The 56,101-nt window shown below is 61.8% G+C and carries 54 protein-coding genes, 1 tRNA gene and 8 pseudogenes (2 of these 63 only partly in view); 28 read left to right on the top strand and 35 right to left on the bottom strand.

Annotated features, from left to right (window positions below; genetic code table 11):
* The 5 genes from N7E02_RS12825 to N7E02_RS12805 form a co-directional block, all read right to left on the bottom strand.
* On the bottom strand, positions 1–924 hold the start of the coding sequence (locus tag N7E02_RS12825; RefSeq protein ID WP_286582329.1) for a translocation/assembly module TamB domain-containing protein. Its footprint begins 1,683 nt before the window's first position; only the first 924 of its 2,607 coding nucleotides appear in the window; the start codon lies at positions 922–924; its stop codon lies beyond the left edge, outside the window.
* Entirely contained in the window at positions 848–1,636 is a 789-nt protein-coding gene (locus N7E02_RS12820) for a hypothetical protein (RefSeq protein WP_286582328.1), read from the bottom strand. The genes N7E02_RS12825 and N7E02_RS12820 overlap by 77 nt, the downstream gene beginning before the upstream one ends.
* Positions 1,534–2,817, bottom strand: coding sequence for an AsmA family protein (locus tag N7E02_RS12815; protein WP_286582327.1), 1,284 nt, complete (start codon positions 2,815–2,817; stop codon positions 1,534–1,536). Before N7E02_RS12815 ends, N7E02_RS12820 begins: the two co-directional genes overlap by 103 nt.
* A gap of 16 nt (positions 2,818–2,833) precedes the next feature.
* Positions 2,834–4,759: an autotransporter assembly complex protein TamA gene (locus tag N7E02_RS12810; protein ID WP_286582325.1), complete on the bottom strand. Its 1,926-nt coding sequence runs from the start codon at positions 4,757–4,759 to the stop codon at positions 2,834–2,836.
* A gap of 174 nt (positions 4,760–4,933) precedes the next feature.
* Positions 4,934–5,197 (bottom strand): YMGG-like glycine zipper-containing protein, encoded by a 264-nt coding sequence (locus N7E02_RS12805; RefSeq protein WP_286582323.1) that lies wholly within the window; start codon positions 5,195–5,197, stop codon positions 4,934–4,936.
* 374 nt (positions 5,198–5,571) lie between these two features.
* Here N7E02_RS12805 and hemA point away from each other — a divergent pair, with 374 nt between their 5' ends.
* Positions 5,572–6,786, top strand: a complete 1,215-nt coding sequence (gene hemA, locus N7E02_RS12800) for a 5-aminolevulinate synthase (RefSeq protein WP_286582321.1) — start codon at positions 5,572–5,574, stop codon at positions 6,784–6,786.
* A gap of 198 nt (positions 6,787–6,984) precedes the next feature.
* Here hemA and dxr read toward each other — a convergent pair whose 3' ends face one another.
* The gene (gene dxr, locus N7E02_RS12795; RefSeq protein WP_286582320.1) at positions 6,985–8,172 is read right to left on the bottom strand and encodes a 1-deoxy-D-xylulose-5-phosphate reductoisomerase; all 1,188 of its coding nucleotides are present in this window, start codon (positions 8,170–8,172) and stop codon (positions 6,985–6,987) included.
* A 129-nt stretch (positions 8,173–8,301) separates the two neighbouring features.
* Here dxr and N7E02_RS12790 point away from each other — a divergent pair.
* The 4 genes and pseudogenes from N7E02_RS12790 (at position 8,302) to N7E02_RS12775 (ending at position 10,762) form a co-directional block, all read left to right on the top strand.
* Positions 8,302–9,529 (top strand): annotated as a pseudogene (locus tag N7E02_RS12790) (FAD-dependent oxidoreductase).
* Positions 9,530–9,653: 124 nt separating this feature from the next.
* A complete protein-coding gene (locus N7E02_RS12785) occupies positions 9,654–10,211 on the top strand; it encodes a DUF2937 family protein (protein ID WP_353622911.1) in 558 nt (185 codons plus the stop codon).
* A gap of 88 nt (positions 10,212–10,299) precedes the next feature.
* On the top strand, positions 10,300–10,488 hold the full coding sequence (locus tag N7E02_RS12780; RefSeq protein WP_286582318.1) for a hypothetical protein: 189 nt from the start codon (positions 10,300–10,302) through the stop codon (positions 10,486–10,488).
* 94 nt (positions 10,489–10,582) lie between these two features.
* Positions 10,583–10,762: a hypothetical protein gene (locus N7E02_RS12775; protein ID WP_286582317.1), complete on the top strand. Its 180-nt coding sequence runs from the start codon at positions 10,583–10,585 to the stop codon at positions 10,760–10,762.
* Here N7E02_RS12775 and N7E02_RS12770 read toward each other — a convergent pair.
* Positions 10,735–11,466 carry a response regulator gene (locus tag N7E02_RS12770; protein ID WP_286582316.1) on the bottom strand — a complete coding sequence of 244 codons (732 nt, stop codon included), beginning with the start codon at positions 11,464–11,466 and terminating at the stop codon, positions 10,735–10,737. The two genes, N7E02_RS12775 and N7E02_RS12770, sit on opposite strands and share 28 nt — an antisense overlap.
* A gap of 116 nt (positions 11,467–11,582) precedes the next feature.
* Between N7E02_RS12770 and N7E02_RS12765 the strand changes: the two genes are divergently transcribed.
* Positions 11,583–12,317, top strand: a complete 735-nt coding sequence (locus N7E02_RS12765; protein WP_286582314.1) for a helix-turn-helix domain-containing protein — start codon at positions 11,583–11,585, stop codon at positions 12,315–12,317.
* Between the two features lie 115 nt (positions 12,318–12,432).
* The gene (locus N7E02_RS12760; RefSeq protein WP_286583800.1) at positions 12,433–14,361 is read left to right on the top strand and encodes a hybrid sensor histidine kinase/response regulator; all 1,929 of its coding nucleotides are present in this window, start codon (positions 12,433–12,435) and stop codon (positions 14,359–14,361) included.
* Between the two features lie 19 nt (positions 14,362–14,380).
* Here N7E02_RS12760 and N7E02_RS12755 read toward each other — a convergent pair.
* A tRNA-Arg gene (locus N7E02_RS12755) sits at positions 14,381–14,457 on the bottom strand.
* A 69-nt stretch (positions 14,458–14,526) separates the two neighbouring features.
* Positions 14,527–15,690 (bottom strand): M20 aminoacylase family protein, encoded by a 1,164-nt coding sequence (locus N7E02_RS12750; protein ID WP_286582313.1) that lies wholly within the window; start codon positions 15,688–15,690, stop codon positions 14,527–14,529.
* Between the two features lie 152 nt (positions 15,691–15,842).
* Here N7E02_RS12750 and N7E02_RS12745 point away from each other — a divergent pair, with 152 nt between their 5' ends.
* Both N7E02_RS12745 and N7E02_RS12740 read left to right on the top strand, forming a co-directional pair.
* The gene (locus N7E02_RS12745) at positions 15,843–16,940 is read left to right on the top strand and encodes a D-alanyl-D-alanine carboxypeptidase family protein (protein WP_374730689.1); all 1,098 of its coding nucleotides are present in this window, start codon (positions 15,843–15,845) and stop codon (positions 16,938–16,940) included.
* 12 nt (positions 16,941–16,952) lie between these two features.
* Positions 16,953–18,132: pseudogene (locus N7E02_RS12740) on the top strand (CobW family GTP-binding protein).
* 3 nt (positions 18,133–18,135) lie between these two features.
* On the opposite strand, the gene N7E02_RS12735 reads toward N7E02_RS12740, so the two are convergent.
* From N7E02_RS12735 to N7E02_RS12715, 5 genes are all read right to left on the bottom strand, one after another.
* Positions 18,136–18,384 carry a sulfurtransferase TusA family protein gene (locus tag N7E02_RS12735; RefSeq protein WP_286582312.1) on the bottom strand — a complete coding sequence of 83 codons (249 nt, stop codon included), beginning with the start codon at positions 18,382–18,384 and terminating at the stop codon, positions 18,136–18,138.
* Positions 18,381–19,664 carry a L,D-transpeptidase family protein gene (locus tag N7E02_RS12730; protein WP_286582310.1) on the bottom strand — a complete coding sequence of 428 codons (1,284 nt, stop codon included), beginning with the start codon at positions 19,662–19,664 and terminating at the stop codon, positions 18,381–18,383. Before N7E02_RS12730 ends, N7E02_RS12735 begins: the two co-directional genes overlap by 4 nt.
* 178 nt (positions 19,665–19,842) lie before the next feature.
* Complete coding sequence (locus N7E02_RS12725) at positions 19,843–20,796, bottom strand: acetyl-CoA carboxylase carboxyltransferase subunit alpha (protein ID WP_092999490.1); 954 nt, start codon at positions 20,794–20,796, stop codon at positions 19,843–19,845.
* Positions 20,797–20,859: 63 nt separating this feature from the next.
* The gene (locus N7E02_RS12720) at positions 20,860–21,801 is read right to left on the bottom strand and encodes a tyrosine recombinase (RefSeq protein ID WP_445344465.1); all 942 of its coding nucleotides are present in this window, start codon (positions 21,799–21,801) and stop codon (positions 20,860–20,862) included.
* Between the two features lie 16 nt (positions 21,802–21,817).
* On the bottom strand, positions 21,818–21,982 hold the full coding sequence (locus N7E02_RS12715; protein ID WP_092999488.1) for a hypothetical protein: 165 nt from the start codon (positions 21,980–21,982) through the stop codon (positions 21,818–21,820).
* Between the two features lie 144 nt (positions 21,983–22,126).
* Between N7E02_RS12715 and N7E02_RS12710 the strand changes: the two genes are divergently transcribed.
* The 3 genes and pseudogenes from N7E02_RS12710 to N7E02_RS12700 all read left to right on the top strand — a co-directional run.
* Positions 22,127–22,732, top strand: coding sequence for a shikimate kinase (locus N7E02_RS12710; protein WP_286582309.1), 606 nt, complete (start codon positions 22,127–22,129; stop codon positions 22,730–22,732).
* Positions 22,719–23,858 carry a 3-dehydroquinate synthase gene (aroB, locus tag N7E02_RS12705; RefSeq protein ID WP_286582308.1) on the top strand — a complete coding sequence of 380 codons (1,140 nt, stop codon included), beginning with the start codon at positions 22,719–22,721 and terminating at the stop codon, positions 23,856–23,858. The genes N7E02_RS12710 and aroB overlap by 14 nt, the downstream gene beginning before the upstream one ends.
* An 11-nt stretch (positions 23,859–23,869) precedes the next feature.
* Positions 23,870–24,739: pseudogene (locus tag N7E02_RS12700) on the top strand (transporter associated domain-containing protein); the annotation flags it as partial.
* Here N7E02_RS12700 and N7E02_RS12695 read toward each other — a convergent pair.
* Positions 24,736–25,071: an antibiotic biosynthesis monooxygenase family protein gene (locus tag N7E02_RS12695; protein WP_286582307.1), complete on the bottom strand. Its 336-nt coding sequence runs from the start codon at positions 25,069–25,071 to the stop codon at positions 24,736–24,738. The pseudogene N7E02_RS12700 and the gene N7E02_RS12695 overlap by 4 nt on opposite strands.
* Positions 25,072–25,125: 54 nt before the next feature.
* Complete coding sequence (locus N7E02_RS12690) at positions 25,126–25,407, bottom strand: BolA family protein (RefSeq protein WP_286582306.1); 282 nt, start codon at positions 25,405–25,407, stop codon at positions 25,126–25,128.
* Positions 25,408–25,511: 104 nt separating this feature from the next.
* Between N7E02_RS12690 and N7E02_RS12685 the strand changes: the two genes are divergently transcribed.
* From N7E02_RS12685 to N7E02_RS12670, 4 genes are all read left to right on the top strand, one after another.
* Positions 25,512–26,150, top strand: coding sequence for a J domain-containing protein (locus N7E02_RS12685; RefSeq protein WP_286582304.1), 639 nt, complete (start codon positions 25,512–25,514; stop codon positions 26,148–26,150).
* A gap of 62 nt (positions 26,151–26,212) precedes the next feature.
* A complete protein-coding gene (cobS, locus tag N7E02_RS12680) occupies positions 26,213–27,205 on the top strand; it encodes a cobaltochelatase subunit CobS (protein WP_286582302.1) in 993 nt (330 codons plus the stop codon).
* 19 nt (positions 27,206–27,224) lie between these two features.
* Entirely contained in the window at positions 27,225–29,132 is a 1,908-nt protein-coding gene (gene cobT, locus N7E02_RS12675) for a cobaltochelatase subunit CobT (protein ID WP_286582301.1), read from the top strand.
* A 66-nt stretch (positions 29,133–29,198) separates the two neighbouring features.
* A complete protein-coding gene (locus tag N7E02_RS12670) occupies positions 29,199–30,128 on the top strand; it encodes an esterase-like activity of phytase family protein (protein ID WP_286583798.1) in 930 nt (309 codons plus the stop codon).
* Positions 30,129–30,161: 33 nt separating this feature from the next.
* Here N7E02_RS12670 and N7E02_RS12665 read toward each other — a convergent pair whose 3' ends face one another.
* Both N7E02_RS12665 and rpmB read right to left on the bottom strand, forming a co-directional pair.
* Positions 30,162–30,803 (bottom strand): queuosine precursor transporter, encoded by a 642-nt coding sequence (locus N7E02_RS12665; RefSeq protein WP_286582299.1) that lies wholly within the window; start codon positions 30,801–30,803, stop codon positions 30,162–30,164.
* 111 nt (positions 30,804–30,914) lie between these two features.
* On the bottom strand, positions 30,915–31,211 hold the full coding sequence (rpmB, locus tag N7E02_RS12660) for a 50S ribosomal protein L28 (protein ID WP_286582298.1): 297 nt from the start codon (positions 31,209–31,211) through the stop codon (positions 30,915–30,917).
* Positions 31,212–31,450: 239 nt separating this feature from the next.
* Between rpmB and N7E02_RS12655 the strand changes: the two genes are divergently transcribed.
* Together N7E02_RS12655 and yddG are read left to right on the top strand one after the other, a co-directional pair.
* On the top strand, positions 31,451–32,227 hold the full coding sequence (locus N7E02_RS12655) for a DUF3108 domain-containing protein (protein WP_374730720.1): 777 nt from the start codon (positions 31,451–31,453) through the stop codon (positions 32,225–32,227).
* Between the two features lie 35 nt (positions 32,228–32,262).
* Positions 32,263–33,150, top strand: a complete 888-nt coding sequence (gene yddG / locus N7E02_RS12650; RefSeq protein WP_286582296.1) for an aromatic amino acid exporter YddG — start codon at positions 32,263–32,265, stop codon at positions 33,148–33,150.
* 449 nt (positions 33,151–33,599) lie between these two features.
* Here yddG and N7E02_RS12645 read toward each other — a convergent pair whose 3' ends face one another.
* Both N7E02_RS12645 and gloB read right to left on the bottom strand, forming a co-directional pair.
* Positions 33,600–34,025 (bottom strand): cupin domain-containing protein, encoded by a 426-nt coding sequence (locus N7E02_RS12645; protein ID WP_286582295.1) that lies wholly within the window; start codon positions 34,023–34,025, stop codon positions 33,600–33,602.
* 15 nt (positions 34,026–34,040) lie between these two features.
* Positions 34,041–34,810 (bottom strand): annotated as a pseudogene (gene gloB, locus N7E02_RS12640) (hydroxyacylglutathione hydrolase).
* 89 nt (positions 34,811–34,899) lie between these two features.
* Here gloB and N7E02_RS12635 point away from each other — a divergent pair.
* On the top strand, positions 34,900–35,643 hold the full coding sequence (locus N7E02_RS12635) for a class I SAM-dependent methyltransferase (RefSeq protein WP_286582294.1): 744 nt from the start codon (positions 34,900–34,902) through the stop codon (positions 35,641–35,643).
* Here N7E02_RS12635 and N7E02_RS12630 read toward each other — a convergent pair.
* A complete protein-coding gene (locus N7E02_RS12630; RefSeq protein ID WP_286582293.1) occupies positions 35,640–35,999 on the bottom strand; it encodes a nuclear transport factor 2 family protein in 360 nt (119 codons plus the stop codon). The two genes, N7E02_RS12635 and N7E02_RS12630, sit on opposite strands and share 4 nt — an antisense overlap.
* Positions 36,000–36,233: 234 nt before the next feature.
* Between N7E02_RS12630 and hisC the strand changes: the two genes are divergently transcribed.
* Together hisC and N7E02_RS12620 are read left to right on the top strand one after the other, a co-directional pair.
* The gene (gene hisC, locus N7E02_RS12625) at positions 36,234–37,343 is read left to right on the top strand and encodes a histidinol-phosphate transaminase (RefSeq protein WP_286582292.1); all 1,110 of its coding nucleotides are present in this window, start codon (positions 36,234–36,236) and stop codon (positions 37,341–37,343) included.
* A complete protein-coding gene (locus N7E02_RS12620) occupies positions 37,340–38,269 on the top strand; it encodes a prephenate/arogenate dehydrogenase family protein (RefSeq protein ID WP_286582290.1) in 930 nt (309 codons plus the stop codon). The genes hisC and N7E02_RS12620 overlap by 4 nt, the downstream gene beginning before the upstream one ends.
* 12 nt (positions 38,270–38,281) lie before the next feature.
* Here N7E02_RS12620 and N7E02_RS12615 read toward each other — a convergent pair whose 3' ends face one another.
* On the bottom strand, positions 38,282–39,286 hold the full coding sequence (locus N7E02_RS12615) for a DUF2125 domain-containing protein (protein ID WP_286582289.1): 1,005 nt from the start codon (positions 39,284–39,286) through the stop codon (positions 38,282–38,284).
* Between the two features lie 52 nt (positions 39,287–39,338).
* On the opposite strand from N7E02_RS12615, the pseudogene N7E02_RS12610 reads away from it, so the two are divergent.
* Positions 39,339–39,836, top strand: a pseudogene (locus N7E02_RS12610) (gamma-glutamylcyclotransferase); the annotation flags it as partial.
* A gap of 37 nt (positions 39,837–39,873) precedes the next feature.
* On the opposite strand, the pseudogene N7E02_RS12605 reads toward N7E02_RS12610, so the two are convergent.
* From N7E02_RS12605 to N7E02_RS12585, 5 genes and pseudogenes are all read right to left on the bottom strand, one after another.
* Positions 39,874–40,664: pseudogene (locus N7E02_RS12605) on the bottom strand (lysophospholipid acyltransferase family protein).
* Positions 40,665–40,840: 176 nt separating this feature from the next.
* A complete protein-coding gene (locus tag N7E02_RS12600; RefSeq protein WP_286582288.1) occupies positions 40,841–41,557 on the bottom strand; it encodes a YdcF family protein in 717 nt (238 codons plus the stop codon).
* Positions 41,558–41,625: 68 nt separating this feature from the next.
* A complete protein-coding gene (locus N7E02_RS12595) occupies positions 41,626–42,576 on the bottom strand; it encodes a cell division protein FtsX (protein WP_286582287.1) in 951 nt (316 codons plus the stop codon).
* 88 nt (positions 42,577–42,664) lie between these two features.
* Entirely contained in the window at positions 42,665–43,324 is a 660-nt protein-coding gene (gene ftsE / locus N7E02_RS12590; protein WP_286582286.1) for a cell division ATP-binding protein FtsE, read from the bottom strand.
* A 72-nt stretch (positions 43,325–43,396) separates the two neighbouring features.
* Entirely contained in the window at positions 43,397–43,759 is a 363-nt protein-coding gene (locus N7E02_RS12585; protein WP_286582284.1) for a hypothetical protein, read from the bottom strand.
* Positions 43,760–43,833: 74 nt separating this feature from the next.
* On the opposite strand from N7E02_RS12585, the gene N7E02_RS12580 reads away from it, so the two are divergent.
* The 3 genes from N7E02_RS12580 to N7E02_RS12570 all read left to right on the top strand — a co-directional run bounded on the left by N7E02_RS12580 (position 43,834) and on the right by N7E02_RS12570 (position 45,332).
* Positions 43,834–44,202 (top strand): hypothetical protein, encoded by a 369-nt coding sequence (locus N7E02_RS12580; RefSeq protein WP_286582283.1) that lies wholly within the window; start codon positions 43,834–43,836, stop codon positions 44,200–44,202.
* Positions 44,203–44,266: 64 nt separating this feature from the next.
* Positions 44,267–44,809, top strand: a complete 543-nt coding sequence (gene hpt, locus N7E02_RS12575) for a hypoxanthine phosphoribosyltransferase (protein WP_286582282.1) — start codon at positions 44,267–44,269, stop codon at positions 44,807–44,809.
* Between the two features lie 145 nt (positions 44,810–44,954).
* Positions 44,955–45,332: a response regulator gene (locus N7E02_RS12570; protein ID WP_092999464.1), complete on the top strand. Its 378-nt coding sequence runs from the start codon at positions 44,955–44,957 to the stop codon at positions 45,330–45,332.
* Between the two features lie 213 nt (positions 45,333–45,545).
* Here N7E02_RS12570 and N7E02_RS12565 read toward each other — a convergent pair whose 3' ends face one another.
* The 4 genes from N7E02_RS12565 to argH form a co-directional block, all read right to left on the bottom strand.
* On the bottom strand, positions 45,546–48,290 hold the full coding sequence (locus N7E02_RS12565) for a TIGR02302 family protein (RefSeq protein ID WP_286582279.1): 2,745 nt from the start codon (positions 48,288–48,290) through the stop codon (positions 45,546–45,548).
* A gap of 145 nt (positions 48,291–48,435) precedes the next feature.
* Positions 48,436–49,704: a diaminopimelate decarboxylase gene (lysA, locus tag N7E02_RS12560; RefSeq protein WP_286582278.1), complete on the bottom strand. Its 1,269-nt coding sequence runs from the start codon at positions 49,702–49,704 to the stop codon at positions 48,436–48,438.
* A 30-nt stretch (positions 49,705–49,734) separates the two neighbouring features.
* Entirely contained in the window at positions 49,735–49,932 is a 198-nt protein-coding gene (gene lptM / locus N7E02_RS12555) for an LPS translocon maturation chaperone LptM (protein ID WP_286582277.1), read from the bottom strand.
* A 102-nt stretch (positions 49,933–50,034) separates the two neighbouring features.
* Complete coding sequence (gene argH / locus N7E02_RS12550; protein ID WP_286582276.1) at positions 50,035–51,435, bottom strand: argininosuccinate lyase; 1,401 nt, start codon at positions 51,433–51,435, stop codon at positions 50,035–50,037.
* 25 nt (positions 51,436–51,460) lie between these two features.
* Between argH and tlpA the strand changes: the two are divergent.
* From tlpA to N7E02_RS12535, 3 genes and pseudogenes are all read left to right on the top strand, one after another.
* Positions 51,461–52,140: pseudogene (gene tlpA / locus N7E02_RS12545) on the top strand (thiol:disulfide interchange protein TlpA).
* A gap of 70 nt (positions 52,141–52,210) precedes the next feature.
* Complete coding sequence (locus N7E02_RS12540) at positions 52,211–52,453, top strand: type II toxin-antitoxin system VapB family antitoxin (protein ID WP_286582275.1); 243 nt, start codon at positions 52,211–52,213, stop codon at positions 52,451–52,453.
* Entirely contained in the window at positions 52,453–52,851 is a 399-nt protein-coding gene (locus N7E02_RS12535) for a type II toxin-antitoxin system VapC family toxin (protein WP_286582273.1), read from the top strand. Before N7E02_RS12540 ends, N7E02_RS12535 begins: the two co-directional genes overlap by 1 nt.
* A gap of 5 nt (positions 52,852–52,856) precedes the next feature.
* Here N7E02_RS12535 and N7E02_RS12530 read toward each other — a convergent pair whose 3' ends face one another.
* From N7E02_RS12530 to N7E02_RS12515, 4 genes and pseudogenes are all read right to left on the bottom strand, one after another.
* Positions 52,857–53,726: a 3-hydroxybutyryl-CoA dehydrogenase gene (locus N7E02_RS12530; protein WP_286582271.1), complete on the bottom strand. Its 870-nt coding sequence runs from the start codon at positions 53,724–53,726 to the stop codon at positions 52,857–52,859.
* 154 nt (positions 53,727–53,880) lie between these two features.
* Positions 53,881–54,810 carry an electron transfer flavoprotein subunit alpha/FixB family protein gene (locus tag N7E02_RS12525; RefSeq protein WP_286582270.1) on the bottom strand — a complete coding sequence of 310 codons (930 nt, stop codon included), beginning with the start codon at positions 54,808–54,810 and terminating at the stop codon, positions 53,881–53,883.
* 18 nt (positions 54,811–54,828) lie between these two features.
* Positions 54,829–55,576: pseudogene (locus tag N7E02_RS12520) on the bottom strand (electron transfer flavoprotein subunit beta/FixA family protein).
* 150 nt (positions 55,577–55,726) lie between these two features.
* Positions 55,727–56,101 carry the 3' portion of a rhomboid family intramembrane serine protease gene (locus N7E02_RS12515; protein ID WP_286582269.1) on the bottom strand. 372 nt of this gene lie beyond the right edge of the window, so only the last 375 of its 747 coding nucleotides appear in the window; its start codon lies beyond the right edge, outside the window — the gene reads right to left on this strand; the stop codon is at positions 55,727–55,729.

Here is a 56,101-nt window from a genome sequence, read left to right as displayed (position 1 = left end):
TTCTAATGCGACTGCGCCATTTGCAAAGGTGCCTGCCGCATTGATGCGAAACGGACTGATGCCAGCATCGCGCGTCTGGCGAAGCTGGGCATCACTCCATTCCAAATCATAGCGTATGGCCGGGGCAGCACTCGTGCCCGTGGCGTTGATCGTGCCCGAAATACTGCCTGCGGCATTGATCGCAGGCAGGAAGGTATTGAGCAGGCTTGCCGGCAGAGCCTTGATGGTTGCCGTCAGGTCGAGGCTGGAGCCGGCGGTGCCGTCGACCGCGAGGCTGCCGGAGCCGGTGGCGATCGTGAGGCCGGACAGTCTCGCGCTGCCGTTTTCCATGACGATCCGGGTCGGGTTTGCCAGCCGCACAGGAATGTTGCGCGGCGTCGCCTCGAAACTGTCGAGACCGATCGCAAGGCCATTGGCGGTGTCGATAGTCGCGACCGTCGTCAGCGGTGCATTGTCGTAGCGGGCCGCCAGATTGACCGCGGTCGTCGTACCGCTATGGCGCAGGCCGACGTCGAGGTTTTCGAGGAAGACTGAGTCCGTACCGAGCCGGGTTGCGCGGATGGAGCCCTGGGCTGCGATCGTGCGGATGTCGGGGATGGTCAGGTCGATGTTCGGCGCGATCAATGCCGCACCGCCCTGACGGAGCGCGGAGCCAGTCGCCTTGATCACCGCACCGGTCGTCTCCCCGGTCTTGTTGAAGACCACGGATCCCTTGAGATCGCCCTGGGCCTGTTGGGCTGCGAGTGCGGCGAGCAGCGAAACATCGGGGAAATCGAATTGCAAATCACCGGACGGCGTGAAGTCCGGCGAAAATGCAAGGGCGCCGGTCAGCTTGTTCGGGCCGATCTCAGCGTTTATCGCAGGAGCGCGGGTTTCGCCGTTTGAAGATGCCACGTCTGCATTGATGCGAGATCGGCTTGCCATCAATGGCGCCGTTTACGGCCACACGGCCCTGCGGGGCTGCCGGATCGGCGGTGCCTTCGACGACGAAGCTCAAGTCTTCCAGCTTGCGGCCGACGAGGCGTGCATCGGCGGAGTTGATGACAGCTTTGACGGCCGCGCCGGTCAACGGACCCTTGGCGGTGATGTCGAAGCCGGCGGCGCCTTCGGCATCGCCAAGCCAGCGCTTGATGTCGGGCAGTCGTCCGGCAAGGTGGCCGGCGACGTTGCCGTTTTCCATCAGTACATTGCCATGGGCCTCGACTGCATTCGACTTGACGACGAGGTTCTCGAGGCTCATCCGCCCGCCCTGGACGACGTCGACATAGCCTTCGGTCGCAATCATGCCCTCGAAGCGGGAGGCAAGTGCCGGCGGCAGGACGGAAGGATTGGCCGAAAGGCGGAAATTGCCGGTGACGGTCTGTTTCGACGTATCATAGGCGCCGCTGACCGTGCCGTTCAGGCCGGCGCTTTCAAGCGTCGCTGCATCGAGGCCGATCGCCGGTGGAGAGAGGCGCAGCGGCGCATCGAGCGTGACCGGTCCGCGGATGACGCGGGCGATGTCAGGATTAGTGAAGTTGAGGTCCGCGACGGTCAGGCGGCTGCGGATGCTGCCGGCCCTGGTGACGAGGTCGAGATCCTCGCTCTCCGCCTGCAGCCTGATCTGGCGGAAGCGACCTTGCGGAAGCTCCACCAAGGGAGGGCAGCCGTCGCATTAAGACGCGCCGCGGTTGCTGCACCCGTCAGCGTGGCATTCAGCGTCTCGACCGAGAAATGACTCATCTGGCCGTTGATCGGCCAAGCCACGTCGACGGGACCGTTGGTCCCGGCAAGGCTTGCCGTCAGGCTGTTGTCGCCGGCCGGGTCCCAGGCGCCCTTGGCCGAGATGCGGACGGCGCCGGAGGTCAACTGGCCGCGCTCGAAATCCACCCGGCCCGAGGGCGAATAGGTTGTGGCGATATCGATATCGGTCGTACCGTCGAACAGTTCGCGGAAGGCCGGCGGCATCAGCGTGGCGAGCTGGCCGCCGCCCTTCACTTCGACGCGATGGGCGCCGTTGTTGACGAGCAGGTGGCGGCCATTGACGGAAATGACCGGCTGGTTGTCGACTTCACCGTTCAGCCGCCCCGCCCAATTGGAGAGAGGACCTTCGCCATCCAGCGCAAGCTCCACTGAGGGTGCGCTGGGAAGCCGCAGCAGGCGAGCAAGCAGGCCGCCCTGGGGCTCGGAGATGGATGCCTTCAAGGTCAGGCGGTTTTCGGAGGGGGCATAGACGATATCAGCGAGCGCTTTGGCATCCGGCTCGTCCTTGCGGGTGGCCTGAAGGTCGAGTGCGATATTGGGACCGGTCGCGTCGATCGAGCCCTTGAGCGACAGCGCGAAATTGCGGCCGGACAGCGCCTGCGAGAGATTGATGTCAGGCAGGTCTATCTGGGCGACGCGCACGCCAACGGGCAGCGGCGAGCCGGAGGAAGAGGTGGATGAAGACGAGGTCGTCGTCGCAGCCGCTGGCTCAGGCGGGCGGATGAAGTTAACCGAGGTCGCGGCAATGCGATCAGCACGGAATTCGCCGGTGATCAGCGCCGTCGGCGACCAGTCGATCTCGATGCCGTTGATCGTGGCATAGGGACCCTTGCTGTCGGACAGGGTCAGGTCGTCGACGCGCAGGTCTCCCGTCAGCAGGCCCTCAGGGCGTGAAAACGAAATCGCGCGGTCGGGCGTGGAGATCAGCGAGGAAATGCGGGTTGCGGCAATCTGTCCGCCGACGGGCGTCAGGGCGACGAAGAGAACAACGCCGAGCGCCATGACGAAAAGGACGCCGACCGCGGCAATCGCGGCCTTCAGTGTCCATTTCAGGAGGCGGGCGATGAATGTCATAGTAAAATAGTGCCTCTTAGAACGCCTGGCCGATGCCAGCATAGATACCGAACGATTCGCCACCGTCATACTTGTTCAGCGGGACGGCGACATCCAGGCGGATGGGGCCGAAGGGTGTCGCATACCGAAGTCCTATGCCCGCGCCTGCGCGAATATCATTGAAATCAGGCACGAATTCGGTTGCAACGGTTCCAACGTCCACAAACGGGACTATACCGATGCTCTCTGTCACTTTTACGCGCGTCTCGAAAGAGGCCAATACGTAGGATCGGCCGCCAAGCGCGTCGTCATTACTATTATAGGGCGATATTTCCCGATAGGCATACCCACGTACCGATCCGCCGCCGCCCTGGTAGAAACGCCGCGTCGCCGGAATGTCCTGAAGGTCGCCGGTGCCTATCAACGTGCCGGCCGCTAGTTTGCCGGCCAGCACGACCTTGTCCTCGGCGCCGAGGCCGTAATAGCCGGCGATAGATCCTTCGAAGGACGAGAAGACATTGCCCTTCAATGCTTCATAGCTCGGCTTGGCAGAAAGCGTGCCGTAATAGCCTTCCGTCGGATCCAGCTTGTTGTCGCGCATGTCGCGCTCGTAGGAGACTGGCAGGCTGAAGGTCAGGTATTCGTTCTTGCCGAATGCGTCCTCATCGGTCCAGAAATAGGCGATCTCGCCGCCGCCGGTGAGTTTGTCATGCTCGCTGAGTTCATAGCTCAGGCCGGCGGAATAGATGACCGACTGTGCCTGATAGGCGTCCGGGTTTTCGCTTTTCGCCTCAAGGCGGGATTCAAAGGTGGCTTCCGGCACGAAGGCGCCCGGCTTGGTGAAGATAATGCCGGCCGAATAGTCGAAGGTTGTGATGTCGCTCGCGCCAATGCCGGAGACCTTGCCCTCGACCCTCAGCGATTCCGCCTCGCCGAACAGGTTACGGTGGCCCCAGTAACCCTGGACGCCGGCGCCATCCAGCGACGAATATTCCAGGCCGAAGCCGAAATATCTATGCTTGCCCTCGGAGACTTCGATCATCAGCGGCAGAGAGCCGTCGGCGGCAAGGCTATCCGGCTCGTTGATCGTGATGCTCGAAAAGACGCCAAGTTCGCGCAGGCGCTCAGAAGCCTTCTTCAACTGTTCAGGAGAATAGCGTTCGCCCCTGTCGAGGCGTGAATAGCGGCGGACAAAATCCGATTTGACGGTCTTCGTGCCCTGGACGCTTACGGTTCCAAATGGCGCAACAGGGCCGCCGCTCGCGCCAAGCACCACATCTACGGTATTTCTGGCATGGTCGGCGGTGACTTGACGCTCCATCGGCTTGGCCAGAGGCCTGCCTTCTTCCTTGATGTCCTGAACCAGTTTTTCGCCGGCCTTGAGAATCACCAGTGAGCCCGCCTCGCCACCCGGGACGAGATCATAGTCGGCCGGGTTTCTGCCTGCCGCATCGCCTTCAAAGCGCACCGCGCCGATTGTGAATTCCGGGCCCGGCTTGACATCGATCGTCACAGGAACGGGTTTCGAGTGGTCGAATGTCGGGTTGGGCGGAAGATCGTCGATATCGGTGCCGGCGACCTGGATGCGGACGACACCGCCATAGCGGGCGCGCTCATAAAGGGCTGCGATAAGGCGGTCGCGGTCTTCACGAGCCTTGATTACGACACCGAGATCACCGGAAACCGGTTCGTCCTCGTCGCTGACCAGGGCCGATGCATTTTCCAGGCGTTCGGTGAGATCAGCGTCGGCGTCACCCGTCTCAAGCGTCGCTTCATAGCGGACGGGGTCGATCACATCGACGGTCTCTTCATCGCCTCCGAAAAGAGTGATGCCGAAAATCTTGAAGGCATAGGCCTGACTGGAGAGGGCTGGAGAAATGGCTATGGTCGTCGCCAGCAGGCAGGCCGCGCCGACACGCCGGCCGCTCCAGTCGCTCGTCCTCCCCGCTTTTTTCTTTTCCATACGCAGACTTAAATATTGCAACTGATCGGTCAGACCCTCATGGCCGTCGAGAACTTCTGTACCCGCAAAATACCACAAGGGGTACCCTTGATCTTAGGTGCATGATCATTTGGTGAAATAAAAAGCCCCGAAGCGTGCTTCGGGGCCACAATGGACGATGGAACTGATTGGGTATCAGTAGCGGCGCGGGCAATCGTCGATATAGCGACGGCCATAGCGGTCACGGTAGTAGCACTGGCCCGGCTGTTCCGAGACATTGCCAATCACGGCACCCGAAACGCCGCCGATGGCTGCACCCACGGCCGCGCCGCGAACATTGCCGGTGACTGCGCCGCCAATGATGGCGCCCGACGCGGCGCCGATGCCGGCACCTTTCTCCGTGGCGGTGCAGCTTGCGAGCGATGCGCCAAAGAGCACTAACATTATGACTTTCTTCATGGCTTCCTCCAGCCTTCACACTGCCGCACCTCGGATCATTGCCGGTGGCAAGGGAGGGCGAGTGGTCGGAACAATAGTTCTCGACCATTAAGAGTCCATATCAGGCTATCTGATTTTATTCCGATACCTTGTCGCTATTTAAGGCGTAGGATTGTAAAAGCTGCGTGTATCCTATGCGTTACAATCACCATTTATGCGGGTTTTTGGCTCGAACTTGACATGAGTCAATCTTCACATTTTGGGTAGCGCTAAGATTTGGATTGGAATAATTCAAAAAAATGGGCCATTTGCCGCAGGCAGGTTTAAATCATCTCTTTCCGGTTGACTAAGAGAGCGGCAAAGAGCCAAAAACTGCGCAGGTTCTGGAGTGTGGCATGGATTTCGAGGCATTTTTCAAGAGCGAGCTGGACGGACTTCATCAGGAGGGCCGATACCGCGTTTTCGCCGACCTCGAACGCAACCGTGGCCAGTTTCCCCGTGCGACCCATCACACGCCTGACGGCACCAAGGAAGTAACCGTCTGGTGTTCCAACGATTATCTCGGCATGGGCCAGCACCCGGCCGTGCTGCAGGCGATGCACGAAGCCATCGATCACTGTGGCGCGGGTGCGGGAGGCACCCGGAATATTTCTGGTACCACGCACTACCACGTTCTTCTCGAGCGCGAACTCGCCGATCTGCACGGCAAGGAATCGGCGCTGGTCTTCACCTCCGGTTATATCTCCAACTGGGCGACGCTCGGTACGCTCGGCCAGAAGATCCCCGGCCTCATCATTTTCTCCGACGCATTGAACCACGCGTCGATGATCGAAGGCATCCGTTATGCGAAATGCGACCGGGTGATCTGGAAGCATAATGACCTCGAAGATCTCGAGGCGAAGCTTGCTGCCGCCGATCCGAAGGCGCCGAAGATGATCGCGTTCGAGAGCGTCTATTCGATGGATGGCGATATCGCGCCGATCAAGGAAATCTGCGATCTCGCCGACAAGTACGGCGCGATGACCTATCTCGACGAAGTCCATGCTGTCGGCATGTACGGCCCGCGCGGCGGCGGCATTGCCGAGCGCGAAAGTCTGATGGATCGCCTGACGATCATCGAAGGCACTCTCGGCAAGGCATTCGGCGTCATGGGCGGCTATATCGCGGCATCGGCTGCACTCTGTGATTTCATCCGGTCCTTCGCGTCCGGCTTCATCTTCACGACGGCGATCCCGCCGACGATCGCGGCCGGGGCCGTCGCCTCGATCCGGCACCTGAAGGTCAGCCAGTTCGAGCGTGCGCGCCACCAGGAACGCGTCCGCAAGCTTCGCGGCCTTCTCGATCGCCAAGGCATTCCGCATATGCCGAACCCGAGCCATATCGTGCCGGTCATGGTCGGCGATGCGGCCAAGTGCAAATGGATCTCGGATATCCTGCTCGATACCTGCAATGTCTATGTGCAGCCGATCAACTATCCGACCGTGCCGCGCAAGACCGAGCGCCTGCGCATCACCCCGACGCCGCTGCACACCGATGCCGATATCGAGCATCTGGTCAGCTCGCTGCACCAGCTGTGGTCGCGCTGTGCGCTCGCCCGGCACGTGGCGTGATCAGGCGGCCTCATACCCCTCACCAACAAAATCTAGCACTTAGCCTTTGGCTAAGATGCTGATTTTGTAACCCCTCCCACCAAGGGAGAGGTAGACTCGCGGCTGACGCGGCGCCTTTATCTCTCCCCTTCGTGGAGAGAAAGCGATTTCAAGATCTTAGCTTTAGCTAAGTCTTAGAAATCGCAAGTGAGGATTTTCCTAAGCCGCCATTTCCTTGACGACAATCGCATCGGCCGCACGGCGGCGGGCCTCGGCATCCGCTGCAAAGACGTCGTCCATCGTCATGGCGGCGCTATAGCCCACCATTTCCTCCATCACCTGTTCGGCGATGTCGGCCATCTGCAGGAAGCCGATGCGGCCGTCGCAGAAGGCGTGGAAGGAAATCTCTTCGGCCGCGTTCATGACGGCGCCCTGGACGCCGCCACGCTCCATGGCGGTACGGGCAAGACGCAGCGCCGGGAACCGCACTTCATCCGGTGCCTCGAAATCGAGCCTTGCGAGCTTGGCGAAATCCAGCCGCTCGACATCGAGCTTCGGCCGGTCGGGATAGGTCAGCGCATAGCCGATCGCGGTGCGCATGTCCGGGCAGCCGAGCTGTGCCAGCACCGAGCCGTCGGTATAGCCGACCATCGAATGTATGATCGACTGCGGATGGACGATGACCTCGATCTGGTCCGGCCGCACGTTGAACAGGTGCTTCGCCTCGATCATCTCCAGCGCCTTGTTGAACATCGAGGCGCTGCCGATCGAGATCTTCAGGCCCATCGACCAGTTCGGATGGGCGCGGGCAATCTCCGCCGTCACGCCGGCCATCTGCTCCCGGCTCCAGGTGCGGAACGGGCCGCCGGATGCGGTGAGCACGATACGCTCGACGGCATGGTGCTGGTCGTCCTCCAGGGACTGGAAGATGGCGCTGTGCTCGCTGTCGACCGGAATGAGCCGCCCACCACCTTCTGCGACTGCCTTGACGAAAAGATCGCCGGCCGAGACCAGGCATTCCTTGTTGGCGAGCGCGATATCGGCGCCGCGCTCGGCGGCTGCCAGCGTCGGCGCAAGGCCGGCCGTGCCGACGATTGCGGCCATGACCCAATCGGCGTCGCGCTGACCCGCCTCGACAAGTGCCTCCCGACCGGCGGCGACTTCGATGCCCGTGCCGGCAAGTGCGTCCTTGAGGGCTGCGTACTGGTGTTCATCGGCTGTCACCGCAAAAGCGGCGCCTGAAGTCTTCGCCTGTTCCGCGAGAAGCGCCACATTGCTGTGACCGGTCACGGCGACCACGTCGAAGGTGTCACGTCCGCCAAGCTGCTGCAGGACGTCGAGAGTGTTGACGCCGATCGATCCGGTCGAGCCGAGAACACTGATGCGACGCCGTTCGATTTCTGCCATGCGATGATCCATTCAACCAATTGCCGCTGGTCTACAAGTGAATGCCGCCCGCCACAAGTCCAGCTTTTAGGCTGCCGAATGCGACCATCTGCGGCTTGATCTCGGCCAAAATGGGAGCGAAATGGAGCGATGAGTGAAAACGAGACGATCAGGACGACATGCGTCGTCGCCGGTGCGGGCCCTGCCGGGCTCATGCTGGGCTTCCTCCTTGCACGCGCCGGCGTCGACGTGACTGTGGTCGAGAAACATGCGGATTTCCTGCGCGACTTTCGCGGCGACACGATCCATCCGTCGACCCTTCAGGTCATCGAGGAACTTGGGCTGATCGACGATTTCCTGGCACTGCCGCACACGCGTGCGGAAAAGCTGTCGGCCGAGATGGGCGGGCGGACGATCACAATCGCGGACTTTTCCAAACTGCCGCTGAAGAACCGTTTCATCGCCTTCATGCCGCAATGGGATTTTCTCAATTTCCTGGCCGCACAGGCGAGCGGCTATCCCAATTTCAGGCTGATCATGCAGGCCGAGGTGACGGAGGTCAGGAAGCGCGACGGGAAGGTCGAGGGTCTCATCATCCGTACGCCCGAGCGCAATATCGAGATCGAGGCCGATCTCGTCGTCGGGGCCGACGGGCGCAATTCGATCGTGCGCCAGAAGGCGGGTCTCGTCGTCGAAAGTTTTGGTGTGCCGAGCGAAGTCATCTGGATGAAGCTCTCCAAGCAGGCGGGCGATCCGAACGAGGTGATGGGCCATGCCGGCCCGCGCCAGGGTTTCGTGTTGATCGATCGCGGCGACTACTGGCAATGCGGCTTCGTGGTTCGCAAGACCACGTTTGCCGAGATCCAGAGCCAGGGCATCGGAGCGTTTCGCAGGATGGTGGCCGACGTCTCGCCGCTTCCCACGGATCGTGTCGAGGAACTGCGCTCCTTTGACGATACAAGCCTGCTCACCGTTCGCATCGATCGGCTGGCGCAATGGTGGCGACCGGGGCTGATCTGCATCGGCGATGCGGCGCATGCGATGTCGCCGATCGGCGGGGTGGGCGTCAACCTCGCCATCCAAGATGCCGTGGCCGCGGCCAACATTCTGGCGGCCCCGCTTCGGGAAGGTCGGCTGACGGATGCCGATCTGGCCGCCGTCGAAAAGCGCCGCAGGTTCCCGACGAAGGCGACGCAGAAGATGCAGCTGATGATGCGCAGCAGCCGTCGCAAGGATGAGGGAGGAAGCCAAGCGCAAGGGGCCGCCGGCCTTCATCCGCGGCATTGCCCGGTGGCCGGTGCTTGCGCATCTGGCCGGACGGCTGATGGGCATGGGCTTCCGCATGGAGCATGTAAAGGCGCCCAAGTCCCGCGCCTGATCAGCTTTCGCCGGCGCTCTAATTGCCCTTTGCGGGCTTTTGTTTGCAACCTTTGCTATTCTTCGCCGTTGATCCCCGGTATCAACCGGGGTCCGGCATGCGTCTTTTTCGTCGAGTTCTGATTTTGCTGGTCGCCATAGCCGGTGCGGTGGTGTTTTCGCAGGCCCCGGAACTGACGCAGCAATATCGCCAGCGCCTCGGCGGCGCGATCGATGAACTGACGACGATCATCCAGAATTTCGACGAGCAGGCAAACCACGCCGGGCTGGAGCGGCAGGCGGCACTCAACATCTATGCCGTTTCGCCCGAGCAGTTCCTGCGCAGCCAGGGCGATTCCATGCGCCATACATTCGATCGCTATGAGAGCCTATCAGATCAGATGCTGCACCTAGCCTCGACATCGCCGATCCTACGGCCGCTGGTCGTCGCCCGGAACCCGGATCCCGCTACACTTGCCAATGCATGGCGCGATTTCGTGCCTGGCGTGCCGGTGAGCATTGCCGGCCTTGTCTGGGCTGTGCTCGGTGCCGTCGTCGGCTTGATGGTCGCGGTCATCCTTCTCGTCGTTTTCCGTGCGACCGCGATGATCGGTGGCCGATCCCGTGGCCGGGCCGCGCCAATGACGACGTCGCGTGCCGAGCGCCAGGTATTTTCCGAGCCATACCCAAAAGCCCGTCATTGACCGGCGTCAAAGCCTGCCCGTCTGCAACGTGCAACATCGCCGGATCGAGTGTCGGCCATGGCGACCGCACAACGACGCGGATCGGTGCATGGCGTTCAAGATCTCCAGGATGAATTCCCGTGATACGTCCCGCGCCTATGCGCTGATCGAACGCGCCATGTCGGGGCTGGAGCCTAGTCACTGGGCAGCGCTGACGGCTTCGAAAGATCTGCGCAAGGCCTGGTTCGTGGCGAAGGATGGGGAGGGTATGTTCGCGGCATATGCCATGTCGCGGTAAGGGGCGAGGAGATCGCCGTCGTCAACTGGAGGTTCCACTGCTCCTGGCGGCTGGCCTTCTAGACAGTCGGGAGATTGAGCGCGATCTACTTGACGTGGCGAAGAGTTATGCAGTCGCGGAGGGATGCGGCCTTGTCCATGTCTGGACCGCCATTCCATCCAGTTGGTCGACCCTGACCGACTATCTGGAGCATGGCCCTTGGGACCACGGCATCATCTTGACGATAGACGGTAACGACGAACCGGATCAGCCTATCCGGCCGGTGAAGATGTAGCCGACGCCGCGCACCGCCTTGATGAGCTGCGGATGTTGAGGATCCGCCTCGATCTTGCGTCTGAGCCTGACGATCTGCGCATCGATCGTCCGGTCGAAGGCTTCCAGCTGGCGACCGCGCGTCAGGTCCATGAGAAAATCGCGGGTGAGCACGCGCCCGGCATGGCCGAGGAAGGCTGCCAGCATGTCGAACTCGCCGGTCGTCAGCTCGACCTCGCGTCCATCCGGATCGAGAAGCTGGCGACGTGATGTGTTGAGCGACCAGCCCTCGAAGCTGATGATTGCGTCTTCCTGCTGTTGCGCCGGTTTCGCGTTTGCCGGCTGCCGGCGACGAAGAATGGATTTCAGCCGGGCATGGACTTCGCGCAGGTGAAAGGGCTTGGCGATATAGTCGTCCGCGCCGATCTCGATGCCGATGATGCGGTCAACCACATCGTCGCGGCCGGTCAGCATCATGATCGGGATGTCGGAACTGGCGCGGATATCGCGCGCAAGGTCCAGCCCGTCGCGCCCTCCGGGCAAGGAGAGATCGAGCAGCACGGCATCAAAACCGTCCTGTTGCATGGCGACGTCCATTTCGACGCCATCACCGGCAGTGGTGACCCGATATCCTTCTCCCTCGAAATAACGAGTGAGCATCTGGCGGATACGGGGATCGTCGTCGACGACAAGAAGGTGCGTCGCGTGGATTTGATCAAAAGACATTCAGCAGGCCAGGCCGTTACAAACTGTTACCAATTCGAACCGTCTATTACCCCCGTAGCATTCGCGCGTTACGCGCAGCGGGTCAACTGCCCCCATCGAATGACGGGGCCCAAAGCATGTTTCTCACCAGCTATAATCGCGAACTCAACACTGCAAACCTTCTGCGTGAGGAAGAACCGGAAACGCTGGGCGCTCTGTTTGCGCGCCAGCCGGCCGAGCAGCTGCAGCCCGGCCAGTCGCTGTTCTTCGAGGGTGACGATGCCAAGCATGTGTTCGAACTGGCCGAAGGTGCGCTGCGCATATTCCGGATCATCGCCGATGGCCGCCGCGTCATCACCGGCTTCGTCTACGAGGGCGACCTCATCGGCGTGTCGCTGAAGGGCAAGTATCTCTATGGTGCCGAAGCGATCGTGCCGACGAAGGTCCGCCGCCTGACGCGCCGCGCCTTCGAGGCGGCGGTCAGCGAATCGGACGAGCTGCGCAGCCAAGTCTTCGAACGCGTCTGCGACGAGATGGCAGCGGCGCAGGACCAGATGGTGCTGCTGTCGTGCAAGAATGCCGAGGAGCGTCTCTGCACCTTCCTGGTCAAGCATGCCCGCCGGGCCTCTTTCGCCGGGGTGGCGCAGGCTCTCGTCCAGCTGCCGATGACCCGCCAGGACATGGCGGATTATTTAGGCCTGACGATCGAGACCGTGTCGCGTACGATCACCAAGCTTGCGGCCAAGGGCGTGCTCGGCTGCGTCGGACGTCATTCCATCAAGATCATCAAGCCGATGGTGCTTGCACAATTGGCAGGAGACGACGATGAATACGGCCACGCGATGGGGCTTCAGGAGAAGCGTCATCACTGAAGCATGTCGCGCAAAAGTGTACCGCGGTTTTGCGGCATCGACATGCGATGGAACAAAGATCTGAAGCGTGACGAGCGAATTCGCAGAATCGCCGCGCGCTTCAGAAGCAGCCAGGATGCCGATGCAGGACAATAGCGCCACCGATCTAACCACTCAGGCTCAGCTCGATGCCGTGATCAGACTGCTCGACGATGCCAATATCATCGTCCATGGGGCCGATGGCGTCATCATCCGCTGGAGCGCCGGTTGCGAAGCGCTCTATGGCTGGTCGAGCGAGGAGGCCGTCGGGCAGACGGTCCATCAGCTGCTGCAGACGCGCTTTCCGGTGCCGCTGGAGGAAATCCGCGGGCATGTCGCGCTCCACAAGACCTGGCAAGGCGAGGTCGAGCATCGCACGCGGGACGGCCGTTTCGTGTTCATCGCAAGCCGATGGGTGGAAGCGGTGCTCTCGGCCAAAGCCGGATCGATCATCATTCAGACCAACAATGACGTGACCGAGATGAAACGGGTGCAGAACGATTTGGCGGAACGGGAGGCGCATCTTCGCTCCATCCTCGATACAGTTCCGGAATCGATGATCGTCATCGACGATGCCGGGATCATCAATTCGTTCAGCGCGGCGGCCGAGCGCCTGTTCGGCTACCTGGCCGACGAGGTCTGCGGTCAGAACGTCAAGGTGCTGATGCCCAACCCGGACCGCACGGCGCATGACGACTATATCTCCCGTTACCTGACGACCGGCGAGCGCCGCATCATCGGTTATGGCCGTGTCGTGACGGGGCTGCGCAAGGATGGATCGACATTCCCGATGGAGCTTTCCGTCGGCGAAGCGCGCACCAATGGTCGGCGCATCTTCACCGGCTTCATCCGCGATCTGACGAGCCGCCACAAGATCGAGGAGGAGCTGCGGCAATCGCAGAAGATGGAAGCGATCGGGCAGCTGACCGGCGGCCTGGCGCATGATTTTAACAATCTGCTGACCGTCATCAGCGGCAATCTGGAAATGATGGAATACAGGCTGTCTGACCCGAACCTTCGGGTTCTGCTGCAGGAGGCCCAGTCGGCGGCGGACGATGGTGCAAAACTCACCGGCCAGCTTCTGGCCTTCGGGCGCCGGCAGCCGCTCAATCCGGCGCTCGTCGATGTCGGGCAGCTCGTGTCGAGCTTTTCCGAGCTGATGCGGCGGACGCTCGGCGAGGCCATCGAATTCAAGACCGTGGTTAGCGGCACGTCCAACGAAGCACTGGTCGACGGGTCGCAGCTGCAGAATGCGTTGCTGAACCTCGTCATCAATGCCCGTGACGCGATGTCCCGGGGCGGAAAGCTGACGCTGGAAATTTCCCGCGTGAAGCTCGATGTCGATTATGCGCAGATGTATCCGAATGTCCGTACAGGAGATTTCGTGCTCATCGCCGTCACCGATACCGGCAGCGGCATGACGCCGGAGGTGAAGGAGAAAGCCTTCGAGCCCTTCTTCACCACCAAGGGTCTCGGTGCCGGAACGGGGCTGGGCTTGAGCATGGTCTATGGCTTCGCCCGGCAGTCCGGCGGCAATATCCAGATCTATAGCGAGCCGGGGCAGGGGACCTCGATCAGGATGTTCCTGCCGGCGGCGCAGCGTAGCGTCGATAGCGAGACGCGAGAAGCGCAGGCCGGCCAGTTGCCGAGCCCGCCGCCCGGCGGAAGCGAAACCATTCTCGTGGTGGAAGACGACGCCCGCGTGCGGCGCGTGGCAGTCTCGCGGCTGACAAGCTTTGGCTATTCCGTCATCGAGGCGGAGAATGGAACGCAGGCGCTGGAGCAACTTGAGCGTCACGCGGATATCCAGCTGTTGTTCACCGATGTGGTGATGCCGGGCGGCATGACCGGTGACGAGCTGGCCGACCGGGTCCGTAGCGAACGGCCCCATATCAAGGTCCTGTTCACGTCAGGATACGCCGAGCCGGCGATCGCAGGCCGCGAGCTTGCGCTCTCGGGCAGCTGGCTGCAAAAGCCCTACACAGCACGGGAACTTGCCTTGCGACTGCGAGAACTGCTGGACTAACGGATTTTGACGGAAATGGTGGTGATCCCAGATGGATTCGAACCATCGGCCTCAGGATTAGGAATCCTGCGCTCTATCCTACTGAGCTATGGGACCACTTGATGCCACCCATACAAAAGCCGGCTGGATTAGCCAAGCCCTTTTGCGGGGATCCGCCCGGCCTCGTTACTCCGTCAGGCGTTTCTCCGTCAGACGCACCCAATAGGAAATGCCGTAGGCGATAGCCTCGTCGTCGAAATCGTAATGGGGGTTGTGGAGTGGCGCGGTCTCGCCGTTGCCGATGAAGATGAAGGCGCCGGGGCGCTTCTTCAGCATGAAGGCAAAATCCTCGCCGGCCATGGTCGGGTCCACGTTGGGGTCGACATTGTTCGTGCCGACGACTTCCGTCGCGACGCTGATCGCGTGATCGGTCTCCAGGTCGTGGTTGAAGGTGACGGGGCACTGGCGGTAGTAGTCTATGGTCGCCTCCGCGCCATGGGCGCCGACAATGCCTTCGACGATCTGGCGGATGCGGTTTTCGGCAAGATCGCGGGTTTCTTCACTTAGCGTGCGCACCGTGCCCATGATCGTCGCCTTGTCGGGGATAATGTTGTGGGTCGTACCGGCATCGAAGCGGGTAACGGAAATCACCACCGACTGGACCGGATCGGAATTGCGTGCGGCGATCGCCTGCAGGCTGCCGACCAGCTGCGAGCCGATGAAGATCGGGTCGATCGTCTTGTGGGGCTGCGCGGCATGCCCACCGCGCCCGCTGATGGTGATGGTGAAACGGTCGGGCGCCGCCATGATGCCGCCCTTGCGGATGGCGAACTGGCCGAGCGGAATTCCCGGCATGTTGTGCATGCCGTAGACCTCGTCGATGCCGAAGCGCTCCATCATGCCGTCCTCGACCATGGCAAGCGCGCCGGCACCGCCTTCTTCGGCCGGCTGGAAGATCAGCGCCACGCTGCCGTTGAAATTGCGGGTCTCGGAGAGATATTTCGCGGCACCCAGCAGCATGGATGTGTGGCCGTCGTGGCCACAGGCGTGCATGGCGCCGGGAATGGTCGAAGCATAGGGCTTGCCGGTCACCTCGGTCAGCGGCAGGGCGTCCATGTCGGCGCGCAGGCCGATCGTACGGGCGCCTTCGCCCTTGCCGCGGATGATGCCGACGACGCCGGTGCGGCCGATGCCGGTGACGATTTCATCTACGCCGAACTCGCGCAGTTTTTCCGCCACGAAAGCCGCGGTGTTGTCGACGTCATAGAGAATTTCGGGGTTTTGATGGAGAAATCGTCGCCACTCCGTCACTTCGCCCTGAAGTTCGGCAGCGCGGTTCAATATCGGCATTGTTTATCCTATCAGTGGCTTCACGCGGTTATGACTCTTCTCCTTCAGCGATACTGCCTGCACAGATTGACGTAATCAATCTTCTTTGCCATTGCTTCGTCATATAGGCCATCTAATGGCCCCACTCGTTAACATCGAGACGAGGAACTACCTTGCCGCATTCGAATATTCGCCACCGTACCGCCAGACGGATAGCCTGCCTCGTGGCGGCGTTTGGTATCGTTGCTTCCGCGACCGGCGCTTCCGCCAATCCGCGCATGCTGATCGACGCCAATACCGGCCGGGTCATCGCGCATCAGGACGCTTTCCGGAAATGGTATCCGGCCTCGCTGACGAAATTGATGACGGCCTATGTCACGTTCCGCGCGATCAACAGCGGTCGCCTGTCGCTCGACAGTACCGTTGTGATGAGCAAGAAGGCTGCCGACGAGCCAGCCAGCAAGATGTATTTCAGACCCGGCTCCAAGCTCACGCTGGACAGCGCCCTGAAGATCCTGCTCGTAAAATCCGCCAATGATATCGCGGTAGCCGTTGCCGAGACGGTGGGCGGATCGACAGACCAGTTCGTTGCCATGATGAATGCGGAGGCCAAGCGCCTCGGCATGGCGTCGACGCATTTCATCAATCCGCACGGCCTGCCCGGCAAGGGCCAGTATACGACCGCGCGAGACCTCGGCATCCTGGCACTGCACATCAAAGCCGAATATCCGCAATATGCGGGCTATTTCACTATCGAAGGTATCGATACCGGCAAGAAGCAGTATCCCAACTTCAACACGTTGATCGGTCGCTTCGATGGCGCCGACGGGATGAAGACGGGCTTTATCTGCGCATCCGGTTTCAACCAGGTCTCGTCCGCCACCCGCAATGGCCGCACCGTGATTTCGGTTGTGCTGGGTGCAGACAGTCTTGCAGGACGCGCGGATGATTCCGCCAATCTGCTGCAGCAGGGGCTCACCTCAACTGCCGGCCAGGGCGCGCCGCTCTCGTCGCTGGCGCCCTATGGCGACACGGCCAATGTCAACGACATCAGCCAGGACATCTGCAATCCGAAGGCTGCCAAGGTTCGCAGCGAAGGCCGCGACGATGCCGGCCGGACCGTGCTGCATTCGCCCTATATCCATGAGATGACGCGACCGCCGCAATACAGCTTCGCAGGTCTGATCCCGGGCAGCGAGCCGGAGCCGACGACGATCGGCAACAAGACCTACGCGAATATCCCGGTCCCGGTGCCGCGCCCCACCTTCTGATTGGAATATCCCATGGCCTACGGGCAGGACCGCATACCGGTCTCCATCATCACCGGGTTTCTCGGTGCCGGCAAATCGACGCTGCTCAACCGCATGCTGCGTGATCCGGCGGCGAAGGACATCGCCGTCATCATCAACGAGTTCGGTGAGGTCGGCATCGACAACCTGCTCGTCGAGGCCTCGGGGGATCTCGCTGGTCGAGCTGTCGAACGGCTGCCTCTGCTGCACCGTGCGCGGCGAACTGGTCGATACGCTGGCCTCGATGATCGACGCATTCCAGACGGGGCGTGCAAAGCGCGTGACGCGGGTGGTGATCGAGACGACGGGGCTTGCCGATCCCGCGCCCGTCATGCAATCGGTCATGGGCAATCCCGTCATCGCCCAGAATTTCGAGCTTGAAGGCGTGGTCACCGTCGTCGATGCGGTCAACGGCCTCGCGACGCTCGACGCGCATGACGAGGCGGTGAAGCAGGTGGCTGTCGCCGACCGGCTCGTCGTGTCGAAGCAGACGCTTGCCAGCGCCGAGCAGCTCTCTGCGCTTCGGGCAAGGCTTGCGGCGCTCAATCCGCGTGCGCCGGCAACGGATGGCGACGATGCTTCTGCCGGCAGTCTGGCGATCCTGGAAAACGGTCTCTACGATCCGTCGAACAAGATTGCCGATGTGGACCGCTGGCTGCGCGACGAGATGGCAGCCGATGCGCATCACGACCATGGCCATGGCAAGCATCACCACGGCCACCACGATCATCATCATGGGCACGATCACGAACACCATCACGATGGCCGCCACCATACTCACGATGTGAGCCGCCACGGGGCCGATATCCGGTCCTTTTCGATCGTCCATGACCGGCCGATCGATCCGATGGCGATCGATATGTTCATCGACCTGCTGCGGTCGGCGCATGGCGAGAAGCTGTTGCGGATGAAGGCGATCGTGAAACTGTCGGACAATCCCGGGCGGCCGCTCGTCCTGCATGGCGTGCAGGCGATCTTCCACCCGCCGCAGCGTCTGCCGCATTGGCCGGCGGGGTCGGATGAGAAGACGCGGATGGTGCTGATCACCAAGGGGCTGGAGGAAGAGTTCGTCTCCGACCTGTTCGCCGCCTTCACCGGTGATCCGCGGCTCGATCGTCCCGATCGCGCGGCGCTGGAGGATAATCCGCTGGCGGTGCCGGGCTTCCGGCGCTGATCGTCAGCCCTCGGCCGACAGGCCTTTGCGGATGACGAAGCGATGGCCGTCCGGCGTCTTCAGCGCCTCGACCAGCTCATGGCCTTCCTGATTGCAGAAATGCGGAATGTCGATGCCGGCGAGCGGATCGCTCGTCTCGATCGTCAGGCGATCGCCCGTCTCGAGTGATTTCAGGCGGCGACGTGTCTTCAGCACCGGCAGAGGGCATTTCAGCCCCCGCAAGTCGTAGACGCCATCGGTCTCGATTATCACTGCTTGTCCCAGAACTTCCAGAACGGCTTCTTGGCTTCGCCGACCGGGGCCGCAGGAGCGGCGTAGGCTAACGGGTTCTGTTCTGGAACCGGCACGGCGGAGGTCCGGCCTTCGGCCGTTTCCACGGTAGGCGTGGCAGCCTGCGGCGTGCTGGCGGTCGGCAGGCGATCCTGCTTCATGCGCTCTGCAGCCGTTGCCGGGCGGGGCGAGGAGGAGACGGAAGCGAGCTGCGTCGATGCGGGTTTCGGCTGGCCTGCGGCCATGCGCTTTTCCATCATCGCCTGGAATTCTGACTGGGACATCAGCTTGCCGGCTGCCAGCGAGGTGCCAGTCGGGGCATAGGCCAGTTCACGGCCCTTGCGCTTTTCGGCAACGACAGCCTTGCGCTCGGCTTCGCTGGGTTCGTACCAGACCTTGGAGCCAAGCTTGTCGACGGCCTTTTCGTAAGCGACGTCGTAAGTCTTGTTATAGGTCGACAGTGCGGAGACCAGCGCCGGCGGCGTCGACATTTCCGGGCAGGCGGCTGCGGCATTCACCGGTCCGCTTGCCTGCTGGTTAAATGTGTATTTCTTGCCGCAGACGGCCACTTCCGGCGGACGCTTGGTGACTTCGAAATTGTCGTAGCCGACCTTGATCATCTTCCAGAAGTCGTAGTGCTCGCTCTCGCGGTGGCGTGCCATGTTCTCGGCGGTCATGCGGAAGGGCAGGGCCTGCAGCTGGACCGCCGTCTGGCCGCCCTTGAAGGCGTCGCGCGCGAAGGCGTAGATCTCGAGGATCTGCTCGTCGGTCATCGAATAGCAGCCGGAGGACGAGCAGGCGCCGTGGATCATCAGGTTCGAACCGCTGCGGCCGTTGGCGGCATCGTAACGGTTCGGAAAGCCGGTGTTGATCGCGAGATAATATTTGGAATTCGGGTTCAGATGCGCCGGCGTCAGGCTGTAGAAACCTTCGGGCGCCTGGCGGTCGCCTTCCTTGACCTTGGGGCCGAGCTTGCCGGACCAGGCGCAGATGTCGTAGCTGCGGATCATGTCGAAGCGGTTGTCCGCCTTCGCCTTCCAGATCTCGAGCTTGCCCTCTTCCTTGTAGATGCGGATCATGATCGGCGACGTGCGAGGCATGTTCTTTGCCTGCATATCCGCGACGACCTTGGCCGAAAGCGGCTGTTCAACCTTGTTCTTGACCTTGGAAATGTCGACGCCGGTGGCGGAATCAAGGGTGTCGTTGCAGCCGGTGAGGGCTGTTGCAACCAGAAGAGCGAAGGCGATGTGCTTCAGACGCATCGTAACGGACCACATATCTAGTTCGGCATCAAAACCGGGGCAGAGGTGTGCAATAATAAAGCGGTAATCTTTACATCTTCTTAACCGCTAAAAATTGGCTGTCCAGTAAAACCCTCTGCAGGCAGTGTTATGAGCAATGTGGCCGAAATTGGCAAGCCGCCTCGCGGCTCGCCGATTTTTAGAGATTGCGGCCGATATCGAGGAATTTCTGGCGGCGTGCGGCGCGAACTTCTTCTCCGGACAGCTTGCCCAGGTCCTGCAGGGCCGAGGCGATAACCTTGCCGGCGGCGTTCATGACGGTCACCGGCTCGCGATGGGCACCGCCGATCGGTTCCGGGATGATTTCGTCGATGATGCCGAGGCCCTTCAGGTCTTCGGCGGTGATCTTCATGTTGGTTGCCGCTTCGCGGGCGCGGGTGGAATCGCGCCACAGGATGGAGGCTGCACCTTCCGGCGAGATGACCGAGTAGATCGCGTGCTCGAGCATGTAGACGCGGTTGCCGGTGGCGATCGCGATCGCGCCGCCGGATCCGCCTTCGCCGATGACCATGGAGATCATCGGAACCTTGACGCCGAGGCACATTTCCGTCGAGCGGGCGATGGCTTCCGCCTGGCCGCGCTCTTCGGCGCCGACGCCCGGATAGGCGCCTGCCGTGTCGACGAGGCTGATGATCGGCAGGCCGAAACGGTCGGCCATTTCCATCACGCGGATCGCCTTGCGATAGCCTTCGGGGCGCGGGCTACCGAAATTGTGCTTGAGGCGGGTCTTGGTGTCGCTGCCCTTTTCCTGGCCGATCAGGGCGACCGGCATGCCGTTGAAGCGGGCGAGGCCCGCCTGGATGGCGGCGTCTTCACCAAAATTGCGGTCGCCGGCAAGCGGCGTGAACTCGGTGAACAGGTGAGCGGCATAATCGACGAAGTGCGGACGCTGCGGATGGCGGGCAACCTGCGTCTTCTCCCAGGCGCCGAGCTTGGAATAGATGTCGCGGGTCGCTTCCTTGACGCGCACTTCAAGCCGGGTGATCTCGTCCGACGTGTCGATGCTTTCGTCTTCAGCAGCAAGCTTTTTCAGCTCGTGAATCTTTCCCTCGAGGTCCGAGATGGGCTTTTCGAAATCGAGATAAGTCTGCATGAGATCCGGTTTCCCGTTTGTCTTTACGTCGGGAACGCCGCGTTCCCATTTTCAAGTGGGCCTCTATTCCCGGTTTTTGGCCTCTTTTGCAAGGGGGTGATGTGATTCGACTAGTTGGCGGAGCCTTTCCTCCAACACATGTGTGTATATCTGGGTGGTGGAAATGTCCGAATGTCCAAGCAGTTCCTGCACGACACGCAGATCCGCGCCGTTTGCCAGAAGGTGGCTGGCAAAGGCATGACGCATCACATGCGGCGAGATCGCCGAGGTTTTCAGGCCGGCGCGTGCGGCAAGCCCCTTGAGGTCTCGGGCAAAGACCTGACGCGGCAGATATCCGGCGCTGCCATAGGATGGGAACAGCCACGGGCTTTCCTCCGCATCGCCCTCCGCGGCGCGCTTGGCCTCACCATAGGCGGCAAGTGCCGTGATGGCGGAGCGCGACAGCGGGACCACGCGCTCCTTGTTGCCCTTGCCGCGGATCATCAGAAACCGGCCTTCTTGCTCCAGCACCTTCAACGGCAGGGATACGAGCTCGCTGACGCGCATGCCGGTGGCATAGAGCAGTTCGAGCAAGGCCAGCATGCGCAGGCGCGTCAAGCTGCCGTCTCCCGGCTCGTTCGCTTCCAACGCTGCGCGCTCCAGAAGTCGGCTCACGTCCGCCTCGCTCATGTTCTTCGGCAGGGCGCGTCCCTTTTTGGCGCATCCAGGATCGCCGTCGGGTCGTCGCTCCTCAGACCTTCGGCATAGAGGAACTTGTAGAACTGCCGCATGGCCGAAAGCCGCCGGGCCTGGGAGGAGGGGCGAAGGCGCGCTTTCCGAGATGGGCCAGATAGGCCGAGAGGTGGTTGCTCTCAGCGTTGAGGGGGAGGTCTTTGCCGAGATCAGAAATTTGTGAAGATCGTCCAGATCGCGGCGGTAAGAGAGAAGTGTGTTCTCCGCAGCGCCGCGTTCCGCGCTCAGCATTTCGAGAAAGGCTTCGATATGGGCGCCGGAAAGATCCCTCATCGCGAACGTTCCTTGCTCACGGTTGGGTAGATGGAGCCGGCGGGTTCAGTCGCTCGGATGGCACGCGCACGGTGATCTCCCGCTCGCGGGGCTCCACCAGCACGACGAGCGCGACCATTCCGCCGTAGATCACGCCGGCGATCAGCGCCAGTATGAAGAGAAAGCGGAAAAGTGTCGGCATGGAAAGCTCCGTATCGTTCCCCGCGCACTATACGTCGAATGGTTTACAGATCGACAAGATGTGCAGCTTTGACGCTCTCTCCGCAACCGTGGCTTGACGCTGGATGAACATTTGGTGATACCGTTTGCAAGAACGGACGGCATCATGAGTGAAGTAGCAACAGTCGGGCAACAGCCATCGCAGGATCGGCCTCTGCGGGATCAGGCGCGGGAAGCGCTCGGCAACCGTAACCTGATTTTCGTCGGCCTGATGGGGGCTGGGAAATCCGTCATCGGTCGGCTTGTCGCCCAGACACTGGGCATTCCCTTCATCGATACCGATGCCGAGATCGAATCCGTTTCCCGCATGACAATTGCCGAACTCTTCGCCCAATATGGCGAGACGGAGTTCCGGGCGCTGGAAACGCGTGTGGTGGAGCGGTTGCTGAAGCAAGGGCCGCGGGTCGTGTCGACCGGCGGCGGCGCCTTCATCAACGAGGCAACGCGGGAGCAGATCAAGCTCGGCGGCATATCGATCTGGCTCAAGGCCGATCTCGATGTCCTGTGGGAGCGCGTCAACCGCCGCGACCACCGGCCGCTGCTGAAGACCGAAAATCCAAGACAGACGCTGGAAAACCTGATGATCCAGCGCTACCCGATCTACGAACAGGCCGACCTGACCGTGATTTCGGGCAATGTCCGCAAGGACGTGATGGTCACCGAGGTGCTGCAGGCGCTCGCCGACCTCGCGCAGGAAAGTGAAGCTCCATGACAGTGCAGACCCGCTCCCCGAACGACTGGTGCATGTTCCGCTCGGCGAGCGCGCCTATGACATCCTGATCGGTCCCGGTCTTCTGGCCCGGGCGGGCGGCGAGATCACCACCCGGCTGAAGGGCCGCAGGGCTGCGATCGTCACCGACGAGAATGTCGCGCCGCTCTATCTCGAAGCGCTGATGGATGGCCTGCAGACCGACGGTATCGAGGCGGTATCGCTGACGCTTCCGGCCGGTGAGAAGACCAAGAGCATCGAACATCTGGCGACCGTCTGCGACATGGTGCTGGCTGCCCGTATCGAGCGCAACGATGCGGTCATCGCGCTCGGCGGCGGCGTCATCGGCGACCTCGCAGGCTTTGCCGCCGGCATCGTGCGTCGCGGCGTGCGCTTCGTGCAGATTCCGACCTCGCTTCTGGCGCAGGTCGACAGCTCGGTCGGCGGCAAGACCGGCATCAATACTCGCCACGGCAAGAACCTGCTCGGCGTCTTCCATCAGCCCGACCTTGTTCTGGCGGATACCGCAGCCCTAGACACGCTTTCGCCGCGGGAATTCCGCGCAGGCTATGCGGAAGTCGCCAAATACGGCCTGATCGACAATCCGGTGTTCTTCGAATGGCTGGAAAAGAACTGGCAGAGCATGTTTGCCGGCGGTCCGGAGCGGATCGAGGCGATCGCCGTCAGCTGCCAGTCCAAGGCGGATGTCGTGGTCGAGGACGAGCGCGAGACCGGCCGCCGCGCGCTCCTCAATCTCGGTCATACATTCGGCCATGCGCTCGAAGCCGCAACTGAATATGACAGCCGCAGGCTGGTGCATGGCGAAGGTGTGGCGATCGGGATGGTACTGGCGCACCAGTTCTCCTCGCGTCTCAACCTCGCCAGCATGGACGATGCGCGCCGGGTCGAAGCGCATCTGAAGGCCGTCGGCCTGCCGACCAACATTTCCGATATTCCGGGCGACATGCCGGGCGCGGATGTGCTGCTCGATGCGATCATGCAGGACAAGAAGGTCAAGGGCGGCAAGCTCACCTTCATCCTCACCCACGGCATCGGTCAGTCCTTCATCGCCGACGATGTCCCGTCTTCGGAAGTGCTGAGTTTTCTCAAGGAAAAGTTGCCCAGATGACATCGCCAGGCGGCCTCTTCTCGCGCGCTGTCAACGCTGTCATCCGCGGCGTGATGCGCGCGACAGGCGTGCCGCTGAACCAGAAGACACTGGAACTCGGCGATCATGACGAGCTTCATGCCGCGCTGGATGCGATCCATAAGGAAGGCAATTTCGAGGGCAAGGACCGCGACCGGCTGAGTGCGCTCTTTGATCTGGAAGAGCTCGAAGTCTCCGACGTGATGAAGCACCGCATGGCGATGCTGGCGATCAATGCCGACGATCCGGCCGAGGTCTCGGTCCGCACCGTGCTGGAAAGCCCCTATACGCGCATGCCGGTCTGGCGTAATTCGACCGAAAACATCATCGGTGTTGTCCACGCCAAGGATCTTTTGCGCGCGCTCCTGGAGCCCGGTGTTGGTCCGGGCGATGTCGATATCGTCAAGATCGCGCAAAAGCCCTGGTTCGTGCCGGACAGTACCAGCCTCAAGGACCAGCTTGCGGCCTTCCTCAAGCGGCGCGTCCATTTCGCCGTCGTCGTCGACGAATATGGCGAAGTGCAGGGCATCGTCACCCTTGAAGACATTATGGAAGAAATCGTCGGCGACATTGCCGATGAACACGATGTCGAGCTGCGTGGCGTGCGGCAGGAGGCGAACGGCTCGGTCGTGGTCGATGGCTCCGTGCCGATCCGCGATCTCAACCGGGCGCTTGGATGGGATCTGCCGGATGAGGAGGTCACGACGATCGCCGGTCTCGTGATCAACGAATCGAAGCTCATCCCAGAGGAGCGCCAAGCATTCACCTTCTACGGCAAGCGCTTCGTGGTCATGAAGCGGGAGAAGAACCGCATCACCCGCCTGCGCATCCGCCCGGCAGAGGACGAGGGGCTGCCGACCTAAAACGTCGTCCCGTCGCTGCTGACGAGCTTCAAAATCTGTACGCTCGTCGGCAGTTCGATGAGAAACTCCTCGTCGCGCGGCAGGTGGTGGATCGCGGTCGGATCATCGCCGGCAAAGCTCGTCATCGCCTCCATGCTTTCCCAGTAGGAAATCGTCATGAATTCGCTTTCGGTGTCGCGGTCCTCGCGAAAAGTCTGCACGCCGAGTGCCTTCTCCACCAGCGGCACGATGCCGACATCGCGATTATAGACCTCGTATTCATCTGCTCTGTCACGGGTGGTGCGGCCGCGCCAGATCCTAGCAATCTTCGCCTTTGTCGCCAGATTGACCATCTGCTCCTCCTTGGATTGAGGAGGTCGAACGCCTATATGGGGAGCGGGTTCCCCTCACCAGCGCGTCTGTTCACCCGGTGCTGCGGCTTCCACCGCAAGTGCGTGGAGGCCGGCGTCCAGTTCCGACTTCAGGAGAGCATTCACGGTCCGGTGCCGGTCGATCCGGCTCATTCCCGCAAACGTCGCGGCGACGATGCGAATCCGCATATGGGTCTCGCCTTCACCCGTGATGTTGGGCTGGTGCCCGGCATGGTGATGGCTTTCGTCGATTACTTCCAGCCTCTCAGGCGTGAGGTTATCGCGAAGCGTCGCTTCAATACGGGTTCTGACGGACATTTTTGGCTCCGGTGTGCGGCGCAAGAGGGGAACTCAGAAACCAGCAACAAACCGCTTTGTCAATTCTTGTTCGCCCCTGCCGGCAGCCCCATAATGAGTGCCTCATGAAGCTCGATTCCAAATATTTCGACCGTATCCGGACGCGCCGGAAAAGGCAGCAAGATGCCCCGCCGCAGGCTCCGACCTGCCAGTGGGACGGCTGTGAGAAGCCGGGCGTGCATCGCGCGCCGGTCGGTCGCAATGCCGAAAACCAGTTTTTCATGTTCTGCTTCGAGCACGTGAAGGAATACAACAAGGGCTACAATTATTTCTCCGGCCTGTCGGACGGGGAGATCGCGCGTTACCAGAAAGAGGCGATCACCGGCCATCGCCCGACATGGACTGTCGGCGTCAACAAGGCTGCAAAGGATGCGCCCTTGCATTCCAGCGCGCGGTCGGGTGCGGCAGGTTCGGCCTATACACAGCAGCGATACAGGGATCCATTCGGGTTCGTGTCTCAGGCGCGAGCGGGCGGCGGTGGCCGCTACGAGACGCAGGGACGCAAGCTGAAGACATTGGAGGCGAAAGCCTTCGAGACGATGGAGCTCGGCGCCAACGCGACGTCGAGCGATATCAAGAGCCGCTACAAGGAGCTGGTCAAGAAGCACCATCCGGATGCGAATGGCGGCGACCGCGGGTCGGAAGAACGTTTTCGTGCCGTGGTGCAAGCATATCAGTTGTTGAAGCAGGCGGGTTTCTGCTAAGCCGTAGAAACCTATGGCAGCGAGGATGACGGCCGGGCGGTTGCCCGCGCTCTGGAGTGATGATGAGCAAGATTGATTTGGACATTACCAACCTTCCCGACACGACGGTTTCCGTCCGGGAGGTTTTCGGCATCGATAGCGATCTGAAGGTTCCGGCCTACAGCAACGGCGACCCCTACGTTCCGGATCTCGATCCCGATTATCTTTTCGACCGCGATACGACGCTCGCCATTCTCGCGGGCTTTGCCCATAACCGACGCGTCATGGTCTCCGGCTTCCACGGCACCGGCAAGTCGACACATATCGAACAGGTCGCCGCCCGCCTCAACTGGCCCTGCGTGCGCGTCAACCTCGACAGCCATGTCAGCCGTATCGACCTCGTCGGCAAGGACGCGATCGTCCTGAAGGACGGCAAGCAGGTCACCGAATTCAAGGACGGCATCCTGCCCTGGGCCTACCAGCACAATGTCGCGCTCGTATTCGACGAATACGATGCCGGCCGCCCGGACGTGATGTTCGTCATCCAGCGCGTTCTGGAATCCTCCGGCCGCCTGACGCTGCTCGACCAGAGCCGCGTCATCCGTCCTCACCCTGCCTTCCGCATTTTCGCGACGGCGAACACCGTCGGCCTCGGCGACACGACCGGCCTCTATCACGGCACGCAGCAGATCAACCAGGCACAGATGGACCGCTGGTCGATCGTGACGACGCTGAACTATCTGCCGCATGAGAAGGAAGTCGATATCGTTGCCGCCAAGGTGAAGTCCTTCGGCAAGTCGGCTGAGGGCCGCGAGACGGTTTCCAAGATGGTTCGCGTTGCCGATCTCACCCGTTCGGCCTTCATCAACGGCGATCTTTCGACCGTGATGAGCCCGCGTACCGTCATCACCTGGGCGGAAAACGCCGAGATCTTCGGTGACGTCGCCTTCGCATTCCGCATCACCTTCCTGAACAAGTGCGACGAACTGGAGCGCACTCTGGTGGCCGAGCAGTATCAGCGCGCCTTCGGCGTCGAGCTGAAGGAAAGCGCCGCCAACATCGTTCTTGGAGCATAACTAACAGAAAGCGAAGCCGATGGCAGGTCGCGGAGACAATTCCAAGGGCAAGCCCGCCGGTCCGGTCGATACCGAGCCGATGCGGCGGGCGATAACCGGCTGCGTACGGTCGATCGCCGGCAATCATGAGGTTGAGGTTTCCTTCGCCAACGAGCGGCCGGGGCTCGCCGGCGAGCGCATCCGCCTGCCGGAAATTTCCAAGCGTCCGACGGCGCACGAGCTTGCGGTCACCCGCGGGCTCGGCGATTCCATGGCGCTGCGGCTCGCCTGCCACGACACCAATGTTCATGCCAGCCTGTCGCCGCAGGGATCCGATGCCCGCGCAATCTTCGATGCCGTCGAGCAGGCGCGCGTCGAATCGATCGGTTCGCTGCGCATGGCCGGCGTTGCCGCCAACCTGAATTCGGTACAGGAAGAGAAATACGCCAAGGCGAATTTCGCCGGTGTCGAGCGGCAGGAAGATGCGCCGATCGGCGAGGCGATGGCCATGTTGGTGCGCGAAAAGCTGACCGGCCAGAAGCCGCCGGCAAGCGCCGGTAAGGTGCTCGATCTCTGGCGCCCGTTCATCGAGGACAAGGCGACCGCCGATCTCGACAACCTGAAATCCGTCATCGAGGACCAGCAGGCCTTCGCCAAGCTCGTCCGCCACATGCTTTCGTCCATGCAGATGGCCGAGGATCTGGCCAACGAGGATAACGAGCCGGAAGAGATCGAGAACCAGTCGGAAGAAGACCAGCCGAGCAGCGGCGAGACTGAGAACGAGGAAGTCGAGGAAGAAGCCGGTTCCGACGCAGCTCCCGCCGAGCAGAGCGACGCTGCCGACGAGGAGATGGACGAAGGCGAGATGGACGGCGCGGAAATGTCGGACGACGATCTGTCCGACGAGGCCGACGACCATTCCGAGACGCCCGGTGAAACCCGCCGGCCGAACAGCCCGTTCGACGATTTTAACGAAAAGGTCGACTACCATATCTTCACCGAGGAGTTCGACGAGGAAATCACGGCGGAAGAGCTCTGCGACGAAGCCGAACTCGACCGCCTTCGCGCCTTTCTCGACAAGCAACTTGCCCACCTTCAGGGTGCCGTCGGTCGTCTGGCGAACCGCCTGCAGCGCCGCCTGATGGCGCAGCAGAACCGGTCGTGGGATTTCGACCTGGAGGAGGGCTATCTCGATCCGGCGCGTCTGGTGCGCTTGATCATCGACCCGATGCAACCGCTTTCCTTCAAGAAGGAGCGCGATACGCAGTTCCGCGATACGGTCGTTACTCTCGTCATCGACAATTCCGGCTCGATGCGTGGTCGGCCGATCACTGTGGCGGCGTCCTGCGCCGACATCCTTGCCCGCACGCTGGAGCGTTGCGGCGTCAAGGTCGAAATCCTCGGCTTCACCACCAAGGCTTGGAAGGGCGGGCAGGCGCGTGAACAATGGCTGGCAAGCGGCAAGCCCGCGGCGCCCGGCCGTCTCAACGATCTGCGCCACATCGTCTACAAGTCGGCTGATGCCCCGTGGCGCCGTTCGCGCCGCAATCTCGGGCTGATGATGCGCGAAGGCCTGCTCAAGGAAAATATCGACGGCGAGGCGCTAATGTGGGCGCATCAGCGGCTGATCAACCGGCCGGAACAGCGCAAGATCCTGATGATGATCTCCGACGGCGCGCCGGTCGACGATTCCACCCTGTCGGTCAATCCGGGCAATTATCTGGAACGGCATCTGCGGGCCGTCATCGAACAGGTCGAAACCAAGTCGCCGGTGGAACTGCTGGCGATCGGTATCGGCCACGACGTGACGCGGTATTACCGCAACGCCGTGACGATCGTCGATGCCGACGAACTCGCCGGCGCGATGACCGAACAGCTTGCCGAGCTCTTTGCCGACAAGTCGGCGCAAGGTGGCGCTCGCGGCGGCCGCATGCGCCGAGCGGGCTGAGGGCGCTCCTTGAGGCTGAAGCGTCTCCTTCTGGCCGGCATCGCCTTCGCGCTTCTGCCGGCCACCATGACGGCGCAGGATGCCGTCTCTGTTACGGCGACACAGATTACGCGCTTCAAGACGGGATCGGACCAGAGGAGGTTCGGGTTGCTGGAATTCGTCGGTGGCATCGACTTCCGATCCGGCGATGGTCGCGTCCAGTCCCTCTCCAGTATCCGATTTCGGGCGGATGGCACGAGCTTCGTTTCGGTGCTCGATACCGGCGAATGGCTGATCGGCAAGATCGAGCGTGACGCGGATGGAAAGCTCTCCGGGCTCGCCGATGTCGCGGTCAGCCCGATCCGGCTGCGTGACGGGCGCGCCGGCTCCAAAGCGGCCTCCGACGCCGAGGGACTGGCATTGCGCCGGGGCGAGGCGCTTGTCAGCTTCGAGCAGCAGCATCGTGTCGATGCCTATCCCGATCCCGGTTTTGAGACTGCATCGCCTTCACGCAACGTCGATTTTCTCATCCCGCGCAGCGAGCTCCGTCGCAATGGCGGGATGGAGACGCTTGTGGCATCTCCGGCTTCCGGCCCGCTCAGGGGCGGCCTGATTGCGATCACTGAGCACAGTCTCGACGAAAACGGCAATCTCTTTGCCGCCATCATCGACGGGCCGCTCAAGGGGCAGTTCAAGCTCGTGCGCCATGACCCCTATGACGCGACCGATGGGGCGTTCCTGCCCAATGGGGACCTGTTGCTTCTCGAGCGGAGTTTCAGCTTTCTCGGTGGCCTCGGCATGCGTATCCGCCTGATCAGCGGTCAGGATATCCGCCCGGGTGCCGCAGTTGATGGAGAAGTGCTGATCGATGCCGACATGGGTTATGCCATCGACAATATGGAAGGCATTGACGTCATCCAGGGGGCGGACGGAAAACCGCATGTCATCCTCGTCTCGGATGACAATGGCAGCATTCTCCAGCGCAACGTAATGCTGGAGTTCATACTCAACCAATAAAGAAGAAGGGAGCCATCGGCTCCCTTCGTTTTGTCAGGCGGTCTTCGGTGCCAGCTGAGGCATCGGCTTCAGCACGTTCATCAGCGCGCCGTAGGGCAAAAGCAGAACGACGCCGACCACGACCTTGACGACAAGGTCGCCGAGTGCCCAAGAGATCCAACGCGGTGCTTCCGTGGCAAAGACGCCGAGAACGGGAGCGGGGGCTATCGCGAAGTCGAGGTTCGGCCCGATGAAGGCGAAGAACGGCGCGAAGGCGATGGAGAAGAACAGGACCGTGTCGATCACGGTGCCGATCATCGAGGCGGCCAGCGGTGCCTTCCACCACGTCTTGCGGCGCAGTTCATTGAAGACCGAGATGTCGAGAAGCTGGCCGATCAGGAAAGCCGTGCCGGAGGCGATCGCGATACGCGGGTCCGACAGCCAGAAAGACAGGGCGACGCCGACGACAAAGCCGACGAACACGATGCGGCGGGCAATGGCCGGGCCGAACTGACGGTTGGCAAGGTCGGTAACGAGGAAAGCGACAGGGTAAGTAAAGGCGCCCCAGGTGAGGATATCACCAAGCGCGATGCCCCAGAGCGTGCCTGTCAGGTGAAACTGAACGAGGACGTTGGAGGCGACCACAATGGCTGCCATCGCAAGCGAATAGAGAAAGGTATAGCGTGCTACGTGCATTTTTTTATCCTGGGGTATGCCACCAGTTGCGGATAAGCCAAGAGAAAAGGCTTGTCCGGAATTAACCGGTCAAGCCTTCTCCAAAGCCGGTGAAGTCGAAGCGAGGCGCTATTAAGCGGCTACGGCTTCTGCAGTCTTCTTGGCGATCTGGCGACGCAGCAGACGGGCGCGCATCGACAGGTCGTTCTCGTTGGACTTCAGGAGGAAGGCATCGAGGCCGCCGCGGTGCTCGACCGAGCGAAGAGCGTGCGCGGAAACGCGCAGACGGAAGCGCTGGCCGAGAGCGTCGGAGATCAGCGTGACCTGGCAGAGGTTCGGCAGGAACCGACGACGGGTCTTGTTGTTGGCATGGCTGACGTTGTTGCCGGTCATTACGCCCTTGCCGGTCAGTTCGCATACACGAGACATGGCATTCACCTTTGTTTTCTTCTGCAATCGGATGGTCATCCGGACAATGCCCGGCGCGCCGATCCAACTGGTCCTGATTGGAAAGTTGCGGTTCTATAGTCAGTGAGACCCGGCCCGTCAAGCCAAAACCTCGGCTTTCGGATGGCTTTGCACGGCAAGCGATAGCAGGCACCGCTATTTTCTTGCCATGATGCGCATCTTATATCACCAAATCCGAAGCCTCAAACCATTGCGGACAAATCATGTTTCGTGTCAGCCGGCTGCTTGTAGGAATCCTCTTGGCGTGTGCTGCGAGCGCCGGTGCCTCATCGGCCGAAGAGGTGAAAAGCGTCAGCGAATACAACATAACCCTGGGTATCCTGCCGATCGGAAGCGCGAGCTTTTCCAGCGAATTCGATGGGAAGGACTACAGGATCAACGGCATCTTCAAGTCCGGCGGCATCGTCAACATCATCAAGCGCGTCTCGGCGGAAACCAATGTCGCCGGTCGGATCACCGGAGATCGCCTGCAGGCGGATCGCTACAATCTGGTCTACAAACTCGGTGATCGGACACGCATTTATGATGTCACCTACCGCAACGGTAATGTGACGGACACGACCATCAAGCCGGCACCGCGCCGAAGCCCGGAAAACTGGGTGCCGGTGACGCCGAAGGACTTGCGTTCCGTGCTCGATCCACTGAGCGGCCTGATCTTCCCCGAAGGTGCGAAAGTCTGCGCGGGCCGGGTGCCTGTCTATGACGGCGAGTCGCGGATGGATCTTCTGCTGAAGAACGAGGGGACAAAGCCTTACGAGACCAAGGGCTTCAAGGGCGAGGTGATCGTCTGCACCGTCCGCTACGTGCCGAAATCCGGCTTCAAGAAGGGCCGCAGCGATATCGAGTATCTGAAGAAGACACCGATGGAAGTCTGGTTTGCCAAGGCCGACCGCGGCACGGTATATGCCCCTATCTACGCCCGTATCCCGACGAGGATGGGTCCGCTCTACATCACGGCTGTGCGTTACGGCGGATGAGGCGGCAGCCCGGGCGATAAAAGGGGATCTGGGCTTTGAAATTACGGGGTACTCTGATCGGCTTCACCGCAATTCTGATGTGGTCGCTGCTGGCACTCATGACGGCTGCATCCGGCAGCGTTCCGCCTTTCCAGATGAATGCCATGACCTTTGCGATCGGCAGCATGCCGGGCCTTGTGCTGCTCGCGCTGAAGCCTGAGCGCATCAAGCTGCTGAAGCAACCGGCCAAGGTCTGGATCGTCGGCATTGCCGGCCTGTTCGGCTATCATTTTCTGTATTTCACCGCCCTGCGTAACGCGCCGGCCGTTGAAGCCGGACTGATCGCGTATCTCTGGCCGCTGCTGATCGTCGTCGGCTCGGCGCTGCTGCCGGGTGAGAGGCTGCGCTGGTATCATGTGGTGGGTGCGCTTGCTGGCCTCTGCGGCACGGTCGCGATCGTGTCGCGCAACGGCGTCTCCTTCGACCAGTCCTATCTCGTGGGCTATGGCGCGGCCTTCCTCTGCGCCTTCACATGGTCGGGCTACTCACTCCTGACGCGCCGCCTCGACCGCGTGTCGACCGATGTCGTGACCGGCTTCTGCCTTGGCACCTCGCTCCTGTCGCTCGTCTGCCATCTAGCCCTCGAAACGACCGTCTGGCCGGCCAATGGCGGTGAATGGCTGGCCGTGATCGGCCTCGGCCTGCTGCCGGTCGGCGCTGCCTTCTATGCGTGGGATTATGGCGTGAAGAACGGCGACATCCAGGTGATCGGTGCGGCTAGCTATGCTGCGCCACTGCTCTCCACCGTCATACTGCTCCTGACCGGATTCGCCGAGCCGAGCTGGCGCATCCTATTGGCCTGCATGCTGATCACGGGAGGCGCGGTGCTGGCGGCGAAGGAGATGATCCGGCCGAAGAAGGGCGCTGCGGCGGTTGCGGAATAGCAACCTGGGCGCGATATTCGATTGTGATGCGGCGCTTTTTGTTGCTAGGCTATAGAGGATTTCAGCCGGTCTTTTGAACCATGTCGACTGTTCATAATGAGAGAATGAAATATATCGCCAACTCCTTCGACCGCGCTTCGACGTCTTGTCTGACGGTAGGAGTTTTTGCACCGATCGCAGCGGCGCTTTACACATTTGCAAGCGCGCAAATAAGGGTGTTGCCCTTCATGGTGGCTGTGACATCTTGGCTTTTAACGGCCGGCATATGACATCTATCTGGTAAGTACGTCTTGCGGAGGCTGCTATGACAAATCTGCAGATATTTGCGTTTGTGATCCTTCCGTTCTGTATCGCGGCTGGAGGTTCGCTTTACGCTTATCTCACAATTCGCGCTCACGACCGCAAATACGGTAAGCCCCCGCGCGATTGAGCCGATATCCTTCCGGCAATCACCCCGGCTCCCAGCCGGGCTCGGCCATTTCAAAGCTTGAAAATTCGAAGCCCGGCGCCACTGTGCAGCCGACGAGCGTGTAGGCGCCGAGCGGTTCTGCGGCCTGCCACGCATCTGCTGGAACGATGCCCTGCGGGCGTTCACCCGCGGCGAGATCGGGTCCGAGACGGATTTCCTCGATCGCCTTTCCGTCTGAAATCCTCAACAGCAGCGGGTCGCCTGCATAAAAATGCCAGACCTCGGCGGCATCGCGGACACGGTGCCAATGGGAGCGCTCGCCCGCCTGCAGCAGGTAATAGATCGCCGTTGAAGCATCGCGTCCTGTGCCGTCGCCATCGCGAAATGTCTCGACAAACCAGCCGCCTTCCGGGTGGCGCTGCATGCCGAGTGTGGTGATGATCTCTTCTGCGGTCTGCCGAGCCATGTCTGACGCCCTCGGTTAGAAATTGTCCTTGCGCTTGCGAATTTCGGCGAAGACTTCCTCGTTCGTCTTGCCTTCCATCAAGAGATTGCGACGGATCGCGGGATCGGCGGCGCGCAGGAAGGGATTGGTTTCCTTCTCCAGTCCCATCATCGTTGGGATGGTGAACTTGCCCTCGGCCCGCATCTCCTCGATCTCGGCCGCACGCGCCTGAAGCCGCTCGTTGTCGGGATCGATCGTCAGCGCAAACCGAGCGTTGGAGAGCGTGTATTCATGGCCGAAATAGATCGCGGTCTCGTCCGGAAGTACGGCGAGTTTCTGCAGCGAATGCCACATATCGGCGGCCGGGCGTTCGAACAGGCGGCCGCAGCCGAGCGCAAACAGGGTGTCGGCAGAAAACAGGATCTTGTCGTCCGGGAAATGGAAACAGATATGACCGGCCGTGTGGCCGGGCGTCTCGATGACGCGGACCGGATGTTCGCCGAACTGAAACTCGTCGCCATCGGTGACGGTTTTATCAAGACCGGGAATGGCGACCGCCTCGTTGACCGGGCCGATGATCTCAAGTCCGAAACGTTCCTTCAGCGCAAGGTTTGCTTCCACATGATCGGTGTGATGATGGGTGGTGAGGATATGGGTGATCTTCCAGCCTCGGCGGCCGGCGGCTTCCAGGATCGGCTTTTCCTCCGGGGCATCGATCGACGCCGTCAATCCGCTTTCCGGATCATGCAACAGAACGCCGAAATTATCGCTCCGGCAGGAAAAACTTCGATTTCCAAAGGCCTCATCAACATGCACCTATTGCTCAACGCTTGTCGTGCAACAATGTAGAGAGCGGTACCCGCGAAACCAACCACCGAACACGAGCATTTTTATCTTGTCCGTCGATATCGTTGATCTCCGCCAGTTCTATCACTCCTCGCTCGGCCGGCTCGCTGAGCACTCGATTGCGATGGCGCTCACCTCGCTCTGGGCGCGTTTGCCGGAGGAACGGCTGGTGGGGCTTGGATATGCGGTGCCCTATCTCGACCGGTTCCGGGCCGATACGGAGCGTACCTTCGCTTTCATGCCGGCGGGGCAGGGGGCGGTGAACTGGCCCGTGGGCGAGCTGTCCTCCACCGCGCTGGTCTTCGACGAGGAGCTGCCGCTGCCGGACAGTTCGGTCGATCGGGTGCTCATGGTGCATTCGCTGGAATTCGCGGAAAATCCGCGCGAGAGCCTGAAGGAAGTCTGGCGCGTTCTGGCGCCGGGCGGGCGGCTCGTCATCGTTGTTCCCAATCGTCGTGGCGTCTGGGCGCGTATGGAGCACACGCCCTTCGGCTCGGGCCGCCCCTATTCCCGCAGCCAGCTGACGACGCTGCTGCGCGAGGCGAATTTCACCCCCGGCGCCACGGCTGAGGCGCTGTTCTTCCCGCCATCCAAGGTCAAGACCGTGCTCAAGCTGCGGCATATTTTCGAGCGCATGGGGCGCCGTTTCTGGCCGGTGTTTTCAGGCGTGCTCGTGCTCGAGGCGCAAAAGCGGCTCTATCAGGGCCTGCCGGTCGCCGCGCGCTCCTCGCGGCGAGTGTTCGTGCCAGTGCTCACACCGCAGGGCGTTCGCACGACCCGGGATCGCACCTAAGGCTTCAGATCGAACAACCCGAGCGGCTCTCCGTCCATCGAGAATGGCACGGACTCATGGGTGTGGACGATCCGCCAGCGGCCGTCCTCCCGCGCGAAGGCGAGTGTGAGGCGATACCAGAAGCCAACCTTGCCCTGACCGATCTTGTCGCCGCCAAGCCAGGCAAATGCCGAACACCAGGCGATATCGCCGCCGAGACGCAGATCCGTATCGCGGATCTCGAATTCCAGCGGGCCTTCCCAAGTGTCGAGCCAGGCCTGCAGCTCCGCACCGTCGCCGACGCTTTGCTGCAGCGGCGGCGCGAGCGTGAACGCTCGGATCGTGGCGGATCTCGCACTCCATGATCCCGGCTGCATTTTTCTGTCGCAAGGCCTCTGCCCAGTCGTGCATCAAGGCCCTGATGTCGTCGTGATCTCCCGTGCCCATGATATCCTCCTTGCGCATGGTTCGTCTGAAAGACGTCCCGGCAGGGATCGTTCCGACACCCGCATTCGAGGTGCCGCAGATACTCGCTCTCGACAAAGGCATGTTTCAGATTTAATGCCTTCGCATTCCCTGTCGTTGCAGGCATTTCCGAGAAGGTAGATCCGATGAGCATCGTTGCGAATGAGCCCGTTCCGCGTCCAGGCATTCTGGACATCGCCGCCTATGTGCCCGGCAAGGAACATGCTCCGGGCGTCTCGCGGGTCTTCAAGCTTTCCTCCAACGAGACGCCGCTCGGCGCCAGCCCAAAGGCGATCGAAGCCTTCCGCCAGTCCGCAGGCCATCTGGAACTCTATCCCGACGGTCAGGCTCTTGCCCTGCGTGAAGCGATCGCTTCCGTGCATGGACTGAACGTTGCCAACATCATGTGCGGTAACGGCTCGGATGAACTCCTCGGCCTGCTCTGCCATGTCTATCTGGGCACGGGCGACGAGGCGATCATCACCCAGCACGGTTTCCTCGTCTACAAGATCCAGATCATGGGCGCCGGCGCCAAGGCGATCGAAGTGCCGGAGAAGGATTACACCGTCGATGTGGACGCGATCCTTGCCGCCGTGACCGAGAAGACCAAACTCGTCTTCATCGCCAATCCCGGTAATCCGACCGGCACCTATGTTCCGGTTGCAGATATCCGTCGCCTGCATGCCGGCCTGCCGAAGAACGTCATCCTCGTCCTCGACGCGGCTTATGCGGAATATGTCCGCAAGAACGATTATGAGGCCGGTGTCGAGCTCGTTTCGTCGAACAGGAATGTCGTCATGTGCCGCACCTTCTCGAAGGTCTATGGCCTCGCGGCACTGCGCATCGGCTGGATGTATGGTCCGGCCAATGTTCTCGATGCGTTGAACCGCGTTCGCGGCCCGTTCAACATGAATGCGCCGGCAATCGCTGCCGGATCCGCCGCGATCCGTGACCAGGATTTCGTCGGCGAAGCCGTCGAGCACAACGCGCTGTGGATGGGCAAGCTGGTGCACGCCTTCGAGGCGATCGGCCTCAAGGTCACGCCGTCGGTCACCAATTTCGTGCTGATCCACTTCCCTGACGTTGATGGCAAGCGGGCTCCCGATGCTGACGCCTTCCTCACCAGCCGCGGCTATATCCTGCGCGCAGTGAAGGGCTATGGCCTGCCCAACGCGCTGCGCATGACCGTTGGCTCGGAAGAGGCAAATCGCGGCGTGATCGAGACGCTCGGTGAATTTATGGGGCGTGAGGGATGAGTGAGCCGCATTTCGAGCGGATCGCGCTGATCGGCATCGGCCTGATCGGCTCGTCGATTGCCCGCGACGTCAAGGAACTCGGGCTCGCCAGCCAGGTCGTGGTGTCGACGCGCAGCGAGGAGACACTGAAGCGCGCCGAGGAGCTTGAACTCGGCACGGAATACACTGTGTCCGCGGCCAATGCGGTAAAGGGTGCCGATCTCGTCATCGTTTCGGTGCCCGTCGGAGCTTCCGAGGCCGTCGCCAGGCAGATCGCGAGCAGCCTTAAGCCGGGCGCGATCGTCACCGATGTCGGTTCCACCAAGGCTTCGGTGATCGCACAGATGGCGCCGCATATGCCCGACAACGTCCATTTCATTCCCGGCCATCCGCTGGCGGGTACTGAAAAGTCCGGGCCCGATGCCGGCTTCGCAGGTCTGTTCCGCGACCGCTGGTGCATTTTTACGCCGCTGCCGGAAACCGATCAGGTCGCTCTCGACAAGCTCAAGGCATTCTGGATAGCGCTCGGTTCGCGGATCGACGAGATGGACCCGGAACACCATGACAAGGTGCTCGCCATCGTCTCGCATCTGCCGCATATCATCGCCTACAATATCGTCGGCACGGCTGATGATCTGGAGACGGTGACGGAATCGGAAGTGATCAAGTATTCGGCCTCCGGCTTCCGCGATTTCACCCGTCTTGCGGCATCCGATCCCACCATGTGGCGCGATGTCTGCCTGCATAACCGGGATGCTATCCTGGAAATGCTTGCGCGGTTCTCGGAAGATCTCGCCTATCTGCAGCGGGCGATCCGCTGGGGCGAGGGCGACAAGCTGTTCGAGCTCTTTACCCGTACCCGCGCGATCCGCCGGTCGATCATCCAGGCCGGCCAGGATGTCGATGCACCGGACTTCGGCCGGCACGCGCTGGACGCCAAGAAGTAAGCTGCGACCGGATCAGATCGGCGGAATTTCGCCGATCGGGATCAGGCCGCCGGCCAGAACCTTGCCGCGGCGGATGGTGATGTCGATCGACGCATCGCTGCCGCCGCCCAACGCCGCCAGCATGTTGGCCGCAGTCTCGATCGTCGAGGCAAGATCGGGGAAGGCCCGGTCCAGGCTTTCCTGCCAGGCTTCGATCTCTTCGACACGCAGTTTCAGCTTGCCGGACATGCGCCCCTCGTCATCGAAAGAGAACGGACCTGCCAGCGTCAGCACCTGGCCTTCACCGAGGTCCACCTTGAGCTGGCGAAGTTCGCCCTCCGATCCCTGCATGGCCATGCCGTTCCGGTCACTTCCGTCCAGAAGGCCGGCGCGTCCTGCCAGCGTCACGTCGATGCTGGCATTGGTCGGCGGTAGAAGCTGTGGCAGGCCCTCGGCTGTCGTCGTGGCATTGGTCAGCTGAATTGCGGCATCGAGATCCGAGCCGTTCTGGCGCAGATGGATTTCGGAATGACCAGCGGCGATATCGAAGGATTGGCCGATGGCGGATGATGTGATGCTGGTCTTCGATTTTTCCAGCACCATGGATGCCCGCTCCACGCCTTTGAGTTTGGTGATCAGGCTGGACTGCAGACTTTGCCAGGTGGTCGAGATCGTCAGGCCATGGCTTGTGCGCACCTCGGAAGGGGCATCCAGTTCCCAGACGATATGGGTCGGATTATAGACCTGCGCTGCAGAGCGCAGCGCGCCGAAACTGCCGGAAATGCCGTTGACGTTGTCATCGACAGTGACCTTTGAGCAAAACAGGCCGATACGGAAGGGATAGCCGCGATAATCGGCATTCTCGCATGTCGCCGAGACGCCAGCGTCGGTCTGCTGGCCGAGAAGCGCCAGCGTGTTTTCCTTCAGCACGGAGGCGGCATAGAACCAGCCGGCGGTATAGAGCGCGATGACGAGCACGACAGCGCTCGCGAGCATCCATAATTTTCTGCTGATGCCGGTTCGGCTTGACGCTGCCATGTTGTTCTCCCAATGGTGCGACGCAAGATAAAGCGACGGCATGGCGGGGGATATGGACGAATTTTGGGTGTTTGGCTACGGATCGCTGATGTGGAATCCGGGATTTCCGTTTGTCGAGCGGCAGCCCGCCCGCGTTCAAGGCTTTCGCCGGTCGCTCTGTGTCTGGTCTGTTGCCCATCGCGGAACGCAAGAACATCCCGGGCTTGTGATGGGACTTGATCGGGGCGGATCCTGCCGCGGGGTGGCGTTTCGCGTTTCCGCCGAAGACCGCGACGGAGCCATGGATTACCTGAGCAAGCGCGAACTGATCACCAATGTCTACCAGGAACGCATCTTGCCTATCAGCCTTCCGGAAGGACGACGTGCGCAGGCCGTCACCTATGTGGTCGATCGTCATCACGCACAATATGCCGGCGGTCTGAACGTGGAAGAGGCGGCCAGGATCGTGATGAAATCCCACGGCCAGTCGGGACCGAACGACGCCTATGTGCTGAATACCGTCGCCCATCTGCAGCAGATGGGCATCCGCGACCAGTGGCTGGAAGCCGTGGGGAGGTCCTTAAGGCCGCAAGCGCGCCTTCAATCCTCTAGGCAGCCGGCTTGGCGCGAAGCTCCGCTAGCCGTTTGGCAGCTGTCGGAGGTAGCGGTAGATGCGGGTTCGCCTCCACGGTCTCGATCAGAAGCTGGTCGCTTGCCGTCTCCAGCGTTTCGATCAGGTGTGCGTAGAAGGCGTCCGGGTCCATGCCCGGCTGGATCGGCGGCAGGATCTTCACCTTGAAGCGGCCGGGATGTTTGATCAGCTTGCGGCGGCCCCAGAACAGGCCCCAATGGGCGACGATCGGCACCACGGGGACCTGGATGTCGCGATAGATGCGGGCGATACCGTAGCGATATTCGGGCTCGGCGCCCGGTGCGCGGCGCGTTCCTCGGGATAGATGATGAGCTGGCGTCCGGCGTCCATCTCCTCCTTGGTGCGCTTCATCACCTCGACCATGACCTTGCCACGGGCGCCGCGATTGACGGGGATCATCTTCTGCTTGGCGACATACCAGCCGAAGAGCGGGATCCACATCAGTTCGCGCTTGAGGATATAGACCGGGTCACGCTGCCAGGGCAGGAGCGCGAACGTATCCCAGGCGGATTGATGCTTGGGTGCGAAGATGCAGCCGCCTTCCGGGATGTTTTCCAGTCCTTCGATCTCGAAGGTGGCGCCGACGATATTCTTCATCAGCCAGTTGTTGGACGAGGCCCAGGCTTTCGGGATGCGGAAGGCGGATTTGCGCGGCAGCAGGAAATAGATCGGCGACAGGATGATCATGCGCCCGAACAGATTGAGGTAGAAGGCGGTGTTGAACAGAACCGAGCGCAGCAGCAGCATGTGATGGCATCCTCTACAACGCCGCGTGTGACAGATCACATGCCGAGGGCGCCGTAACCCTTTTGAACCTAAGTACAGGCGTTGCCTACACGAGATCGTGCGTGGAAAAAAGGGTCTGACCTAGGCAGGGGCGGTTCTCAGAGCGCTGCGCCCTGGTCGCCCCCTTGGTCGCTCCCCTAGCCGCCCTTGCGGCTGTCCTCGTCGGTTCTGAGGCCGCTCCAGCGCTCCATGCCGATCCAGTCCCTGAGCGAGGCGAGGACGACCTTGCCGTATTCCGAGAGCATGGTGCGCAACGTGTCGGGTTCCGTGAACCAGGCGCGGCGGGCAAGATCGGCATTGATCACGGGGTAGGGGATAAACTCGGTGCCGGGATCGGCGCGGCGCAGCTCATGCAGGCTGCGCAGCATGTGGTAATTGTTCGTCACCACGAGAACGGACTTGTAGTCATGCTCGTGGATCCAGCGGGCAATCTCGTTGGCATTGCCGATCGTGTCGATCGCGTCGTAGCCGATGTCGACGCAACAGTCGAAGAGATCGGCAGATGCCTGGGTCGCCCTGCAGATCTGGTTCGGCGTGGTGGTCGGGTGGGCGCCGGAGATGAGCAGCCGCTTTCCCGCTCCGTCGCGCAACAGGCCCAGCGCCTGTTCGATCCTGAGATAGCCTCCGGTCAGCACGACAATGGCATCGGCCTTCACGCCATCAGGCGCACGCAGCGACGTCACCGAATCGGCGAACCAGAGAAAACCGCCGCCCAGGATGGCAATGGCGACGAAAAACAGGAGGATCAGGCGTCTTGCAAGTCGGCGTAACCCGCTGTTTCGGGACAGCAATTTGCTGCCGCCGCCAGGCGGCTTGTCATCGGGGCTCCAGCCATTGGTCTTGCCGAATCTCATGACCCGTCATTAATCGCAGTTTGAGCCAGTGCATAGTCCCATCTCTGTACAGAGAATGTGACTGATTGTCATGATGGTGGGAGGCCATCGGAACGGGACGGATCGGAGCGGACGAGGTCGATTTCGTCGATCGTGCGCATCACGGTGAAGCGTGCGGTGACAGTCGTCAGCAGAGCGATGACGATCATCGTCGCGAAAATGCCGAGATAGCCCGTCCAGCCTATCGTGAAAGAGCCGAACAGCGCCATCGCCTGCTCGCTTTCGGGCGTTGCGCGCGAATTCGATTGCCAGAGGTTGGCGGTGGCGAACAGAAAGGCCGCCAACGCGCCGCCGATCGCCGAGCCCTTCATGCTGATCCGTAGAAAATGCTTCTGGAACTCGTGGGCCACGAAGCCGCGTTCGGCGCCGACGAAATGCAGCACCTCGACGATATGGCGGTTGCCCGACAGCGCCCCGCGCGTCGCGAAAATCACGGTCAGGATCATTGCGGTAAACACGAGGATCAGCACGCCGGTGCCGATCCAGACGGTGGTGCGCGCCATGGAGACCAGCCGGTCCACCCATGTGCGGTGATCGTCGAGAAAGGCCTGCGGTACTTCCGCCTTGAGCAGGTCGCGCATCGCCGCGAAATCGGGCGGATTGCTCTCGTCGATGGTGACGATCACCAGCCGCGGTACCGGAAGGTCGTCGAGCTGCAGGTCTGCACCAAGCCAGGGCTCCAGCAGCCGCGCGGTCGCCGCATCGTCCATGATCGTGCCCGAGCGGGTGCCGACGAAGGTGAGCGCAATATCCCGCGCCTTTGTCAGCGCGGCATTCATGTCCAGCCCGTCGTCCGGCTTGATCTGGATGGTGATTTCGCGGGAAATCTGGCTCTGCCAACCTGCTGCCGTCGTGCGCACCATGCTGACAGCGCCGAGGGTGAGACAGGCGAGGAAGGCCATGATGGAAATCACCACCATCAGCGCATTGCCCTGAATATTGGACGGCGGAAGAATGGGCGCGGTCGGGCGGACGCGCATCTCTGCGCGCCGCGGCTGGGTACCGCTGCGGCGATCAGCTTCGCCTTGGCCCGTTTGCGAGGCCGCTGGCTGGTTGGCCCGGCTCACCTCATTCATAGATATCCAGTCGCCCTTCCGTCAGGATCATGCGTCGGGCATTGATCTGGTCCATCAGGGCCAGATCGTGGGTCGCGATCACGACCGCCGTGCCCAGCCGGTTCAATTCCATGAAGAGGCTGAGAAGGCGGCGCGCCATGGGTGGGTCTACATTGCCCGTCGGCTCGTCCGCAAGCAAGATCTCCGGCCGGTCCATCAGGGCGCGGGCAATCGCCGCACGCTGCTTCTCGCCGCCCGAAAGCACCGGCGGCAGCACGTTGATGCGCTCTCCCAGGCCGACCCATTTCAAAAGGTCGATCACGTCATTGCGATAGGAAGACTCGTCCTTGCCGCGTACTCTGAGCGGCAGCGCGACGTTCTCATAGGTCGTCAGGTGGTCGAGCAGGCGAAAATCCTGGAAGACGATGCCGACGCGTCGGCGCAGCATCGGAAACTCGCCGCGTGGAATCTGCGACAGGTCGCGCCCGAACATGCGGATGATGCCGCGCGTCGGGTTGAGCGACATGAACAGCAATCTCAGCAGCGTCGTCTTGCCCGCACCGGAAGGCCCGGTGAGAAACTGGAAGGACCGCTTCGGAATGTCGAAGGTCATGTCCCGGAGAATTTCCGGTCCCATGCCGTAACGCAGCCCGACATTTTCGAAATGGATCAACGGAGAATCGAGTCCTGATTGAATGGATACCCGGCGGTCATCTCTTAATGCCGCGGGTAAACGAAGAGTAAATCAAGCGGTCAAAAGGGCGATTTTCAGGCCGAATTTGCAATGTGTTAACCATTCCAATTTACGACTGGCCGGAATTTCTTTCAATGCCCGGCCGAGGCGATGTCGAGACGGTCGGGAGAAGAGGGTATCATGAGCACCTTCAGCGACCGTCGGCAAGCCAGGGCCAACGTGACGATCGACATCCTGCCACCCGAGGACGGTACCGCAAAAGTGATCCACTTTCGCCGGCCGAACGAGGTTGTCGATGCCCATTTCGAGCCGGTGAGAAGTCCGTCTTCGCACCGAGCCGCCCCCGATCACGCAGTGACAATGCCAACGACCGGCGTCCCGCGCCGAAGGCAACGCCGCGATCTGCGCCTCCAATCAACTTCGCCACCGTCACCAACGCCATCGAGCACCGCCTGCTGCGTCTGTCGCCCGATGCCTTCCTCGCGCTCGTGGCAGCCATTTCTGTCGCCGTCTTCACGATGTTCGGCGGCCTGTCGCTGATCAATGGATCCGGTGAGGCGCCGGTACCCGGGCCGGCGCTGGACATCACCCATGTCACGATGACGCCGCAGGATGCCAACGGCATGCGCGTTCTCCTGATCAACGGCATCGTCGAGAACCGGACCGAAGGCCGTCTTGCCATGCCATCGATCCGCGCCGAGCTGATGTCCGGCGAGACGATCGTCGCCAGCACGCTGATCACCACCGAAACCACTCAGATCGGCGGGCGCGAGAGCTATGGCTTTTCCGCCCGCGTGCCGCATCCCGGTGGAAAACTGCCGGATCTTCGGCTCGCGCTGACGGATCGGGGCGCTTAGCGCTTTGGCTTGCAGGGCAGGATGTGTTATCGGCGGGCTTTGAAGGGACATTCAGGAGAAGCCCATGCCCGTCGTGCGCGGCAAGCAGATCGAACCGCTATTCACCGCTGAGCAGATCGCCGAGCGCAATCGCGCCATCGCCGCCCAGATCGCAGCAGGCCCGACCAAGGACCTCCTGGTCATCGCCGTCCTTAAGGGCTCGTTCATCTTCGCCGCCGATCTTCTGCGTGCGCTGCATGAGACAGGCCTTGCCCCGGAAGTCGAGTTCATCACCCTGTCGAGCTACGGTACCGGGACGGTTTCCCAGGGCGTGCGCATCGTCAAGGATATCGACAGCGACGTGCATGGCCGCGACATTCTCCTGATCGACGACATTCTCGAATCCGGGCGCACGCTGAAATTCGCCAAGGAACTGCTCTACGAGCGCGGCGCGAACCATGTGTCGCTGGCCGTCCTTCTCGACAAGAAGGTCAAGCGCAAGGAAGAGCTTGAGGCGGACCATGTCGGCTTCGAATGCCCCGACTATTTCGTCGTTGGCTACGGCATGGATGTGGCCTACGCTTTCCGCGAACTGCCCTTCGTCGGCGTCGTCACCGGCGACGCGTAAGCAGATACCGCTCAGATGCAGGAATTCGCATCGAAGCGGTGTCAAGGCGTTAACCATGGCGGCCCCCGATCGCGGGCCGTTTACTCCTCGACAAGGAAAGTCTGGTCATTTGCTCCCGATTTGAAACACGGGAGCGATGATCGCTATGGCCAAAATCCTGATTACCGAAGACGAGGAATCTCTGCGCCGCTTCGTCGCCAGAGCCCTTCGCCTGGATGGCCATGAAACCTTCGAGGCCGGCGATGGCGCCGAGGGCCTGGAACGGCTCGACGAAGGCTCCTACGACCTGCTTCTTTCCGATATCCGCATGCCTGTCATGGACGGTATCGAACTCGCCCACCAGGCCGCCGCCCGCTTTCCGCAGATGAAGATCCTGCTGATGACCGGCTACGCCGAACAACGCGAACGGGCGGACGACCTCGCCGCCAAGATCGTCGACGTCGTGCCGAAGCCGTTTGCATTGCCGGATATCCGCAAGGCAGTCGCCATGGCGCTCGCCGGAATGCCGCGTCACGCGGCTTGAGTGGGGCGGAATTTTTGCCCCTCTCCAACAAAATCTAAGACTTAGCTGAAGCTAAGATCGTGATTTTGTATCCTCTCCCGCAAGGGGAGAGGTAGGCTCCGAGCGTGCCGCATCGGCATCTCTCCCTTGCGGGAGAGAAAGCGATTTCAAGATCTTAGCCGAAGGCTAAGTCTTAGAAATCGCAAGAGAGGGGCCGTATCTCACTCCGAGCCCTCACCTGATCTCCAGCAACCGTTCCAGATATTGCCGCTCGGCATCGCCCGAGAGCGCGCCACCCAGCTTCTCGCGGATCGCGTCGAGGATCTCGCGCGCACGCTGCACGTCGATCTCGTCCGGCACCTTCACCTGATCGCCGAAATCCGGGCCGGACGTGGCGCGGGGACGGCCCAGCGGGTCGCGGCCGTTCTGGCCGCCCTGATTGGCCATGCCTTCGCCCTCGCCATTCTGCTGGCCTTCCTGTCCCTGGCCCTGCTGCATGGCCTGCATCATCTGCTGCATCATGTTCTGGGCACCCTGGCGCAGCGCGTTCAATGCGTTGCCCTGACCCTGCACGGCCTGCTCGCCTTCGCCCTGGCCGAGCGCCTGGCCGGCATTGCCCATTTCGCGCTCCGCCTGGCCAAAGCCTTCGCCGGGCTGCATGCCCATGCCCTTCAGCGCCTGTTGCAACTCGCCGAGCTTCTTGCCGAGGCCTTCCTGCTGGGCGCGGAGGTTCTTCAGTGCCTCGCGTAGCTGTTCTGCCGTCATCTGGCCGGGGTCCTGCTGGCCCTGGCCTTGCTGACCTTGCCCCTGCTGGCCTTGCTGAGCCTGACCCTGTTGGCCCTGCTGACCTTGCTGCTGCTGATCGCCTTCACCTTGCTGGTCGGGATCGCCGCGCTGCATGCGGTCGCGCAGCGCCTGGTCCAGCTTGAAGGTCTGGTCCATCAGCCGCTGCTGCTCCTGCATGATCTCGCCGAGCTTGTCGATCTGCTGACGCATCTGGCTGTTCTGCTGCTGTTGCTGGCCCTGCTGGCCGCGCTGCGGGCGACCGGCCTGCAGGTTGTTCATCATCCGCTGCATCTCGTTCAGCATCTGCTGGGCGGCATCGCGGTTGCCGGAACGGGCCAGGTTCTCGATCTGGTCCATCATGTTCTGCAGGTCGCGCTGGCGAATGACGTTCTGCGCCTGCATGTTCTGCTGTCCCCTTGGCGCATTCTGCATCCGCTGGGCAAGCTCGTTCATGAACTGCTGCATTGCCTCGCGCATTTCCTGCATCAGGCGGGCGATCTCCTGGTCATTGGCGCCGTTCTGCAGTGCTTCGGAGAGATTGCGCTGGGCATCGCGCAGCCGGCGTTCGGCAAGCGACAGATCGCCGTCCTCGATGCCTAAAGCGATTTCCCAGAGATAGTCAGCCGTATCCTTTAACTGCTCGTCCGTGCGGGCAAGCTTCATGCGCTCCAGTGCGGAACGGATCAGCAGGAAGTGGCTGAGGTTCGGAATGGTTTCGTCGGGGCGGATGGCAAGCGCTTCGTTCAGCTCGATCGCCTTGGGCATCTGGCGGGTGTCGAGCGCAAAAACCTGTCGCTGTTCGGCGACGGCTGCAGCCAGAGGCTCGGAGAAGCCACGGCCTGGCAGGATCATCTCATGGGCGGGGCTGCGGCCCGTCTGGCCGGCGCCATCGGTTGCGACGAGAGTGACGCGGACGCGCTTGCCGGCGAGCGGATGTTCGATCAGGCTGCGGCTGGTCAGGCCCTTGAGTTCCTGGCCTCTCTGCTGGCGAGGCAGATCGAGACGATATTCCGGCAGCGGATAGAGCGGGGTGGCGGCCGGATCCTGCGGGCCGGCCGGTTCGATCAGCGCATGAGCTTCGCGGATGCCGTAATCGTCCTTGGCGCGGAAGCCGATCTCCAGCGCGCCGTTGACCGAGCGCTTCGGCTGGCCTTCGAAAGCGATTTCGGGGGCGCGGTCCGGGGTGACGTTGAAGGTCCAGCTCTGGCCATTGACCGAAAGCTCGCCGCTTTCGCCGACCGCCATGGCATAGGTGCGCGGCGGCAGCGGCTGGTCGCCACTCTGGCTGGACTGAGATGCCGCAGGCTGTGCCGCCGGTGTCGAGGCGGCGGTATCGCTTGAGACAGAGGGTTTTTGCGCGGCTTCCGCTGCCTTCTTGGCGGCGGCCTTGGCTTCTTCCGTCTGCAGGGTCGCTGCATCGCCCTCGGCCGGCGAGAAGACCACAGCCTCTTCGCCTTCGCCGCCCGTCACGCGTACGGTGAGCGCGGAGTTCTGCGGAATGGAGACGGGGCCGGCATTGTTCTGCGCCTGCTGGCCAGTCAGGAAGATCGGCGCGCGGCCGGTATAGGAAGGCGGCGTCAGCCAGGCGTCGATGCGCAGATCCGGGTTGATGCTCGGTGCTGCCGGCGCCGGCTGGAAGGCATCGCCGATAGTGCCGCCGCCATTGGAGAAGGAGTAGCCGAGTGCGATGGCGAACACGAGTGCTGGAACTGCACGCAGCGCAAACCGGTCGTGGCGGGCGATGTCCGGGCGCGGCATGCCGGCATCGAGCGCGGCGATGCGCTCCGCCATGCGGATCTGGTGCTCTTTCCAAAGCGCGCGGGAGAAGGGGGTCTCGAAGGCCGGTTCATCTTCCTGCACGCCGACGGGCTGGTGCGGCAAGTTGTTGCGATCCTCGAGCAGCCGGTCGGCATCATTGGCATCCGGCCAGCGAACCCGCGTGATTGGCAGAAGAGCATAAACGAAGCCGAGAGCGAAGACGGCGAGCAGGACCCAGCGCAGCCAGTCCGGCGAGACGCGGAAGATGCCAAACCAGGATGCCGACATAAAGAGTGCGGCGACGCCGAGCGGCGCGATCGCGAGCGGCAGCGTGCGCTCGCAGAACAGGACGAACCGGGCGAAGGAACGTTTCAAGGCCACGCGGCGGGCGAGCGTCGTATGCGTCTCGAAGGCACCTTTGCGGGTAGCGCTCATGCGGTCCGTCTCCAGTCGTGGCGGCGCGAACAAGCACTCAAGATAGCAGTCTTTGTGGCGAAGACGAGGGCAGGCATGGGCCAGCCCCCATATTTTGGGCGGTTTCCCGCAATTGTGAATGTCGCGTCAAACGCGAGGAAAGGCTCTAACCCAGCCATGACGGCACGGAATCGAGAGCGATCAGCTCCTCATACGTGCCGCGCGGACGGATGACGTGGAACTCGGAGCCATTGACCAGGACTTCCGGAACCAGAAGCCTCGTATTGTAGGTTCCGGCCTGGACCGCGCCATAGGCGCCGGCGGACGAGACGGCGAACAGGTCGCCGGGCTTCGGCACCGCCATATCGCGGTCGAGCGCCAGGTAATCGCCCGTCTCGCAGACGGGACCGACGAGATCGGCCTTCACATGCGGGACATCCTTGTCCGGCACGACGACGGGACGCACGCCGTGATAGGCATCGTAAAGCGTCGGGCGGATCAGGTCGTTCATGGCGCCGTCGACGATGACGAAGGTCTTTTCACCCGCGTCCTTCACATAAAGCACTTCGGTGACGAGAATGCCGGCATTGCCGACGATCAGGCGGCCCGGCTCGGTGACGATCCGGCAGCCGAGGCTCTTCAGCTCGTCGGTGACGATCTCGGCATAGGCGGTCGGTTCCGGCGGCGGATTGTTGTCGGCGTGATAGGGAATGCCCAGCCCGCCGCCGACATCCACATGGGTAATGCCATGGCCGTCGGCGCGCAGGGTGTCGACCAGCTCGCGCAGCAGCTTGAAGGCATCGCGGAACGGCTGCAGCTCAGTGATCTGGCTGCCGATATGCATGTCGATGCCGGTCACCTCGATGCCCGGCAGCGTTGCAGCATGGGCATAGACATCACGGGCGCGCTTGTAGGAAATGCCGAACTTGTTTTCCTTCTTGCCCGTCGAGATCTTGGCATGGGTGCGGGCATCGACATCGGGGTTGATGCGGAAGGAGACGTGCGCCTTCCTGCCGGCCTTGATGGCGCGCAGGTTCAGCACTTCCAGTTCCGGCTCGGATTCGACGTTGAAACAGTAGATGCCGGCTTCGAGGGCGAAATCCATCTCGGCCACGGTCTTGCCGACGCCGGAAAAGACGATGCGCTCGGGCGGGATGCCGGCGGCCAGCGCGCGGCGCAGTTCGCCGCCCGAGACCACGTCGGCACCGGCGCCGAGCCGGGCCAGCGTCTTCAGCACCGCCTGGTTGGAATTGGCCTTCATCGCATAGCAGACCATGGCGTCTACGCCGTCGAACGCCTTGGCGAAGACCTTGTAGTGACGCTCCAGCGTCGCGGTCGAATAGACGTAGAAGGGCGTGCCCACGGCCTTGGCGATCTCGGGAATGGCAACGTTCTCGGCGTGCAGCACGCCGTCGATATACTGGAAATGGTTCACGGCAATTCTCGAGAATAAAGGGGCGTCGAATTACAGAAGCGGGTCGAGGACGAAGGGGCGCTCGGGGGCCGGCTGGTTCTTCTGCTCGTTCGTCTTGCGAACGTTCTGCTGTTCCACCGGCGTGCTCGGGCGGTCGAGATCACCCTTTCGGCCGCAGCCGATAACGACAGCGCCGGCAAGGCTCAGGGCAAAGGTGATGCGGGCAATTCTGACCAGCGACTTCGACATTCTCTTCCTTCTCCGGCACATGATGGCGAAACTTTCATAGCGAAGTTCCACGCGCTTGTGCAGTCATTAATCCGGCATCTTATGTGGTTGGGGACGCGCCGCTCAGTTGCGGCCGCGCCAGTAGGCGATCTGCTTCCGGACTTCCGTCGGCGCGGTGCCGCCAAAACTCTGGCGGCTGGCTACGGAGGCATCGACCGTCAATACGTCGAAGACCTTCTCGTTGATCGCCGGATTGATCGCCTTCAGCTCGTCGAGCGAGAGCTCGGCAAGCTCGCAGCCCTTCTTTTCGGCCAGCGCCACGGCATGGCCGGTTGCATGGTGGGCGTCGCGGAACGGCAGGCCCGCCTCGCGCACCAGCCAGTCGGCCAGATCGGTCGCGGTCGAATAGCCCGAGCCGGCGGCGGCGCGCATGCGGTCTTCTCGGATCGTCATGTCGCGCATCATGCCGGTCATGGCGGCGATCGCCAGTTCCAGGTTCTCGGCGGCGTCGAAGACCTGTTCCTTGTCTTCCTGCATGTCCTTGGAATAGGCGAGCGGCAGGCCCTTCATGACGGTCAAGAGCGCCACCAGCGAGCCGTTGATGCGGCCGGTCTTGGCGCGCACCAGTTCGGCCGCATCCGGGTTCTTCTTCTGCGGCATGATGGAGGAACCGGTGGAAAACGCGTCGGAGAGGCGCACGAAGCCGAATTGCGGCGTCGACCAGATGACGATTTCTTCGGCAAGGCGTGACAGATGCATGGCGCAGATGGCGGCAACCGAGAGGAATTCCAGCGCGAAGTCGCGGTCGGACACGGTGTCGATCGAATTGCGGGTCGGCTCACGGAAGCCGAGCGCCTTCGCCGTCATGTGGCGGTCGATCGGGAAGCCGGTGCCGGCCAGCGCTGCCGCGCCGATCGGGCTTTCGTCCAGGTGGTCGATCGCGTGGCGCACACGGGCGCGGTCGCGGCCGAACATTTCGACATAGGCCATGCAGTGATGGCCGAAGGTCACCGGCTGGGCGGTCTGAAGATGGGTGAAGCCCGGCATCACCGTCTCGGCATGCTCCTCGGCGCGATCGAGAAAGGCCGCGATCAGGTCGGTCAGCATGCGCTCAGTCTTGACGAGTTCTTCCTTCACCCAGAGGCGGAAGTCGAGCGCCACCTGGTCGTTGCGCGAGCGGGCAGTGTGCAGGCGGCCGGCGGCAGGGCCGATCAGCGTCGCAAGCCGCGCCTCGACATTCATGTGAATGTCTTCGAGCTTGCGGGAGAACTGGAACTGGCCGCTTTCGATCTCTGACATGATCGTGTTCAGGCCGGTGACGATCTGGTCTTTATCTTCGGGCGAAATGATGCCTTTTTCGGCCAGCATGGTCGCATGGGCGATCGAGCCGCGAATATCCTGGGCGAACAGCTTCTTGTCGAAACCGATCGAGGCATTTATCTCCTCCATGATCGCATCCGGCCCGGAAGCGAAGCGCCCGCCCCACATCTGGTTGGAAGATGTCGCGTCCTTCGTATCGGCCATGAGATATCAGTCCTGGAGTTAAGTAATGACGTCCAAAAGACCGCTTGGTCTCCTTCCGCCCGATTGATCATGATTGCCGCCGTCGCGGGGATCCTTGCCGGCGCCGTGGCGGTATACGTGAGGAGCATGGGGTCTGGCAATGGCATGGACGGCGGTGCGGCAAGCCAAATGGCCGCCTCCGCCGGGCAATGCGAGGGTGCTGTCGATCTCGCCAGATCGGTTGCCGCCTTCTCGAAGGGCGAGGTCGCCGCGATGGTCGAGGCACAGCCGCCGCGGACGCTCGACCTGAGCTTCAAGGGACCGGAAGGCCAGGACCTGAAGACCGCCGATCTCGCCGGCAAGACCGTGCTGCTCAACCTATGGGCCACCTGGTGCGTGCCGTGCCGTGAGGAAATGCCGGCACTCAATGCGCTGCAGGGCGCTATGGGTGGCAACGATTTCGAGGTCGTGGCGGTCAATATCGATACCGGCAGCGATCAGAAGCCGAGGAACTTCTATCAGGACTACAAGCTCGACAAGCTTTCCTTCTACCAGGACAGCTCGATGGGCGTGTTCAACGCGCTGAAAAAGGAAGGCCTCGCCTTCGGCCTGCCCGCGACGCTGATCCTCGACAAAAATGGCTGCCTGATCGGCTCGATGAACGGCCCCGCCGCCTGGGACAGCGAGGATGCCAAGGCACTGGTGAAGGCTGCGAAGGGCGTTTGACCAGTAATTTGTATGGATGACGGCTGCCGTCTGTAATGATACTATCCGGCATTATCGCTGGAATAGATCCATGACCCTTCAAATTCGCGATGCGCGAGCCCGGGAACTTGCCGAGAAGCTTGCCAGGAAGCGCAAGGTGACGATGACGGCTGCCGTCATCCAGGCACTTGAAGAAGAGTTGAAGCGGGAAACCGCGAAAGTGCCTCTGTCGCAAAGGATCGCCCGCATTGCCGGCGACCTCAAGGCTCAGGGCGGGCCGAATGGTCGCGTGCCGAGCAAGCAGGAAATCGATGACTTGTGGGGCCAGCCCTGATGTTCATCGACACGTCGGTGATCATTGCTCTGCTCGCCGATGAGCTTGACGCAGTTCATTACGCCGAACGTATCGAGAGGTCGACAGGATGCCTTACATCGGGTCTTGTCATTCTCGAGGCCTCCATGCGGCTGGGCTTAATGCTGGATATTGATCCTGTCGCAGTTGAAGCCCGTATCCGATCTCTGCTTGCGGAGGCGAAGATTTCAGTGATGCCAATCGATGACGTTGTTGCGACTGCGGCGGTTGGTGCCTTTGCACGATACGGCAAAGGGCGGGGTCATCCCGCCCAACTCAATCTGGCCGATTGCATGTCCTATGCCTGTGCGAAAGTCCAGGCCGTGCCCTTGCTGTTCAAGGGCAATGATTTCTCCCACACCGATATCACGCGCGGTTAAAGCGCCTACCGCGTCGGAACCGGCGTCTCGCCGCGATAATCGTAGAAGCCGCGGCCGGATTTGCGGCCGAGCCAGCCGGCCTCGACATATTTCACCAGAAGCGGGCAGGGGCGGTACTTCGAATCCGCGAGCCCGTCATGCAGCACCTGCATGATCGACAGACAGGTGTCGAGGCCGATGAAATCGGCAAGCTGCAACGGGCCCATCGGATGGTTGGCGCCGAGCTTCATCGCGGTGTCGATCGCCTCGACCGAGCCGACGCCTTCATAGAGCGTGTAGATCGCCTCGTTGATCATCGGCAGCAGGATACGGTTGACGATGAAGGCCGGAAAATCTTCGGCGACCGTGGTCGTCTTGTCGAGCGCCGTCACATAGTCCTTGGCGGCGCGGAAGGTCGGCTCGTCGGTGGCGATGCCGCGCACCAGTTCGACCAGCTTCATGACCGGCACCGGGTTCATGAAATGGATGCCCATGAAGCGCTCGGGACGGTCGGTCGCGGCAGCAAGCCGGGTGATCGAAAGCGAGGACGTGTTGGTGGCCAGCAGCGCTTCCGGCTTCAGGACGGGGCAGACCTGCGCATAGATCTTGCGCTTCACGCTTTCGTCTTCGGTCGCGGCCTCGATGACCATGTCCATCGGCGCCAGATCGTTGACATCGGCCGAGCCGGAGATGCGGGAAAGCGCCGCGTTGCGCTCCTCGTCGGACAGCTTGCCGTTGGAAACCTGGCGGGCGAGATTGCCGTTGATCGTCGCGAGAGCGCCTTCGATGCGGTCCTTTGACAGGTCGTACATCTGCACATTGTAGCCGGCCAGCGCCGAAACATGTGCAATTCCACAACCCATCTGGCCTGCGCCTATGACGCCGATATTCTTCATGACGATGTTTTGCCTCGCTCCCTTTGCGGACGCGCATTCGTTCACGCACCCGCTTATGAAAATGCCGGACTGCCTGTTGGCCGCCCGGCAAAATTTCTATTCCGCTATAGCGGGTTTTTCCAGCACTTTTCGCGCTTGCGAAAAGTGATTTGCCTCAAAGCGCCTTTTCGAGCTTCGGCAGGATGTCGAAGAGATCACCGACGAGACCATAGTCGGCGACCTGGAAGATCGGTGCTTCCTCGTCCTTGTTGATCGCGACGATGACCTTGGAATCCTTCATGCCGGCGAGATGCTGGATCGCGCCGGAAATACCGACCGCGATATAGAGCTGTGGTGCGACGACCTTGCCGGTCTGGCCGACCTGCCAGTCGTTCGGGGCATAGCCCGCATCGACGGCGGCGCGGGATGCACCGACGGCAGCACCAAGCTTGTCGGCCACCGGCAGGATCACCTCCTGGAACTTTTCCGAGGAGCCGAGAGCTCGACCGCCGGAGATGATGATCTTGGCAGAGGTCAGCTCGGGGCGCTCGGAGGAGGAGAGCGCATCGGAGACGAAGCTCGATACGCCCGGGTTTGCGGCAGCCGAGGCGCTTTCGACGGAAGCCGAGCCGCCTTCGCCGGCTGCGGCAAAGGATGCCGTGCGCACGGTGATGACCTTTTTGGCGTCGGTCGACTGGACGGTCTGGATCGCGTTGCCGGCATAGATCGGACGCTTGAACGTGTCGGCGGAGACGACTTCGATGATTTCCGACACCTGCATCACGTCGAGCAGGGCTGCGACGCGGGGCATGATGTTCTTGGCCGAGGTCGTGGCCGGCGCGATGATCGTGTCATAGGCAGGCGCCAGCGAAACGATGAGGGCTGCGACCGGCTCTGCCAGGTTGTTGGCAAGGCTGGCGTCGTCTGCGAGCAGAACCTTGGAGACGCCGGCAAGCTTGGCGGCGGCATCGGCTGCAGCCTGCGCACCCGAGCCTGCGACGAGAACATGAACGTCGCCACCGATCTGGGTGGCGGCAGTCAGCGCTTTCGCCGTCTGGTCGGAGAGCGTCGCATTGTCGTGTTCGGCGAAAAGAAGAATAGCCATGATGTTCTCTCCTGTCCCTTAGATGACGCCGGCGGTCTTGAGGCTGGAAACCAGCTCTTCGACGCTCGAAACCTTGACGCCCGCCTTGCGGCCGCCCGGCTCTTCCGTCTTCAGCACCTTCAGGCGCGGCGCGGTATCGACGCCGAAATCGGCCGGAGCCTTCTTGTCGAGCGGCTTCTTCTTGGCCTTCATGATGTTCGGCAGCGAGGCGTAGCGCGGCTCGTTGAGGCGCAGGTCGGTGGTGACGACAGCCGGGAGCTTGACCTCGATCGTCTGCAGGCCGCCGTCGACTTCGCGCGTCACGGTAGCCTTGTCGGCGGAGAGCTCGATCTTGGAGGCGAAGGTCGCCTGGGCGGAGCCGAGCAGGGCCGCCAGCATCTGGCCGGTCTGGTTCGAGATCGTCATCGATCGCCTGCTTGCCGACGATGATCAGGCCGGGCTGTTCGGCATCGACGACGCCCTTCAAAATCTTGGCGACGGCGAGCGGCTCGACGAGGTCATCCGTCTCGACCAGGATCGCGCGGTCGGCGCCCATGGCGAGCGCGGTGCGCAGCGTCTCTTCCGCCTTGGCCGGGCCGATCGAAACGACGACCACCTCTTCCGCCTTGCCTGCTTCCTTAAGACGAAGAGCCTCTTCGACGGAAATTTCGTCGAACGGGTTCATCGACATCTTCACGTTGGCAAGCTCGACGCCCGTGCCATCCGGCTTCACCCGGATCTTCACGTTGTAATCGACCACTCGCTTGACAGGCACCAGGATCTTCATGGGGTCCTTCCTTGACTTTCACTGACGGCAAATTGCGACATTTGCCATCTCCTCATTTGTCAGTGGGCGACATGGATACGCATTTTTCGTCCGAACACAACGCGATTTGCATTCCATTTCCCTGCCGACACTTGCGCATTTCTCATATCCCTATTCGGCAAGCCTGCCCACCTGCGGAACGCTCGTTCTATGCTGGACCGCACGGGGTGTGACGATCTGCCTGTCGAACAGCGGCACGCCCTTGCGCCGCATGACGAGAACGAGAAGCGCACCGGCAACGATACCGCCCACATGGGCACCCCACGAAACCATGCCGTCGAGATCGAGCGCCAGCATGACGAACTGCTGGCCGATCCAGAGCGCCAGCGGAATGAAGGCTGGCAGCGGCAGGGGAATTCGAAACAGCACCAGCACCCAGACGCGCACCTTCGGATGCAGCAGGAAATAGGCGGCGACGACGCCCGCCACCGCGCCTGACGCGCCGATCAACGGGCCTTCAGAAGACGGGCCGACAAGCCCGTGGAG

It is taken from the genome of Terrirhizobium terrae (genome assembly GCF_030323265.1).
Taxonomy (GTDB): domain Bacteria; phylum Pseudomonadota; class Alphaproteobacteria; order Rhizobiales; family Rhizobiaceae; genus Neorhizobium.
Note: the sequence above shows the minus strand (reverse complement) of the source record. Positions and strands in the feature narration are given on the sequence as shown.

Coding starts and splice junctions, on each gene's coding strand:
- N7E02_RS12815 (WP_286582327.1), bottom strand. CDS start 2,817: ATGACATTCATCGCCCGCCTCCTGAAATGGACACTGAAGGCCGCGATT.
- N7E02_RS12810 (WP_286582325.1), bottom strand. CDS start 4,759: ATGGAAAAGAAAAAAGCGGGGAGGACGAGCGACTGGAGCGGCCGGCGT.
- N7E02_RS12805 (WP_286582323.1), bottom strand. CDS start 5,197: ATGAAGAAAGTCATAATGTTAGTGCTCTTTGGCGCATCGCTCGCAAGC.
- hemA (WP_286582321.1), top strand. CDS start 5,572: ATGGATTTCGAGGCATTTTTCAAGAGCGAGCTGGACGGACTTCATCAG.
- dxr (WP_286582320.1), bottom strand. CDS start 8,172: ATGGCAGAAATCGAACGGCGTCGCATCAGTGTTCTCGGCTCGACCGGA.
- N7E02_RS12780 (WP_286582318.1), top strand. CDS start 10,300: ATGGCGTTCAAGATCTCCAGGATGAATTCCCGTGATACGTCCCGCGCC.
- N7E02_RS12770 (WP_286582316.1), bottom strand. CDS start 11,466: ATGTCTTTTGATCAAATCCACGCGACGCACCTTCTTGTCGTCGACGAC.
- N7E02_RS12765 (WP_286582314.1), top strand. CDS start 11,583: ATGTTTCTCACCAGCTATAATCGCGAACTCAACACTGCAAACCTTCTG.
- N7E02_RS12760 (WP_286583800.1), top strand. CDS start 12,433: ATGCCGATGCAGGACAATAGCGCCACCGATCTAACCACTCAGGCTCAG.
- N7E02_RS12750 (WP_286582313.1), bottom strand. CDS start 15,690: ATGCCGATATTGAACCGCGCTGCCGAACTTCAGGGCGAAGTGACGGAG.
- N7E02_RS12730 (WP_286582310.1), bottom strand. CDS start 19,664: ATGCGTCTGAAGCACATCGCCTTCGCTCTTCTGGTTGCAACAGCCCTC.
- N7E02_RS12725 (WP_092999490.1), bottom strand. CDS start 20,796: ATGCAGACTTATCTCGATTTCGAAAAGCCCATCTCGGACCTCGAGGGA.
- N7E02_RS12720 (WP_445344465.1), bottom strand. CDS start 21,801: ATGAGGGATCTTTCCGGCGCCCATATCGAAGCCTTTCTCGAAATGCTG.
- N7E02_RS12715 (WP_092999488.1), bottom strand. CDS start 21,982: ATGCCGACACTTTTCCGCTTTCTCTTCATACTGGCGCTGATCGCCGGC.
- N7E02_RS12710 (WP_286582309.1), top strand. CDS start 22,127: ATGAGTGAAGTAGCAACAGTCGGGCAACAGCCATCGCAGGATCGGCCT.
- N7E02_RS12695 (WP_286582307.1), bottom strand. CDS start 25,071: ATGGTCAATCTGGCGACAAAGGCGAAGATTGCTAGGATCTGGCGCGGC.
- N7E02_RS12690 (WP_286582306.1), bottom strand. CDS start 25,407: ATGTCCGTCAGAACCCGTATTGAAGCGACGCTTCGCGATAACCTCACG.
- N7E02_RS12685 (WP_286582304.1), top strand. CDS start 25,512: ATGAAGCTCGATTCCAAATATTTCGACCGTATCCGGACGCGCCGGAAA.
- cobS (WP_286582302.1), top strand. CDS start 26,213: ATGAGCAAGATTGATTTGGACATTACCAACCTTCCCGACACGACGGTT.
- cobT (WP_286582301.1), top strand. CDS start 27,225: ATGGCAGGTCGCGGAGACAATTCCAAGGGCAAGCCCGCCGGTCCGGTC.
- N7E02_RS12670 (WP_286583798.1), top strand. CDS start 29,199: ATGACGGCGCAGGATGCCGTCTCTGTTACGGCGACACAGATTACGCGC.
- N7E02_RS12665 (WP_286582299.1), bottom strand. CDS start 30,803: ATGCACGTAGCACGCTATACCTTTCTCTATTCGCTTGCGATGGCAGCC.
- rpmB (WP_286582298.1), bottom strand. CDS start 31,211: ATGTCTCGTGTATGCGAACTGACCGGCAAGGGCGTAATGACCGGCAAC.
- N7E02_RS12645 (WP_286582295.1), bottom strand. CDS start 34,025: ATGGCTCGGCAGACCGCAGAAGAGATCATCACCACACTCGGCATGCAG.
- N7E02_RS12630 (WP_286582293.1), bottom strand. CDS start 35,999: ATGCAGCCGGGATCATGGAGTGCGAGATCCGCCACGATCCGAGCGTTC.
- hisC (WP_286582292.1), top strand. CDS start 36,234: ATGAGCATCGTTGCGAATGAGCCCGTTCCGCGTCCAGGCATTCTGGAC.
- N7E02_RS12620 (WP_286582290.1), top strand. CDS start 37,340: ATGAGTGAGCCGCATTTCGAGCGGATCGCGCTGATCGGCATCGGCCTG.
- N7E02_RS12615 (WP_286582289.1), bottom strand. CDS start 39,286: ATGGCAGCGTCAAGCCGAACCGGCATCAGCAGAAAATTATGGATGCTC.
- N7E02_RS12600 (WP_286582288.1), bottom strand. CDS start 41,557: ATGAGATTCGGCAAGACCAATGGCTGGAGCCCCGATGACAAGCCGCCT.
- N7E02_RS12595 (WP_286582287.1), bottom strand. CDS start 42,576: ATGCGCGTCCGCCCGACCGCGCCCATTCTTCCGCCGTCCAATATTCAG.
- hpt (WP_286582282.1), top strand. CDS start 44,267: ATGCCCGTCGTGCGCGGCAAGCAGATCGAACCGCTATTCACCGCTGAG.
- N7E02_RS12570 (WP_092999464.1), top strand. CDS start 44,955: ATGGCCAAAATCCTGATTACCGAAGACGAGGAATCTCTGCGCCGCTTC.
- N7E02_RS12565 (WP_286582279.1), bottom strand. CDS start 48,290: ATGAGCGCTACCCGCAAAGGTGCCTTCGAGACGCATACGACGCTCGCC.
- lptM (WP_286582277.1), bottom strand. CDS start 49,932: ATGTCGAAGTCGCTGGTCAGAATTGCCCGCATCACCTTTGCCCTGAGC.
- argH (WP_286582276.1), bottom strand. CDS start 51,435: ATGGCCGATACGAAGGACGCGACATCTTCCAACCAGATGTGGGGCGGG.
- N7E02_RS12540 (WP_286582275.1), top strand. CDS start 52,211: ATGACCCTTCAAATTCGCGATGCGCGAGCCCGGGAACTTGCCGAGAAG.
- N7E02_RS12535 (WP_286582273.1), top strand. CDS start 52,453: ATGTTCATCGACACGTCGGTGATCATTGCTCTGCTCGCCGATGAGCTT.
- N7E02_RS12530 (WP_286582271.1), bottom strand. CDS start 53,726: ATGAAGAATATCGGCGTCATAGGCGCAGGCCAGATGGGTTGTGGAATT.
- N7E02_RS12525 (WP_286582270.1), bottom strand. CDS start 54,810: ATGGCTATTCTTCTTTTCGCCGAACACGACAATGCGACGCTCTCCGAC.